The organism is Nocardia sp. NPDC057663 (genome assembly GCF_042799895.1).
Classification (GTDB): domain Bacteria; phylum Actinomycetota; class Actinomycetes; order Mycobacteriales; family Mycobacteriaceae; genus Nocardia.
Genome location: NZ_JBHVHX010000004.1, coordinates 346,185 through 403,500 on the forward strand (window position 1 = coordinate 346,185; position 57,316 = coordinate 403,500).

At 69.9% G+C, this 57,316-nt stretch carries 52 protein-coding genes and 2 pseudogenes (1 of these 54 running past the window's edge); 27 read left to right on the forward strand and 27 right to left on the reverse strand.

Annotation, left to right across the window (positions count from 1 at the left end):
- Positions 1–82 precede the first annotated feature (82 nt).
- From ACFVAV_RS12870 to ACFVAV_RS12880, 3 genes and pseudogenes are all read left to right on the forward strand, one after another.
- A pseudogene (locus ACFVAV_RS12870) lies at positions 83–1,387 on the forward strand (FadD3 family acyl-CoA ligase); the annotation flags it as partial.
- A gap of 155 nt (positions 1,388–1,542) precedes the next feature.
- Entirely contained in the window at positions 1,543–2,799 is a 1,257-nt protein-coding gene (locus ACFVAV_RS12875; protein WP_379034278.1) for an amidohydrolase family protein, read from the forward strand.
- Positions 2,800–2,807: 8 nt separating this feature from the next.
- The gene (locus tag ACFVAV_RS12880) at positions 2,808–3,110 is read left to right on the forward strand and encodes a hypothetical protein (protein ID WP_379034280.1); all 303 of its coding nucleotides are present in this window, start codon (positions 2,808–2,810) and stop codon (positions 3,108–3,110) included.
- A gap of 61 nt (positions 3,111–3,171) precedes the next feature.
- On the opposite strand, the gene ACFVAV_RS12885 is transcribed toward ACFVAV_RS12880, so the two are convergent.
- The 4 genes from ACFVAV_RS12885 to ACFVAV_RS12900 are packed head-to-tail and all read right to left on the reverse strand — an operon-like array spanning position 3,172 to position 8,192.
- On the reverse strand, positions 3,172–4,332 hold the full coding sequence (locus ACFVAV_RS12885; RefSeq protein ID WP_379034282.1) for a thiolase family protein: 1,161 nt from the start codon (positions 4,330–4,332) through the stop codon (positions 3,172–3,174).
- Positions 4,329–5,501, reverse strand: coding sequence for an OB-fold domain-containing protein (locus tag ACFVAV_RS12890; RefSeq protein WP_379034284.1), 1,173 nt, complete (start codon positions 5,499–5,501; stop codon positions 4,329–4,331). The genes ACFVAV_RS12885 and ACFVAV_RS12890 overlap by 4 nt, the downstream gene beginning before the upstream one ends.
- 19 nt (positions 5,502–5,520) lie before the next feature.
- Positions 5,521–6,729, reverse strand: coding sequence for a CaiB/BaiF CoA transferase family protein (locus tag ACFVAV_RS12895; protein ID WP_379034286.1), 1,209 nt, complete (start codon positions 6,727–6,729; stop codon positions 5,521–5,523).
- Positions 6,726–8,192, reverse strand: a complete 1,467-nt coding sequence (locus ACFVAV_RS12900; protein ID WP_379034288.1) for an aldehyde dehydrogenase family protein — start codon at positions 8,190–8,192, stop codon at positions 6,726–6,728. Before ACFVAV_RS12900 ends, ACFVAV_RS12895 begins: the two co-directional genes overlap by 4 nt.
- Before the next feature lie 255 nt (positions 8,193–8,447).
- Here ACFVAV_RS12900 and ACFVAV_RS12905 point away from each other — a divergent pair, with 255 nt between their 5' ends.
- From ACFVAV_RS12905 to ACFVAV_RS12945, 9 genes are all read left to right on the forward strand, one after another.
- Positions 8,448–9,155: an SDR family NAD(P)-dependent oxidoreductase gene (locus ACFVAV_RS12905; protein WP_379034290.1), complete on the forward strand. Its 708-nt coding sequence runs from the start codon at positions 8,448–8,450 to the stop codon at positions 9,153–9,155.
- A gap of 31 nt (positions 9,156–9,186) precedes the next feature.
- Positions 9,187–10,047: a mycofactocin-coupled SDR family oxidoreductase gene (locus tag ACFVAV_RS12910; RefSeq protein ID WP_379034292.1), complete on the forward strand. Its 861-nt coding sequence runs from the start codon at positions 9,187–9,189 to the stop codon at positions 10,045–10,047.
- Positions 10,048–10,061: 14 nt separating this feature from the next.
- Positions 10,062–10,259: a ferredoxin gene (locus ACFVAV_RS12915; RefSeq protein ID WP_379034294.1), complete on the forward strand. Its 198-nt coding sequence runs from the start codon at positions 10,062–10,064 to the stop codon at positions 10,257–10,259.
- On the forward strand, positions 10,256–10,405 hold the full coding sequence (locus tag ACFVAV_RS12920) for a hypothetical protein (RefSeq protein ID WP_379034296.1): 150 nt from the start codon (positions 10,256–10,258) through the stop codon (positions 10,403–10,405). Before ACFVAV_RS12915 ends, ACFVAV_RS12920 begins: the two co-directional genes overlap by 4 nt.
- A 14-nt stretch (positions 10,406–10,419) precedes the next feature.
- Complete coding sequence (locus ACFVAV_RS12925; protein ID WP_379034298.1) at positions 10,420–12,084, forward strand: OB-fold domain-containing protein; 1,665 nt, start codon at positions 10,420–10,422, stop codon at positions 12,082–12,084.
- A 21-nt stretch (positions 12,085–12,105) separates the two neighbouring features.
- Positions 12,106–13,062, forward strand: coding sequence for an alpha/beta hydrolase (locus tag ACFVAV_RS12930; RefSeq protein WP_379034300.1), 957 nt, complete (start codon positions 12,106–12,108; stop codon positions 13,060–13,062).
- A gap of 5 nt (positions 13,063–13,067) precedes the next feature.
- Positions 13,068–13,589 carry a DoxX family protein gene (locus tag ACFVAV_RS12935; RefSeq protein ID WP_379034302.1) on the forward strand — a complete coding sequence of 174 codons (522 nt, stop codon included), beginning with the start codon at positions 13,068–13,070 and terminating at the stop codon, positions 13,587–13,589.
- Positions 13,589–14,422: an NAD(P)-dependent oxidoreductase gene (locus ACFVAV_RS12940; protein WP_379034304.1), complete on the forward strand. Its 834-nt coding sequence runs from the start codon at positions 13,589–13,591 to the stop codon at positions 14,420–14,422. The genes ACFVAV_RS12935 and ACFVAV_RS12940 overlap by 1 nt, the downstream gene beginning before the upstream one ends.
- 97 nt (positions 14,423–14,519) lie before the next feature.
- Positions 14,520–15,341 (forward strand): NAD(P)-dependent oxidoreductase, encoded by an 822-nt coding sequence (locus tag ACFVAV_RS12945; RefSeq protein ID WP_379034306.1) that lies wholly within the window; start codon positions 14,520–14,522, stop codon positions 15,339–15,341.
- 94 nt (positions 15,342–15,435) lie between these two features.
- Here ACFVAV_RS12945 and ACFVAV_RS12950 read toward each other — a convergent pair whose 3' ends face one another.
- On the reverse strand, positions 15,436–15,624 hold the full coding sequence (locus ACFVAV_RS12950; RefSeq protein ID WP_379034308.1) for a ferredoxin: 189 nt from the start codon (positions 15,622–15,624) through the stop codon (positions 15,436–15,438).
- Positions 15,624–16,913, reverse strand: coding sequence for a cytochrome P450 (locus ACFVAV_RS12955; protein WP_379034310.1), 1,290 nt, complete (start codon positions 16,911–16,913; stop codon positions 15,624–15,626). Before ACFVAV_RS12955 ends, ACFVAV_RS12950 begins: the two co-directional genes overlap by 1 nt.
- A gap of 143 nt (positions 16,914–17,056) precedes the next feature.
- On the opposite strand from ACFVAV_RS12955, the gene ACFVAV_RS12960 reads away from it, so the two are divergent.
- Together ACFVAV_RS12960 and ACFVAV_RS12965 are read left to right on the forward strand one after the other, a co-directional pair.
- The gene (locus ACFVAV_RS12960) at positions 17,057–18,193 is read left to right on the forward strand and encodes an acyl-CoA dehydrogenase family protein (RefSeq protein ID WP_379034312.1); all 1,137 of its coding nucleotides are present in this window, start codon (positions 17,057–17,059) and stop codon (positions 18,191–18,193) included.
- Positions 18,194–18,224: 31 nt separating this feature from the next.
- Positions 18,225–19,454, forward strand: coding sequence for an acyl-CoA dehydrogenase family protein (locus ACFVAV_RS12965; protein WP_379034314.1), 1,230 nt, complete (start codon positions 18,225–18,227; stop codon positions 19,452–19,454).
- A gap of 60 nt (positions 19,455–19,514) precedes the next feature.
- Here ACFVAV_RS12965 and ACFVAV_RS12970 read toward each other — a convergent pair whose 3' ends face one another.
- Genes ACFVAV_RS12970 through ACFVAV_RS12980 form a run of 3 tightly spaced genes read right to left on the reverse strand, consistent with a single transcriptional unit; the run spans position 19,515 to position 22,713 of the window.
- Entirely contained in the window at positions 19,515–20,282 is a 768-nt protein-coding gene (locus tag ACFVAV_RS12970; protein WP_379034316.1) for an enoyl-CoA hydratase/isomerase family protein, read from the reverse strand.
- Positions 20,282–21,553, reverse strand: a complete 1,272-nt coding sequence (locus ACFVAV_RS12975; RefSeq protein WP_379034318.1) for an acetyl-CoA hydrolase/transferase family protein — start codon at positions 21,551–21,553, stop codon at positions 20,282–20,284. Before ACFVAV_RS12975 ends, ACFVAV_RS12970 begins: the two co-directional genes overlap by 1 nt.
- Entirely contained in the window at positions 21,550–22,713 is a 1,164-nt protein-coding gene (locus ACFVAV_RS12980; protein ID WP_379034320.1) for a CaiB/BaiF CoA transferase family protein, read from the reverse strand. The genes ACFVAV_RS12975 and ACFVAV_RS12980 overlap by 4 nt, the downstream gene beginning before the upstream one ends.
- 74 nt (positions 22,714–22,787) lie before the next feature.
- Here ACFVAV_RS12980 and ACFVAV_RS12985 point away from each other — a divergent pair, with 74 nt between their 5' ends.
- The 5 genes from ACFVAV_RS12985 (at position 22,788) to ACFVAV_RS13005 (ending at position 29,090) form a co-directional block, all read left to right on the forward strand.
- Positions 22,788–24,308, forward strand: coding sequence for a class I adenylate-forming enzyme family protein (locus ACFVAV_RS12985; RefSeq protein ID WP_379034322.1), 1,521 nt, complete (start codon positions 22,788–22,790; stop codon positions 24,306–24,308).
- Complete coding sequence (locus tag ACFVAV_RS12990) at positions 24,305–25,081, forward strand: SDR family NAD(P)-dependent oxidoreductase (protein WP_379034324.1); 777 nt, start codon at positions 24,305–24,307, stop codon at positions 25,079–25,081. Before ACFVAV_RS12985 ends, ACFVAV_RS12990 begins: the two co-directional genes overlap by 4 nt.
- 102 nt (positions 25,082–25,183) lie before the next feature.
- Positions 25,184–26,167 carry an MDR family oxidoreductase gene (locus ACFVAV_RS12995; protein WP_379034327.1) on the forward strand — a complete coding sequence of 328 codons (984 nt, stop codon included), beginning with the start codon at positions 25,184–25,186 and terminating at the stop codon, positions 26,165–26,167.
- A gap of 9 nt (positions 26,168–26,176) precedes the next feature.
- A complete protein-coding gene (locus ACFVAV_RS13000; RefSeq protein WP_379034329.1) occupies positions 26,177–27,370 on the forward strand; it encodes a MaoC family dehydratase N-terminal domain-containing protein in 1,194 nt (397 codons plus the stop codon).
- 28 nt (positions 27,371–27,398) lie between these two features.
- Positions 27,399–29,090, forward strand: a complete 1,692-nt coding sequence (locus ACFVAV_RS13005) for a class I adenylate-forming enzyme family protein (protein ID WP_379034331.1) — start codon at positions 27,399–27,401, stop codon at positions 29,088–29,090.
- Between the two features lie 69 nt (positions 29,091–29,159).
- Here ACFVAV_RS13005 and ACFVAV_RS13010 read toward each other — a convergent pair whose 3' ends face one another.
- The 6 genes and pseudogenes from ACFVAV_RS13010 to ACFVAV_RS13035 form a co-directional block, all read right to left on the reverse strand.
- Entirely contained in the window at positions 29,160–30,158 is a 999-nt protein-coding gene (locus tag ACFVAV_RS13010) for an NAD(P)H-dependent flavin oxidoreductase (protein WP_379034333.1), read from the reverse strand.
- A gap of 157 nt (positions 30,159–30,315) precedes the next feature.
- Positions 30,316–31,368, reverse strand: coding sequence for an acyl-CoA dehydrogenase family protein (locus tag ACFVAV_RS13015; RefSeq protein WP_379034335.1), 1,053 nt, complete (start codon positions 31,366–31,368; stop codon positions 30,316–30,318).
- Positions 31,365–32,597: an acyl-CoA dehydrogenase family protein gene (locus ACFVAV_RS13020; RefSeq protein ID WP_379034337.1), complete on the reverse strand. Its 1,233-nt coding sequence runs from the start codon at positions 32,595–32,597 to the stop codon at positions 31,365–31,367. The genes ACFVAV_RS13015 and ACFVAV_RS13020 overlap by 4 nt, the downstream gene beginning before the upstream one ends.
- A gap of 161 nt (positions 32,598–32,758) precedes the next feature.
- The gene (locus tag ACFVAV_RS13025; protein ID WP_379034339.1) at positions 32,759–33,532 is read right to left on the reverse strand and encodes an enoyl-CoA hydratase/isomerase family protein; all 774 of its coding nucleotides are present in this window, start codon (positions 33,530–33,532) and stop codon (positions 32,759–32,761) included.
- A 4-nt stretch (positions 33,533–33,536) separates the two neighbouring features.
- Positions 33,537–34,064 (reverse strand): annotated as a pseudogene (locus tag ACFVAV_RS13030) (acyl-CoA dehydrogenase family protein); the annotation flags it as partial.
- An 854-nt stretch (positions 34,065–34,918) separates the two neighbouring features.
- Positions 34,919–36,088 carry an acyl-CoA dehydrogenase family protein gene (locus ACFVAV_RS13035; RefSeq protein WP_379034341.1) on the reverse strand — a complete coding sequence of 390 codons (1,170 nt, stop codon included), beginning with the start codon at positions 36,086–36,088 and terminating at the stop codon, positions 34,919–34,921.
- 124 nt (positions 36,089–36,212) lie between these two features.
- Here ACFVAV_RS13035 and ACFVAV_RS13040 point away from each other — a divergent pair, with 124 nt between their 5' ends.
- From ACFVAV_RS13040 to ACFVAV_RS13075, 8 genes are all read left to right on the forward strand, one after another.
- Entirely contained in the window at positions 36,213–37,019 is an 807-nt protein-coding gene (locus tag ACFVAV_RS13040; RefSeq protein WP_379034343.1) for a FadR/GntR family transcriptional regulator, read from the forward strand.
- 311 nt (positions 37,020–37,330) lie between these two features.
- Positions 37,331–38,926, forward strand: a complete 1,596-nt coding sequence (locus tag ACFVAV_RS13045; RefSeq protein WP_379034345.1) for an SMP-30/gluconolactonase/LRE family protein — start codon at positions 37,331–37,333, stop codon at positions 38,924–38,926.
- Entirely contained in the window at positions 38,923–39,780 is an 858-nt protein-coding gene (locus ACFVAV_RS13050; protein WP_379034348.1) for an SDR family NAD(P)-dependent oxidoreductase, read from the forward strand. The genes ACFVAV_RS13045 and ACFVAV_RS13050 overlap by 4 nt, the downstream gene beginning before the upstream one ends.
- Before the next feature lie 29 nt (positions 39,781–39,809).
- Entirely contained in the window at positions 39,810–41,183 is a 1,374-nt protein-coding gene (locus tag ACFVAV_RS13055) for an SRPBCC family protein (protein ID WP_379034350.1), read from the forward strand.
- A gap of 25 nt (positions 41,184–41,208) precedes the next feature.
- Positions 41,209–43,032, forward strand: coding sequence for a flavin-containing monooxygenase (locus ACFVAV_RS13060; RefSeq protein ID WP_379034352.1), 1,824 nt, complete (start codon positions 41,209–41,211; stop codon positions 43,030–43,032).
- Entirely contained in the window at positions 43,029–43,961 is a 933-nt protein-coding gene (locus ACFVAV_RS13065) for an SDR family NAD(P)-dependent oxidoreductase (protein ID WP_379034354.1), read from the forward strand. Before ACFVAV_RS13060 ends, ACFVAV_RS13065 begins: the two co-directional genes overlap by 4 nt.
- The gene (locus tag ACFVAV_RS13070) at positions 43,942–45,648 is read left to right on the forward strand and encodes a thiamine pyrophosphate-binding protein (RefSeq protein WP_379034356.1); all 1,707 of its coding nucleotides are present in this window, start codon (positions 43,942–43,944) and stop codon (positions 45,646–45,648) included. Before ACFVAV_RS13065 ends, ACFVAV_RS13070 begins: the two co-directional genes overlap by 20 nt.
- Positions 45,649–45,650: 2 nt before the next feature.
- A complete protein-coding gene (locus ACFVAV_RS13075) occupies positions 45,651–47,078 on the forward strand; it encodes an aldehyde dehydrogenase family protein (protein WP_379034358.1) in 1,428 nt (475 codons plus the stop codon).
- A 100-nt stretch (positions 47,079–47,178) separates the two neighbouring features.
- Here ACFVAV_RS13075 and ACFVAV_RS13080 read toward each other — a convergent pair whose 3' ends face one another.
- The 12 genes from ACFVAV_RS13080 to ACFVAV_RS13135 form a co-directional block, all read right to left on the reverse strand.
- The gene (locus ACFVAV_RS13080) at positions 47,179–47,754 is read right to left on the reverse strand and encodes a hypothetical protein (protein WP_379034360.1); all 576 of its coding nucleotides are present in this window, start codon (positions 47,752–47,754) and stop codon (positions 47,179–47,181) included.
- A 67-nt stretch (positions 47,755–47,821) separates the two neighbouring features.
- Positions 47,822–47,935 (reverse strand): M91 family zinc metallopeptidase, encoded by a 114-nt coding sequence (locus ACFVAV_RS13085; RefSeq protein ID WP_379034362.1) that lies wholly within the window; start codon positions 47,933–47,935, stop codon positions 47,822–47,824.
- A 246-nt stretch (positions 47,936–48,181) separates the two neighbouring features.
- Complete coding sequence (locus ACFVAV_RS13090) at positions 48,182–49,333, reverse strand: acyl-CoA dehydrogenase family protein (RefSeq protein WP_379034364.1); 1,152 nt, start codon at positions 49,331–49,333, stop codon at positions 48,182–48,184.
- 14 nt (positions 49,334–49,347) lie between these two features.
- The gene (locus ACFVAV_RS13095) at positions 49,348–50,490 is read right to left on the reverse strand and encodes a thiolase family protein (RefSeq protein ID WP_379034366.1); all 1,143 of its coding nucleotides are present in this window, start codon (positions 50,488–50,490) and stop codon (positions 49,348–49,350) included.
- Positions 50,491–50,492: 2 nt separating this feature from the next.
- Complete coding sequence (locus ACFVAV_RS13100; RefSeq protein WP_379034368.1) at positions 50,493–51,329, reverse strand: enoyl-CoA hydratase/isomerase family protein; 837 nt, start codon at positions 51,327–51,329, stop codon at positions 50,493–50,495.
- A 115-nt stretch (positions 51,330–51,444) separates the two neighbouring features.
- The gene (locus tag ACFVAV_RS13105; RefSeq protein ID WP_379034370.1) at positions 51,445–52,689 is read right to left on the reverse strand and encodes a CaiB/BaiF CoA transferase family protein; all 1,245 of its coding nucleotides are present in this window, start codon (positions 52,687–52,689) and stop codon (positions 51,445–51,447) included.
- Positions 52,689–53,453, reverse strand: coding sequence for an SDR family NAD(P)-dependent oxidoreductase (locus ACFVAV_RS13110; RefSeq protein WP_379034372.1), 765 nt, complete (start codon positions 53,451–53,453; stop codon positions 52,689–52,691). Before ACFVAV_RS13110 ends, ACFVAV_RS13105 begins: the two co-directional genes overlap by 1 nt.
- A complete protein-coding gene (locus tag ACFVAV_RS13115) occupies positions 53,453–54,619 on the reverse strand; it encodes an acyl-CoA dehydrogenase family protein (protein ID WP_379034569.1) in 1,167 nt (388 codons plus the stop codon). Before ACFVAV_RS13115 ends, ACFVAV_RS13110 begins: the two co-directional genes overlap by 1 nt.
- Before the next feature lie 31 nt (positions 54,620–54,650).
- Positions 54,651–55,010, reverse strand: coding sequence for a hypothetical protein (locus ACFVAV_RS13120; protein WP_379034374.1), 360 nt, complete (start codon positions 55,008–55,010; stop codon positions 54,651–54,653).
- Positions 55,007–55,768, reverse strand: coding sequence for an ABC transporter ATP-binding protein (locus ACFVAV_RS13125; protein ID WP_379034376.1), 762 nt, complete (start codon positions 55,766–55,768; stop codon positions 55,007–55,009). The genes ACFVAV_RS13120 and ACFVAV_RS13125 overlap by 4 nt, the downstream gene beginning before the upstream one ends.
- Positions 55,765–56,478, reverse strand: a complete 714-nt coding sequence (locus tag ACFVAV_RS13130) for an ABC transporter ATP-binding protein (protein WP_379034378.1) — start codon at positions 56,476–56,478, stop codon at positions 55,765–55,767. The genes ACFVAV_RS13125 and ACFVAV_RS13130 overlap by 4 nt, the downstream gene beginning before the upstream one ends.
- Positions 56,456–57,316: the 3' end of an ABC transporter permease gene (locus tag ACFVAV_RS13135; RefSeq protein ID WP_379034380.1), read on the reverse strand. Its footprint extends 1,263 nt past the window's final position; the window shows 861 of its 2,124 coding nt (coding positions 1,264–2,124); its start codon lies off the right edge, out of view; the stop codon is at positions 56,456–56,458. Before ACFVAV_RS13135 ends, ACFVAV_RS13130 begins: the two co-directional genes overlap by 23 nt.

Sequence of the window (57,316 nt, forward strand, 5' to 3'; positions counted from 1 at the left end):
TGCGGTCTGGGGCCACTCGGACGGGGTGCCGGGGGGGGGGCGGCGGTGGGCTGTCTCCTAGCGGGCGGCGGGGTGCGGGGGGGCCGCGGGGGCGCTCGCCGCTGCGGGCATCGACAAGGGTGACCGGGTCGCCCTCTGGGCGCCGAACTCCGCGCAGTGGATGATCGCGGCGTTCGGCGTGCTCACCGCCGGCGCCGTGCTGGTGCCGGTGAACACCCGGTTCAAGGCGGGCGAGGCGGCCGATGTCATCCGGCGCAGCGGGGCGAAAGCGGTGCTGGTGGAACAGGGTTTCCTCGGCACCGACTACACCGGTGTCACCGAGGTGCCGGTGATCGACCTGAAATCCGGGTTCCTCGAGGCGGGTGAGCCGTTCGAACGCGCCGTCGCGGGAACCGATGTCGCCGATGTCATCTTCACCTCGGGAACCACCGGACGCCCCAAGGGCGTCACGATGAACCACCGGCAGACCCTGCGGCTCTACACGGAGTGGTGCGATCTGGCCGACCTGCGCGAGGGCGACCGGTATCTGATCGTCAACCCGTTCTTCCACACCTTCGGGTACAAGGCGGGGCTGGTGGCCTCGCTCATCCGGGGCGCGACCGTCCTGCCGGTGCCGGTCTTCGACGTCGACACGGTCCTGGACCTGGTGGAACGGGAACGGGTGACGATGCTGCCCGGGCCGCCCACCCTGTATCACTCACTGCTGGAAGCGAAAGGCACCCGTGACCTGTCCTCGCTGCGCGCGGCGGTGACCGGCGCCGCCGACATCCCGGTGGAGCTCATCCGCCGGATCGCCCAGGAGCTGCCGTTCCGGTCCATCATGACCGGCTACGGCCTCACCGAGGCTGGCACGGCCACCGCCTCCCGGCCCGGCGACACCTTCGAACAGATCGCGACCACGGTGGGCCGCCCCTGCGATGGTGTCGAGGTCCGGATCGCCGAGGACGGCGAGGTTCTCGTCCGCGGCTACTCGGTCATGCTGGGCTATCTCGGCGATCCCGACGCCACCGCCGCGGCCATCGATCCGGACGGGTGGCTGCACACCGGCGATCTGGGCGAGCTGGACATCGACGGCAGACTGCGCATCGTCGGCCGGAAGAAGGACATGTTCATCGTCGGCGGATTCAACGCCTATCCCGCGGAGATCGAGGGCTTTCTGCTCGAACATCCCGCGGTGACGCAGGCCGCGGTTGTCGGGGTACCCGACGAGCGGCTCGGCCAGGTGGGACGGGCGTATGTGGTGGTCAAGGCCGAGGTCACCGAGGACGAACTCATCACCTGGAGCCGGGACCGGATGGCGGGATACAAAGTGCCGCGCTCGGTGCGGTTCCTGGATGCGTTGCCGCTCAACGCGACCGGCAAGGTGATGAAGGACCAGCTGTCGTGACCGGTTCCCGCGTACCCGACCCGGCACAGCTTCGAGTCCGCCGGCCCACTCCGTGCGGTATGCTTTGCCAATTGCGAGAATTGCATTCTCGCCTGCCGGACAGCACATTCTGACGATGCGGTCCCGGCGTTGCACATCACAGAGCGAGGAGTCCCGTGAAGACCGACGACCTGATACTCGTGAGCATCGACGACCACGTGGTCGAGCCACTCGACATGTTCGACCACCATGTCCCCCGCAAATGGGCGGACTACGCGCCCCGGGTGGTCGCCGACGAGAAGGGCATCGACCACTGGATCTACCGGGATCGGCCGACCGGCGTGGCCGGACTCAATGCCGTGGTCACCTGGCCCGCCGAGGAGTGGGGCCGTGACCCGGCCGGCTACGCGGAGATGCGCCCTGCCGTCTACAACGTGCACGACCGCGTGCGCGACATGGACGCCAACGGGGTGCTCACCTCCATGTGCTTCCCCACCTTCACCGGATTCAGCGCGGGGCATCTGAGCCGCGGCGGCCAGGACGAGATCACCGTCGCGATGATCTCGGCGTACAACGACTGGCATCTCGAGGACTGGGCGGGCGCCTATCCGGGTCGCTTCATCCCGATCGGCATTCTGCCCATGTGGGATCCGCAGCTGGCGGTCGCCGAGATCGAACGCCTCGCCGCCCGCGGCTGTCACTCGGTGACCATGCCCGAACTGCCGCACATCGACGGCCTGCCCAGCTATCACGACATCGACTACTGGGCGCCGGTGTTCCAGGCACTGCAGGACAACGAGACCGTGATGAACCTGCACATCGGCCAGGGCTTCGGCGTGCTGCGGCTCGCCCCCGACGCACCGATCGACAACCTCATGGTGCTGGCGCCGAGTATTTCGCTGATCGCGGCCCAGGACCTGCTGTGGGGACCGGCTTTCCGGCGTTTCCCGAAGCTGAAGGTCGCGCTGTCCGAGGGGGGTGTCGGCTGGATTCCGTTCTTCCTGGACCGCTCGGACCGGCACTACACCAACCAGCGCTGGCTGCGCCGGGACTTCGGCGGCAAGCTGCCCAGCGAGGTCTTCCGCGAGCACGTGCTCGCCTGCTACGTCACCGACCGGACCGCGCTGAAGTTCCGCCATGACATCGGTATCGACAACATCGCGTGGGAATGCGACTACCCGCACTCGGATTCGATCTGGCCCAACGCCCCGGAATTCGTGCTCGAGGAACTCCTGGCGGCGGGCGCCGAGGACGCCGACATCCACCAGATCACGTGGGAGAACGCGTGCAGGCACTTCAACTGGAATCCGTTCGTGCACATCCCGCGGGAGCGGGCCACCGTGGGCGCGCTGCGTGCCACCGCCACCGATGTCGACGTCTCCACCCGCTCGCGGGCCGACTACGCGGCCGCCTACGCCAAGCAGAACGGCTGAGGACGACCATGACAGCTCGGCTGATGATCTTCGCCACCCCGCACGACGGGATGGACGACGAGTACAACCGCTGGTACACCGACGTGCACATCCCGGAGATGCTCACCATCCCCGGCGTGGTCTCGTGCGAACGGCACCGGCTGGCCAGGGGCGGACCGGACGAGGCACGCTATCTGTCGGTGTTCGTCCTGGACGGGGAGCCCTCGACCGTGCTCGCCGAACTCGGTGCCCGCGCCGCGGACGGGCGGATGACGGTATCGGCGGCGGCCGACTCCGCCCGGACGCGGATCACCGTCTGGCACGCGCTCTGACCCGATCGCGACGAAAGCCCGGTCCCTGTACGGGGACCGGGCTCTCGTATGCCGGGTGAACTCAGCGGGCAGGGCCTTCGAGAATCGTCACCGCGGCGACCGCGGTCGGCCCACCCAGGTTGTGCGCCAACCCGAAGCGCGCGCCCTCGACCTGGTTCACCGCGGTGCCGCGCAGTTGCTCGAACAACTCGACGCACTGGGCGATGCCGGTGGCGCCGGGCGGGTGCCCCTTAGTCTTGAGACCACCGCTGGGATTGACCGGCAGCGCACCGCCGACCGAGGTCGCCCCGGTCTCGACGAGCTTGTGCGCCTCGAATTTCTCGGCGAAGCCGAGATCCTCGTAGCTCATCAGCTCGATGCCGGTGAAGTAGTCGTGCACCTCGGCCACATCGATGTCGGCCGGGGCGAGACCGGCCATCGCGAAGGCGCGACGGGCCGCCCGCAAGGTGGCCGGGAAGGTAGTCAGATCCGGCTTGTGCTGCACCATGATCGAGTCCAGTCCCAGCCCCACCCCGCGCACCCACACCGGCGCGTCGGTGTAGCGGTCCACCACGTCCTCGGCGCAGAGCACCAGCGCCGCGGCGCCGTCGCTCTGCGGTGCGCAGTCGTACACCCCGAACGGGTCGGCCACGATCGGTGCCCCGAGCGCCTGCTCCAGGGTGATCTCGAAGGGCAAGCGCACCTTCGGATTCCGCGCACCGTGCCGGTGGTTCTTCACCGCCACCATAGCCAGGTGCTCGCGGGTGGCCGGGGACTCGTGCAGGTAGCGACTCACGTGCAGGGCGAAGCCCGCGGGCGCGAACAGGCCCAGCTCGTAGTCCCAGGCGCGGTGCCTGGTCATCGACTCCCATTCGCGGAGCATGTCCTTCTCCGCGGTCTCACGCAGCTTGTCCGCGCCGATCACCAGCGCGACGTCCACCGCGCCGGAGGCGATGGCGTACAAGGCATTACGCACCGCGTCGTTGCCGGTGGCGCACGAGTTCTCGATGTGGGTCACCGGCAGGTCGGGCAGGCCGAGCGCTTCGGCCAGGATCCCGGACGGGAACCCGTCGGTGGTCCGCAGCGCGCCGAACCACGCGGCCTCGATCTCGTCGATCCGCAGGCCCTTGTCGACGGAGGCCGCGCATTCGGCGAAGGCCATCGGCAGCAGGTCGCCGATTCCGAAGGCGAAATGTTCGGCGAACGGTGTCATTCCCGCGCCGACGACAGCGACTCTTCTCATGCCGATTCCCTTTCCGGCTCGAACGCGTACCCGTAGTCCGGGACGCCCGAACGTATTGCCACCCGGCGCAACACCATTCGGCCGCGCACCCCGATCTCCGCGGTGCCCGCGTCGGCACCGGTCACCTTCGCCAAGGCGCGCACGCCGATCTCGTCGAGCTCGACGACCACCAGCGTGTACGGGCTCTTCTGCCCGGGCACCGGCATGCGCACAGTGGTCGCGGCGTAGACGATTCCGGTGCGCGGCAGGGGCACCAGGGTGTAGGTGGTGGCGAGGGTGCCGTCCTCGCCCAGCCGGTATCGCGGGGGGAAATCCAGCTCGTCGGTGCCCTCGTGCCTGCCCGCCTCCCAGCGCACCTTGGCTTCGAAGGCACGCTCGTAGGCGGCCAGCGAGAGCGGCAGGTCCGTCCCGGGTTCGACGATGCCGTCGAGCGGTGGCCGGGCCGGCGGCTCGAGCCGCCGCAGCGACAGCGTTCCCGGCACCACCGTGACACCGGACAGGCTGGCCTGTTCCACCCCGACCAGCAGCCCGGCGGTGTCCCACTCCGCCATCGCCGCCAGGGCGAACAGCGCCGACGACGCCCCGTTGGTCGGCAGCCGGGGCGGTGTCCCACACAGCGCGGACGCCTGCTTGTGCTCCACGCCCGCCACCGCGACCGGGGTGTCGAGCCAGGCTGCCGACAGCGACGCCACCAGACCGCGCTCACGCAGCAGCCGCGGGTCGCCGTAGTCGTGGACGCCGTCGGCATGGCGGGTACGCACCGGCAGGCTGCGCGCGACCCGGGCCGTGGTGCGCACCTGCACCCCGCTGCGGTCGGAGATCCAGGCGGCCGCCGCGCCCGCGGGCTCGAGGTCGACGCCGATCACCAGGGTGCGCGGACGGGCGGAACTGAGCGCGTCCAGGGTCGCCGGGGCGCCACCGAGCCGCTCGGTCACCTCGAGCTCGGGATCGAGCCCGAGCCCGGCGAGCAGCACCGCGGTGTTGCTGCTCTCCACCAACGGCAGATCGCGGCTGACCAGGACCACCCGTTCCACCGGTTCGCCGCCGGCGAGCGCGGCCCGGCCCGCCTCCACCGCGAGGGTGACCGCGTCCTCGTCGTCTCCGGCGACACGATGATGCCGGTGCCCCCAGCAGGGTAGATACGTCCCCATCGACGCAACATGCGGCATGTCGGCTCCTTCCGGACGACTAGGTGACCGCGCCCGCGGTCTTGAGCGTGATGATGCGATCCCAGTCGAGTCCCAGTTCGAGCAGGATCTCCTCGGTCTGCGCCGCGAACTCCGGTCCCGGCCGCAGGCTGGGCGGCGCCACGTCGAATTGCACCGGGCTGGAGACCAGTTCGAGTTCACCGGCGGGGAGCAGATACTGGTTGGCCCGGATCTGGGCGTCGGCGAGCAGCTGCACCGAATCCTGGACCGGCGCCCAGGGACCCGCCAGCGTGGCGAACCGCTCGGTCCACTCGGCGAGGGTGCGCCCACCGATCACCTCGCGCAGGATCGCCACCGCCTCGGCGGTGTGCTCGGCGATCGACGCGGCATCGGCGAAACGCGGATCCTCGGCCAGGTCGGGCCGGTCGATGTGATGGCACACGTCGGCCCAGAACTTGGCGGGCTGCAACATGACGAACGACAGGTAGCGGTCGTCGGCGGTGGCGTAGAGACCCGAGAGCGGATTGGTCGGCGCGCCGTGCACACCGGGGCGCGGCGCGCGCATCGGCTGCTGCTGCGAGGCCGACAGCGCGACCGTGTGGCCGAGCGCCCACAGCCCGCTGCCCAGCAGCGAGACGTCGACGACCGAGGTCTCGCCGGTGCGTTCCCGTTTCAGCAGCGCGGCGGCGATGCCGCCGGCCAGGTTGGTGCCCGAGATGGTGTCACCGAAGGCCGGGCCGGGCGGCTGGATCAGCCCTTCGGTCCCCTCCGGGGTGATGGTCGCGGCGATCCCGCCGCGGCACCAGAAGGCGGTCATGTCGTACCCGCCCCGGATGGACTCGGTCCCCCGCGGCCCCAGTGCGCTGCCCCGGGCGTAGACGATGTCCGGATTCACCGCGCGGATGTCGTCGACGTCGATGCCGAACTTGGTCCGCGCGGAGGGCAGGAAGCTGGTGAGGAACACATCCGCGTTCTTCGCCAGCGCCCGGATCACCTCGCGGCCCTCCGGCACCGACATGTCGACGCCGATACTGCGCTTGCCCCGATTCGCGTGTTCCACATTGGGATTCGGATCGCCCTCGACGGTGAAGGCACCCACCCGGCGCAACCCGCGTTGCGGATCGCCCCCACTGGCATGCTCCACCTTCACCACGTCGGCGCCCCAGTCCGACAGCACCGCACCCGCCGACGGCACGAACCCGTACATGGCGACCTCGAGCACGGTGATGCCCGCCAGCGGCCCGCTCATCCGAGGACTTCCGCGAGGGTCTTGTGCTCGAGGAACTCCTCGAGCCCGGCCACGCCCATCTCCCGGCCGATGCCGGACTGCTTGTAGCCGCCGAACGGGGCGTCGGGGTGGAAGTAGTTGCCGCCGTTGATGCTGAAGGTGCCGGTGCGCACCCGCCGCGCCACCGCCTTGGCCCGGTCCGCGTCGGCGCTGAAGACCGCGCCCGACAGCCCGTAGATCGAGTTGTTGGCGATGCGGACCGCCTCGTCGTCGTCGGCGTACGGGATCAGCGCCAGCACCGGCCCGAACACCTCCTCCTGGGCGATCTCGCTGTCGGGGTCGACATTCGCCAGCAGCGTCGGGGCATAGAAGAAGCCGGGATCCAGTTTCTTCCCACCGGTCACCAGGGTGGCGCCTGCGGCGACCGCGCGCCGCACCATGGCGTGCACCTTGTCCCGCTGCTTGGCGCTGATCAGCGGTCCCATGTAGGTCTTGGGGTCGTTCGGATCACCGTGGCGCACATGGGCGAAGTTGGCCGCGACCAGCTCGGCGACCCGGTCGTGATCGGCGGCGGGCACCAGCAGCCGGGTGGTGAGCGCGCAGCCCTGCCCGGCATGGGTGACGACGCTGAACGCCGCGAACACGGCCGCCTGGGTGTAGTCCGCGTCGTCGAGCAGGATCATCGCCGACTTGCCGCCCAACTCCAGGAACACCTTCTTGAGCGTCGCGCTCGCGGCCGCCATGATCTGGCGCCCCACCGGGGTGGATCCGGTGAAGGTGACGACATCCACGTCCGGATGCGTCGTCATCCGCTTGCCCACCTCGATGTCGGAGGACGCGAGGACATTCACCACGCCCGAGGGGATCTCGGTGTGGCCGGCGATGATCTCCCCCAGCGCCAGCGTGGCCAGCGGCGTGTCCGGCGCGCCCTTGAGCACCACCGTGCAACCGGCCGCCAGCGCGGGTGCGAGCTTGGCCAGAGCCAGCTGATGGGGGTAGTTGTAGGCGGCGATCGCGGCGACCACGCCTGCCGCTTCCTTCTCGACCCAGCGGTGATGCTGCTGCCCGCGGATCTCGACATTGCCGAGGTCCTCGGTCCACGCGTAGTCGTCGAGCAGTTCGGCGTAGTAGCGCACGATCTCGAACGGGGTCTCCAGCTGATTGCCCGCGGTCAGCGCGCGCGTCGCACCGACCTCGGCGATCGTCAGCGCGCGCAGTTCCTCGACATTGTCACGCAGCGCGCGATAGAGCTGCCGCAGGCAGCGCGCGCGGAACCGCGGATTGGTCGCCCAGCTGGTCTCGTCGAACGCGCGGCGCGCGGCGGCGACGGCGTCGTCGACATCGCCGACCCCCGCCTCGGGCGCGTAGCCGTACACCTCGCCGGTCGCGGGATCGAGCGAAGCGAGCGTCTGCCCGGTTTCGCGCAGCTGCCCGTCGACGAGCAATCGACGTGTCACCGTCCCCGCCACTTCCTGCGTTGACATCCCGCCTCCTTGCTGGGACCGAGTCCCTATGGAAATAGCATTCTCTCAATCGAGAATGCTACATGCAACGAGCGGGACGGTAACAGGGATCGGCGACCGAATCGGAGCAATTCGCCCCCATCACCCCCGGATCCCCGAATTCCACCGTCGCCCTTGCTAACCAGAACTCGACGAGAGTACGGTTCTCGAATCTGGAAGGGAGATTCTTGTGTTTCACACACCAGCGGCCGTGAGGGCCGGAGCGGGGGATCACACGTGAAGACAGCCGTGGTCACCGGAGGCGCCTCCGGCATCGGGCTCGGGATCGCCGAACGGCTGCGCGGCGACGGATTCCACGTCGCCACCCTGGATCTGCACCCGCCGGCCGACGACGACGTCGCCTTCCGGGCCGACGTCACCGATCCGGCACAGGTCGCCGCGGCGCTCGACGCCGTCCGCGCGAAATTCGGCCCGATCGCGGTGCTGGTGAACTCGGCCGGGCTGGACGGATTCAAACGCTTCGGGAAGCTGTCGTTCGCGGAGTGGCAGCGGGTCATCGATGTGAACCTGCACGGCGTCTTCCACACCATCCAGGCCGTGCTGCCGGACATGATCGACGCGGGCTGGGGCCGCATCGTCAACATCTCCTCGTCGAGCACGCACTCAGGCCAGCCGTTCATGGCGCACTACGTCGCGGCCAAGTCGGCGGTCAACGGACTCACCAAAGCTCTTGCGCTGGAGCTGGGTCCGTCGGGCATCACCGTCAACGCGGTCCCGCCCGGCTTCATCGACACCCCGATGCTGCGCAAGAACGAACAGGCCCAGCGCCTCGGCGGCACGGTCGAGGACCACATCCAGCGCACGCCCGTCCGCCGCGTCGGCACGCCGGCCGACATCGCCGCGGCGTGTGCCTTCCTGATCTCCGAGGAAGCCTCCTACATCACCGGGCAGATCTTCGGGGTCAACGGCGGACGCAACACATGAGCATCGAACACCCCGAACGAGAGGAACTCCCATGGGACGCGTAGCAGGCAAAGTCGCCTTCGTCACCGGCGCGGCGCGCGGCCAGGGCCGCAGTCACGCGGTCCGGCTGGCCGAAGAGGGCGCCGACATCATCGCCGTCGACATCTGCCAGGACATCGACTCCATCGGCTACGCGCTGTCGCGCCCCGAGGATCTCGAGGAGACGGCGCGACTGGTGGAGAAGGCCGGGCGCCGGATCCTGACCAGGCAGGTCGACGTCCGCGACGCCGCCGCCCTCAAGACGGTCGTCGCCGACGGCGTCGCCGAATTCGGGCACCTCGACATCGTGATCGCCCAGGCCGGCATCGCGGGAATGAAGGGCACGCCGCAGTGGCAGGCCTGGTCCGATGTCATCGACACCAATCTGATCGGCGTCATCAACACCATCCAGGCCGCGCTGCCGCATCTGCGAGAAGGCGCGTCCATCATCGCGACCGGTTCGGTCGCGGCCCTGATGGATATCGCCAAGGTGGATCAGCCCGGCCGCGATCCGGGCGGCATCGCCTACGTCGTCGCCAAGCGGGGCCTGTCGGAGTACGTGCACCATCTGGCCCTGCACATCGCGGCACAACGTATCCGCGCCAACGTGATCCACCCGACCAACTGCGACACCCCGATGCTGCAGAGCGAGCCGATGTACCGCTCGTTCCGCCCCGATCTCGAGCACCCGACGCGCGCCGACGCCGAGCCGGCCTTCGGTGTCCAGCAGGCGATGCCGATCCCGTTCGTCGAGACCCGCGACATCAGCGACGCCGTGCTGTTCCTGGCGTCGGACGAGTCGCGGTTCATCACCGGAACGCAGCTGCGCGTCGACGGCGGCGGGTACCTGAAGTGGTACGAGTACCACATCTGAGAGGAAGTTTCATCGTGAAGGTCCAGGTCGATGCGCAGCGCTGCCAGGGGCACACGCTGTGCGCCATGATCGCGCCGCAGGCGTTCGAACTCAGTGACATCGACGGCCACTCCTCACCGGTCGACGAGCAGGTGCCCGCCGATCAGCAGGAGCAGGTGCGCGAGGCGGTGCACTCGTGCCCCGAGCGTGCCATCTCGCTGGCGGAACAGTGATCGCCGCCGCCGCCCGCGCACGGCCCCGGATCCACGTCGACTACGACACCATCGCGGAGATCCCGGGCAAGCGGCGGCATCCGCCCGCCACCCCGGGCGAGCTCACCGAGCCGGTCACCCACCAGCGCGCCGGCGCGCAGATCTGATCGAGGAGGAACCTGTGGCGGCGGACAGCACACCCGCGTCCGGGCGGCCGCTGCCGCAGCTCGGCCCGGACAACGAATTCTTCTGGACCGCGGGCGCCGACGGTGTCCTGCGGATCCAGGAGTGCCGCTCCTGCGCCGCCCTGCTGCATCCACCGCAGCCGGTGTGCCGCTACTGCCGCGGTCACGAGCTCGGTGTCCGTGAGCTCTCCGGCCGCGCGACGCTGATCGCGTTCACGGTGAACCACCGCTTCGCCTTGCCGGGGCTGGACCCGCCGTACGTCGTGGCCACCGTCGCGCCGGTCGAGGACACCCGGGTCCGGCTGACCACCAATATCGTGGCGGCCGAACCGGATTCGCTCGAACTCGGCATGCCGGTCGAGGTCACCTTCCAGCCGGACGGTGACGTGTGGCTGCCACTGTTCCGCCCGGTCGCCGGCGAACCGATCGCGCTGCCGGTGGACGAGATCGCCCCCGACGCCTACGCCGCGCGCATCCGGCCGATGGTGCGCAGCGACAAGTTCGAGGACCGGGTCGCGCTCACCGGCATCGGGATGTCGCGGATCGGCCGCAGGCTCATGGTGCCCGCGCTGTCGCTGACCGTGGCGGCCTGCGAGCGCGCGGTCGCCGACGCCGGCCTCACCTTCGACGACATCGACGGGCTGTCGTCCTATCCCGGCGGCGGCAATCTCGGTGGGTTCGGCGAAGGTGGGGTGACCGCGCTCGAGGCCGCGCTCGGCATCCGGCCGACCTGGCACAACGGCGGTATCGAAACCTTCGGCCCCGGTGGCTCGGTGATCGCCGCCATGACCGCGGTGGCCGCCGGGCTGGCCCGGCACGTGCTGTGCTTCCGCACCGTCTGGGAATCCACCTTCGCCGAGCAGATGAAGGCGGGCCGGATCACCCCGGGCGGTGGCCGCACCGCCAGCTGGCTGACTCCCTTCGGCGCCACCTCCGCCGCGCATACCCTGGCGCAGAAGGCGCAGCGGCACTTCCACGACTACGGCACCACCCGCGAGACCCTGGGCTGGATCGCGCTCAACCAGCGCGCCAACGCCGAACTCGATCCCACCGCGGTCTACCGCGACCCGATGACCATGGACGACTATCTCGCGGCCCGGCCCGTCACCAGCCCGTTCGGGCTCTACGACTGCGACGTCCCGTGCGACGGCGCGGTCGCGGTGATCGTCTCCGCGGTCGACACCGTCGCCGATCTGGCGAGCACCCCGGTGTTCGTGGAGGCGGTCGGCACCCAGATCGTCGAGCGCATCGAATGGGACCAGAGCACCCTCACCCACGAACCGCAGGTCCTCGGCCCGGCCGCGCACCTGTGGACGCGCACCGACCTGCGGCCCCGCGATGTCGACGTGGCCGAGCTCTACGACGGCTTCACCTTCAACTGCCTGTCCTGGATCGAGGCGCTCGGGTTCTGCGGAATCGGTGAGGCCGCGGACTTTCTCGACGGCGGCAAGAACATCGCCCGCGACGGGCTGATCCCGGTGAACACCCACGGCGGGCAGCTCTCCCACGGCCGCACCCACGGCATGGGTCTGCTCCACGAAGCCATCGCGCAGTTGCGCGGCGACGCCGGACCACGACAGGTGCCCGGCGCCCGAGTCGCGGTGGTGTCCAGCGGCGGGCTCACCCCCGGCGGTGTGATGCTGCTGCGCGCCGGGTCATGAGTGCCAGGAAAGCGAGATGACGTGACCCTCACCCATTCCGGACTCCGTGCGGTCGGTGACGACGCGCCCGCGACCGTAGTCGCCGAGGTCGACGGCATTCCGGTGTCCGCGCTGTTCGCCGAGGCACCGGCGCCGCGCGGGGTACTGCTCGCCCTGCACGGCGGGTCGACGACTTCGGCCTACTTCGATTGCCCCGGACATCCGGAGCTTTCGCTGATCCGGGCGGCGCACCGGCTGGGCTACACGGTCCTCGCGCCGGACCGCCCCGGTTACGGCAGTTCCGCGCCGTACGCCGAGCAGCTGATCCCGGCGGCGGTCCGCGTCGATCTGATGTTCGAAGCGCTCGAAGCCTTCCTGCGCGGCCGCCCGCGCGGTGCCGGAGTGTTCCTCGCCGCCCATTCGGCCGGCGCGGAACTGGCGATGCGGATGGCGGGCGATCCCCGGTTCACCGACCTGCTCGGTGTGGAGCTGGCGGGCACCGGCTACCGCTATCACCCCGACGGCGCGGGCATCCTGCGCACCGTCGGCCCCGATTCGCCCCGTCCGCCGGGAGTCGGTGACCTGATCTGGAATCCGCCGCGGCTCTATCCCGCCGACGCCCGCCGCGGCGCCGCGATCGCGGTGCCTGCCCCGCCGGCGGAGACCGAGGCCGTCGCCGACTGGGCCACACGGGTCTTCCCGGCGCTGGCCGCCGGAATCCGGGTGCCCGTGCGGTTCTCCGCGGGTGATCACGAGCGGGTCTGGTGCAACGACGTGGCCGCGCTGGCCGAAGTGGGTGCGCTGTTCATCGCCGCGCCGCGGGTCGTGCTCAACCGCCAGCCCAACACCGCGCACAACATCAGTGTGGGCAATACCGCCGCGGCCTATCACCTGGGTCTGCTCGCCTTCGCCGAGGAATGCCTGGTGACCGCCCAGCACGGCGAATTCTCCGGTCCCACCACACAATTGGACGGCGGCACGGTGCCGCCGGAGAGGTGAATGTGATGGACGCGACCGATACCGCCCTGCTCCTGCTGCGAGTCGTGGTGGGCGCCACCATGATCGCGCACGGGGTCAACCACTGGCTCGGCGGCGGTGGAATCGTCGGCACCGCGGGCTGGTTCACCGGCCTCGGCCTGCGCAACGGCGTGCTGCAGGCGTGGACGAGCGTGGTCACCGAGATCGGTGCCGGCGCGCTGCTCGTGCTCGGGCTCGGCACGCCGCTGGGCGCGGGCGCGGTGGTGGGCGTGATGCTCGTGGCCGGGCTGCTCGCCCACCGCACGAACGGATTCTTCGTGTTCAAGGAGGGCTACGAGTACGTCCTCGTGCTCGCCGTGGCGGCGGTCGCCCTGGGCGCGCTCGGCCCCGGCCGGGTCTCGCTGGATCACGCCCTCGACATCACCGTCACCGGCTGGGCGGGTGGACTTCTCGCGCTCGGACTCGGTGTCGCAGCGACCATCGGCCTGCTGGCGGCGTTCTATCGCCCGGCGCCGGCCCCCGTCGTTACCGGACAGGAGGCGCACTGATGCGCATCGGATTCATCGGACTGGGCAGCCAGGGCGGACCCATGGCGCGGCGCATCGTCGAGGCCGGCTACCCGACCACGCTGTGGGCGCGCCGGTCCGCGTCGCTCGAGCCCTACGCCGACACCGCGGCGAACACCGCCGGCTCCCCCGCTGCACTGGGCGCGGCCGCCGATCTGGTGTGCGTGTGCGTGGTCGGTGACGCCGACGTCCGCGAGGTCGTCACCGGGGAGCACGGCGTACTCGCAGGCATGGCACCCGGCTCGGTGCTCGCCGTGCACTCCACCGTGCACCCGGACACCTGCCGTGAACTCTCGGAAATTGCCGCCCGCCAGAGTGTTTCGGTGCTCGACGCACCCGTGAGCGGCGGTGGCCCCGCCGCCGCCGAGGGCCGATTGCTGGTGATGGTCGGCGGCCCCGCCGACCCGGTCGAGACCGCCCGGCCGGTGTTCGCGACCTACGCGGACCCGATCGTCCACCTCGGCGACGTCGGCGCGGGACAGTTCGCCAAGCTGCTCAACAACCTGCTGTTCACCGCCAATCTCGCGACCGCACAGGGAACTCTGCGCCTCGGCGCCGACCTCGGCCTCGACGCCGCGCGGCTCGGCGAGGTCATCACCCACGGCACCGCCGACAGCTTCGCGCTCGGCCGCGTCGTCGCCTCGGGCGGCACCCTCGACGGCCTCGCCGTCCGCGCGGGCGACCTGCTGCGCAAGGACGTCGGCCTGCTCGCCGACCTCGCCGCCGCGGCAGCTGCGGAGCCGGGTATCGAACTCGATGCCGCCGATGCCGCACTGGCAGTGATGAAGCGGGAGCGCACCGCGCTGCCGCACTGACGACGAACCTACGCGTTGTGGAGGTTGGGTACCGGCGGCGAACCCCCTGAGCTTCCTGGCGCCCGATCGACTGTCACCACCAGAGGAAGAGACCAGGATGCGTGTGGGATTCGTGGGCGCGGGCCGGATGGGCAAGCCGATGATCGCCCGTCTCGTCGATGCCGGGCACACCGTGCGGACCCTTGCCCGCAATGCCGATGCGCACGAGGTGGTGGCCGCTGTCGGCGCCACTCCCGTCGCGTCCGCTACCGAGGCGGCCCACGGCGCCGAGGTGCTGATCGTCTGCGTGTTCAGCGACGACCAGGTACGCGAGATCTGCCTGGAGGGAACACTTCTCACCGATCTGCCCGCCGGTGCGCTCGTCGTCCTGCACACCACCGGCAGCCCGGAGACCGCCGTCGCCGTCGCGACCGCCGCGGCCCACCGGGGTATCGGTGTGGTCGACGCCCCGGTCAGCGGTGGCCCGCACGATATCGCCGCGGGCACCCTCACCGTCTTCCTCGGCGGGTCCGACAGTGACTCCCGCCTCGCGACCGAAGTCCTTGGCGCCTATGGTGATCCGGTCCTGCACGTCGGCGGGCTCGGAGACGGTCAGCGCGTGAAGCTGGTCAACAACGTCCTGTTCGCGGCGCAGATCGGTCTCGTCGCCGAGGCGGTGCGGCTGGGCACCCTCCTCGGCCTGTCCGAACCGGCGCTGCTGGCCGCGCTCCCCCACGCCAGCAGCGGCGGCAACGCGGTCACCCGGATCGCGGGCCGGGGCTCGGTGGATCTGTTCCGCGCCACCGGCGGCGAATTCCTGCGCAAGGACATCGCGGTCGCCGGCGCGGTCGCCGACGCACTCGGCGCGGACCTCGGCCTGCTCGAAACCGCGATCCGCACCGGTCTGACGCCGTCGACTCCGGTCACCCCGTCCTCCTGAGCCCGTCGGTGCCGGCCGGATAGCCGATCAGGGCCCGGGGTCCCACCCGGACACAAGAATGGGTTCCGCTGCACCGCAACGGAACCTATTTCTCTCACTCCACGACGATGGCCTGCTCCGGGCAGGCCGACACCGCGTCCTCCACCGCGCCGACCAGATGGTCGGGCACCGCGCCCGCGATCGTCTCGGCGTAGCCGTCCACGTTCAGCGTGAAGACCTCCGGGCACAGCCCGAGACAGGCGCCGTGGCCACGGCAGCGGTCCGCGTCGACAGTTACCTTCATCAGGCCTCCTCGGTGTCGAATTCCAGGTGCAGCGAGGTGAGCCCACGCAGGATGAAGGTCGGCAGGTAGTGATACCGCCGTTCCTCCGCGGGCCCGTGCACCGCCTCGTCGATGCGCAGATCGGTGGTGCGATCGAGCAGTCGCTCGATGGCGATCCGGGCTTCGGCGCGCGCCAGGGGCGCGCCGGGGCAGGTGTGCGCACCGCGTCCGAAGGCGATGTGCTGGCGGGCATTCGAGCGCGCCGGATCGAACGTGGTCGGATCGTCGAAACGGCGCGGGTCACGATTGGCCGCACCGTTGACGACCATCAGCACGGTCCCCACCGGCACCTCGGCCCCGCCTACCGTCGAGGTCGTCTTCGCGAGCCGGAAGTCGCCCTTGACCGGGCTCTCCATCCGCAGCGATTCCTCGATGAAGTTCTGGATGCGGCTCTTGTCCGCGCGCAGGTACTCCTGGATGTCGGGGCGCTCGGCGATCAGTTTCAGCGCCGAACTCAGCAGCCGGACCGTGGTCTCCTGGCCGGCCGAGAAGACGTTGGCGGCCACCCGCACGACGTCGAGGACCTCCGGCTGCGACCCGTCCGGGAAGGTCGCGGTGGCCAGGCTGGTGAGCACGTCGCCGCGCGGGTTGCGGCGGCGGTCCTCGATGTAGGCCGAGAACTTGCTGTAGAGGAACTCGATCGGGTTGTGCGACATGCCCTCACCCTGCGTGGAGCCGACGCTGGCGCCCTCGCGGTGCGGGTCGCGCTGCAGGGTGTGCAGGAACTCGTCCTGGTCGTCCCTGGGCACACCGAGCAGGTCGGCGATCACGTAGAGCGTGAAGGGACCCGCGAACTCGCGCATGCAGTCGCCGCCGGTGACCAGATAGTGGTCGAGCATGCGGTCGGCGATCGACCACATCGCCTCCTCGTTCTCCTTCAACCGCTTCGGCGTGATCAGCCGCATGAGCAGCGCGCGATGGTCGGTGTGCGTCGGCGGATCCAGCGTCGGCAGCTGATCGCTCATCGGGAGGCTGTCGCGATGCTCGGCGATCACCGCGTCGACATCGCTGTTCTCGTCCAGCGGAACCGGGAATCCGGGGAACGGGCCGGTGACGGCGATACACGAGGAGAACCGCTCGACATCGTTGTAGACCTCGAGCGCCTCGTCGTAGCCGGTCACCATCATCACGTCGTGATGCCGCTCGCGGGTCACCGGGCATTGCTCGCGCAACGAGTCGAAATAGGGGTAGGGATCTGCCACCAGCTCCTGTCCGAGGAAGAAGTCCAGATCCTGGAAGTTGTTCACCACGCGACGGGTCCCTTCGAGATTCCGGTCGACGCCACCCAGCGGCTGTTGGTGCCAGTCGACTTCCGTGATTGAGAATAAGCCTCTCACATGTGAGTATGAGATTTCCACACTGCTCGCTGCGCGTCAACCGGAGGACCGATCCGATGCCCCACGACCCCACCGCGGACCAGCGGTTTTTCCAGACGACCACCCGTGAATTCCTCACCGGCACCGTCCCGATCGACACCGTGCGCGCGCTCGCCGACGCCGGGACCGGATTCGATCGGGACTGGTGGCGGCGCGGCGCCGAACTCGGCTGGACCGCGATGCTGGTGCCTGAAAGCCTCGGCGGCGGTTCGGTTTCCGGTCACCCGATGACCGAACTCGCCCTGGTCGCCGAGGAACTCGGCCGCGCCGCGGCGCCCGGCCCGTTCGTCACCACCACCGCGGCACTGGCGGGCCTGCGTGCCACCGCGGGCCACCTCGCCGACACGGTCGCCGCGATCGTGGCCGGGACGGTCGTCGTGACCTGGGCGGTGTATGAGCCCGGTGCGGGCTTCGGCGCGCTCACCGGCGAGGTCACCGGCACCCGGGCGGTGCGAGCAGGCACCGGATATCGGCTGACCGGCGTCAAGGACCGGGTGGAGGCAGCCGATCAGGCCGACCTGTTCCTGGTCACCGCGACCGGCCCCGACGGCCCGATCCAGCTGCTCGTGCCCGCCGATACGCCGGGTGTCTCGGTCAGCCCGACCTGGACCATCGACCTCACCCGGCGCACCGGCAAGGTCGTTTTCGACGAGGTCGTCGTCGGCGCCGACGCGGTGACCCACACCGGTGCCGAGGCCGCCGCCGCGGTGCGCGCACAGGCGAGCGCCGCCGCGCTCGTCACCGCCGCGGAGTCGGCAGGCGCCGCCGACCACGCCCTCACCCGCACGCTGACCTGGCTGTTCGAGCGCTACACCTTCGGACGGCCGCTGGCCTCGTACCAGTCGCTCAAGCACCGGATGGCCGACAACAAGACCTGGCTGGAAGCCTGCCACGCCACCGCCTTCGCCGCCGCGGCCGCGTGGGACGCCGAGGCGCCGGAGACCGGCGAGTACATCAGCATCGCGAAATCGTATGTGGGCGCGAAGGCTCCGGTGATCGCCCAGGACTGCGTGCAGCTGCACGGCGGAATCGGCGTCACCTGGGAGCACGATCTGCACCTGTTCCTGCGCCGGATCACCCTCGGTCGCGCGCTGTACGGCACACCCGAGGAACACCGGCGCCACATCACCGATCTGCTCGACTCCGCGGCATGACCGCACCGTCCATCCAGGAAGGCATCGTCGTATGACCACCGACATCGAGACCGTCGAGGAATTCCGCGTCCGGGCCCGGAACTGGCTGAAAGCCACCCTGCTCCCGGCGCCGCCCACGATCGCGCCCGCCGACACCGAGGAGGCGTGGCAGCACGCCCGCCGGTTGCAGCGCGTGCTCCACGACGGGGGTTTCGCCGGTATCTGCTTCCCCACCGAATACGGCGGCCTCGGCCTGACGACCGATCATCAGGCGGCCTTCACCGAGGAATCCCTGCCCTACGAGATGCCGCTGCTGCTGAACGTGCCGACGCTGGCCATCTGCGCGGCCAGCCTGCTCGATCTCGGGACCGAGGAACAGAAGCGGACCCATCTGCCCGCCGTGCTGCGCGGCGACGAGATCCTGGTGCAGTTCCTGTCCGAGCCGCGCGGTGGCTCGGATCTGGCGGGACTCACCTCCCGCGCCGATCGCGACGGCGACCGGTGGATCCTCAACGGCTCCAAGATCTGGAGTTCGGGCGCCTACGCCGCCGACTACGGCCTGTGCCTGGCCCGCACCGACTGGACCGTGCCCAAACATCAAGGCCTGACCCTGTTCCTGGTGCCGGTGCACGCGGAGGGCGTCACGGTGCAGCGGATCAAGCAGGTCACCGGCTCGACCGAGTTCTGCCAGGAGTTCTTCGACGATGTGGTGCTGCCCGCGGACGCGGTGGTCGGTGCGGTCGACGGCGGCTGGGCAGCGGCCTCGCGTCTGCTCTTCCACGAGCGGGCGGCCCTCGGCGGCACCTCGCCCTACACCAGCGGCGCCCGCCCGCACCTCGGTGGCGAAGCCGACCAGCTGCTGCGCCTGGCGAAAGCGACCGGCCAGGACGGCGATTCGCGGGTGCGCGAGGACATCGGCGAAGCACGGGCCATGAACATCGTGCGCGATCAGCTCATCGCCCACGTCACCCGGGCGATAGCCACCGGCACGCTGCCCCCTGCCGCCGGCGCCATCCCCCGGCTCTTCTCCGCCGAGAACGCCTGGCTGCAAACCGATACCGCGCTGCGGATCGCCGGACCCCACGGCGCGACGCACACACCGGGCGACGGTGCCGACACCGAAACCGTCGGCTTGGACTACCTGTTCCGCGCGGCCTGGAGCCTGGCGGGAGGCAGCACCGAGATGGCCCGCAACGTGATCAGTGAACGGGTGCTGGGGATGCCGAGGGAAGCCGCCGCCGACCGCGACGTGCCCTTCGACCAGGTGCCCCACGGACGATGAGGTACGGGTGAGCGGCTTCCCTCAGCGTGACCGAAGCCGCTCGCCCACCACCTCACTCAATCAGCGGCCGGTCCAGCGCGGAGTTCGCTTCTCCGCGAACGCGAGCGGACCCTCTTGCGCGTCGGCGCTCTGATAGCACTGCACCGAGGCGTGCCGGGCCGCCTGCAGGGCGGACCCGCGACCCATCTCGGTGGCGAGCATGACCGTGTCCCTGGCCGCGCGCACCGACAGCGGTGCCGCCTCGGCGATCTCGCGTGCCAGCTCGAGCGCGACGGACAGCAGGTCGGCCGGTTCGGCGAGGCGGTTCACCAGGCCGATCTCGTAGGCGCGTCGCGCATCGATCGGCTTGCCGGTGAGCAGGATCTCCATCATGATCCGCTGCGGGATCATGTGGATCAGCGGTGCCGCCCAGGGTGAACTGCGGCCCACCTTCACCTCGGTGACGGCGAAGCTGGCCGCGGTCGAGGCGACGCACAGGTCGCAGGCCTGGGCGATCATCCAGCCGCCTGCGAAGGCGGCGCCGTTGACCGCGGCGATCGTCGGTTTGCTCAACTCCACCGTGTCGTAGGGCACCGGGAACATGTCCCGGGGCGGCACCGTCATCCCGGTCGCCACCATCTCCTTGAGATCCCCACCGGCACAGAACGCCTGCCCCGCGCCCGTGAGCACCGCGACCCGCAGCGCCGGGTCCGCCTCGAAACGTTGCCACGCGGCGAACAACCCGGCCCGTACCTCGCGCGCCAGGCAGTTGCGGGTCTCGGGGCGGTTCAGGGTGATGACCGCGATCCCGTCCGGCCTGGCCTCGAACAGCACTGCGTCCTCGGACATCAGAATCCTCTCCGCTGGATCTCGTGCGCCGCACGGTCCAGGTCGTCGCGAAAGTCGGGGTGCGCGACCGTGATCAGCGCGCGGGCCCGCTCGCCCAGCGTCCGGCCGGCCAGTTCGGCGGCGCCGTATTCGGTGACGATCACGTCGACGTCGCTGCGCGCGGTGGTGACCGGCCCCGACAGCGCCGCGCAGATCCGGCTGACCGACCCGCGCCGGGCCGTCGATTGCAGCGCGATCACCGACCGCCCACCCGGCGACCGCAGACCCGCACGCACGAAGTCCACCTGCCCGCCGGTGCCGCCGAAATACGCTGCGCCGCTCTGCTCCGCATTGACCTGCCCGGTGAGATCGACCTCGACGGCCGAGTTCACCGTGACCAGGCGGCTGAGCCGCCCGAGCACCGCCGGGTCGTGGGTGTAGGCGGTGGTGCACATGCGGATCAGCGGATTGCGGTCGGCGAACCGGTAGAGCCGTTCGGTGCCGATCAGCGCGCCGGTCACCGAGACCCCGCGATCGATCTCCTTGCGCGCGTTGGTCACCACCCCGGCCTCCACCAGGTCGACCAGCGCGTCGCCGATCATGCCGGAGTGCACGCCGAGGTCGGTGCGGTCGCGCACCAGCCGCAGCACCGCGTCCGGCACCGCGCCGATCCCGACCTGGAGCACCGCACCGTCATCGATGAATTCGGCGACGTGCCGGGCGATCGCCTCGTCCACCGGCCCGATGGCGGCTGGGGTGACCCGCACCGGATCCCGGGAGACCCGGATCGCGTAATCGATGTCGGTGGCCTGGATCCGCTCACCCGCGGTGCGCGGCACCCGGTCGTTCACCTCGGCCACCACCACCCGCGCCGCCCGGATCGCGGACAGGATGTGGTCACTGATGAGGCCCAGACTGTGCGTGCCGTCCGTGTCGGCGGGCGCGACCTGCACGAACGCGATGTCGCAACGCAACTCGCCCGCCTCGAGCATCGGGCCGATCCGGCTGACATGACAGGGCACCACGCTCAGCAGGTGCTCCGCGGTGAGCCCACGCAACGCGCCGATGGCGCCCATGCTCACCGGCTCGAACACCGCCGCCACGGCCGGGGTGAGCAGGCCTGAGAAGCTGGTCGCAAGGAACAGCGACAGGTCCGCGATCTCGCCGCCCTGGGCGATGAGCGCCTCGATCAGGGTGGTCGGTTCGCCACAGGCCTGCCCGGCGACGATCCGGTCGCCGGGACGCAGGATCGTCCGCAGGTCGAGGTCGGCGGCCGACAGCACGGCGGTCATCCGGCCACCTGCCCCGGAACGGCCGAGCGGAGCTGTTCGAGCACCGCGCCGGTGTCGGCGCCGAGTCGCGGTGCTGGACCGGCGATCCGGCCCGGCGTGCGGGAGAAGCGGGCAGGCGGGCCGGGGAAGCGGACCGGGCCGTCGGGGGTGTCCACGGTCTGGAAGAAGCCGACCGCCGCGAGATGTTCGTTGTCGAACAGGTCGTCGAGTGAACGCACCGGTGCCGCCGGGATCTCCAGCTTCCGCAGGATCGTCAGCCACTCCTCGGTGGTGCGTTCGGCGAAGGTCTCGGCGAGCCGGGCGTAGACCACATCGATCCGGGCCGCGCGCTGGGCCAGCGTGGCGAATTCCGGGCCGGCCCACGGGGGTCGCACGACCTCCACGAACGCCGACCACTGCTTGTCGTTGTAGACCAGCGCCGCCAGGTATCCGTCGGCGGTCCGGTAGGGCCTGCGGTCCGGGGTCACCGCCCGCGGGTAGGCGGCGGAACCCAACGGCGGCGAGAACAGGGCGCCATTGGCGTGTTCGACCAGCATGAACGCCGCCATCGTCTCGAACATGGCGACCTCGACCTCCTGGCCCTCCCCGGTCCGCTGCCGATGGAACAGCGCCATCGTCGTGGCGTACACCGCGGTCAGGCCCGCGACCTTGTCGGCGATGATCGTGCCCACGTAACCCGGTGTGCCGGTGAGTATTTCCTGCACGGCGGGCAGACCGCACGCGGCCTGCACGGTGTCGTCGTAGGCGGGCAGGCCGGAGTCCGGCCCGCCGCGGCCGTAGCCGTAGCAGTTCGTGTAGACGATGGCCGGATTCAGCGCGGCCACCTCCCGGTACCCGAATCCGAGCCGCTCGATCGCCGCCGCGCGCATGGAGTGGACGAAAACGTCGGCCCCGGCGATCAGTTCGCGCAGGGCCGCCGCGTCGTCCTCGGTCCGCAGGTCGAGAACCACGCTGCGCTTACCCCGGTTGACATTGACGAAGACCCCGCTCATTCCAGGCTCCGGACCCACCGAGATGTAGCGGGTGTCGTCGCCACGCGGCGGCTCGATCTTGATCACCTCGGCGCCCATGTCGGCCATGATCTGCGTGCAGTACGGGCCCATCACCATCGCGGTCAGGTCGATGACCCGAATCCCTGCGAGCGGACCTGTGTGTTCCATCGCGTCCCCTTTCGCCCATCACCCGATCGGGCTATCTGGTGAATCTTTGCAAGGATAGTGCTATCAAGGAAGTCGTGGACAGCTTCAGCGGCAACATCCGTGCCCCGCGCCCCCTCGCGACCGTGCTCGACGATCCGCTGCGCGAGCGCCCCGGCGCGCCCGCGATCATCGCCGCCTCGGGGACGTGGACCTACGCCGACCTCGACGAACAGGCCGCTCGCGCGGCGGGTGCGCTGTGGTCGCTCGGCGTCCGGCCCGGCGACCGGGTCGCCGCCTGCCTGCCCAACGATCTCGGCATCGTCGCCGCGTTCCACGGTGTCCAGCGCATCGGGGCGATCTGGATCGGCATCGGAGAAGCGAATTCTCCTGCCGAGCAACAGTATCTGCACGACCTGTGCGATCCGGCCGTCGTGCTGGCCGGTCCCCGCTGGGCCGGGAGTGCGCCGCGCACGGTGCACCCGGACCACTGGGCGGACCTGACAGCGAGGGCCGACCCCGCACCCGCCCTCGCCCACGACATCGACGCGCCCGCGGGCATCGCCTTCACCAGCGGTACCTCCGGGCGCCCGAAGGCGGTGGTCCACAGTCAGCGCAACCTGCTGCTGCCGGGCGCGGTGGTGCGCGCCACCCGCGACTGGGGCCCCGACCTGCGCCGGGGCGACAGCTTCCCGCTCACCATCTTGAACATGATGGTGCTGTCCACCCTGACCACGGCCCAGGCCGGTGGGTGCGCGGTGATCATGGACCGCCGGGATGTCGACGGGGTCGCCGAGTGGATCGCCACCCACCGGGTGACCGTGTGGAACGGCGCCCCCGCCCAGCTCTACGACCTGGCCCGCAGGCCCGGCGCGAATCTCGGCTCGCTGCGGGAGGTCTGGAGCGGCGGCAGCGACACTCCCGATCCGGTGCGCACCGCCTTCGCGGCGGCCCACCACAGCCTCGTCCCGCGCACCACCTACGGTCTCACCGAGGCACCTACAGTGGTCGCCATCGATCCGCCGGGCGCCGACTGGACACCGGGCAGCAGCGGTCGCGTCCTCCCGCACCTCGATGTCGCCGCCTACGACGACGAGAACCGGCGACTGCCACCGGGTTCCCTCGGCGAGCTCCGCCTGGCCGCCGCCACCCACGGTCCCTGGGCCGAACTCTGGCGCCCCACCCTGGGCTACTGGTCCGACGGCGCCGTCCACCCACCGGAGCCGGGCCCGTTCGCCACCGGCGACATCGGCACCGTCGACGCCGAGGGCCGCCTGTCGGTGCTGGACCGCAAGAAGATGGTCATCATCCGCGGCGGCGCGAATGTCTACCCCCTCGAAGTGGAACGGGTACTCGCCACCCATCCCCGGGTGAGCAAGGTGGCGGTGTGCCCCGTACCGGACGAACGGCTCGGCCAGAAGGTCGCCGCCGTCGTCGAAAGCGACAGCAGCACCGTGGATTTCGCCGAACTCGCGAACCTGTGCCGACGCGAACTCGCCGGGTACAAGGTGCCGGAGATCTGGGCCAGGGTGGACGCTCTGCCGGTGAACGCCATGGGCAAGGTGGAACGCACCGGGCTCACCGCACTCGCCGTCACCGCCCAGCAGGAGAACCGATGAGCATCGAGCGCGCGGCAGCCCGTCGGCTGTTCGACCTGACCGGCCGGGTCGCCGTGGTCACCGGCGCGTCCTCGGGACTCGGCGCCGCTGTGGCCGAGGCGCTCGCCGGGCTGGGCGCCCGGGTCGCGGTGGTGGCCCGGCGCGCCGACCGGCTCACCGAGCTCGCCGACCGCGTGGACGGGCTCGCCGTCGTCTGCGATCTGGCCGACCCTGCGCAGGTCGGCACCGTGGCGCCACAGGTGGCCGATCAGCTCGGCGCACCGACGATCCTGGTGAACGCGGCGGGCAACCGGTTCACCACCGCACGCGCCGAAGACGAACCGCTCGACGCCGTACAGCGCACCCTCGGCCTCAACCTCGTGGCACCGTTCCTGTTGGCGCAGGCGCTGTTTCCGCACATGCGCGATGCTGGCGGCGGCTCGGTGGTCAATGTCTCCTCGATCAGCGGGCGAGTCGGCGTCCCCGGCATTCCGCAGGCCTCCTACGCGGCAAGCAAGGCCGGATTGTCCGGGCTCACCACCGAACTCGCGGTGCAGTGGGCCCGGCACTCGATCCGGGTGAACACTGTCGCGCCCGGCTTCTTCCGCAGCGAGATCACCGACAGCCTCTACGACAGCGACCGCGGCGCCGAGTACCTGCGCCGCAATACCCCACTCCCCCAGGAGGGCACCGCGCAGGACATGGTCGGCGCCATCACCTGGCTGGCCGGCGATGCCGCGCGCTACGTCACGGGGCAGACGATCGTGGTCGACGGCGGCTGGACCGCTCGCTGACGACCGCGCCCGTTCCGGGCGATTGACACCGAACACTCCCGATGAAAACATATCCATACCTACGCGAGAATCGAATTCTCGCAACAGAGAGGGGTAATCCCCATGTTCTCGGCCATCCTCATCGAGAAGAGCGGAACGCCACCCGAGGTCACCACGACCACCGTGTCCGACGACGCGCTGCCCGAGGGCGACGTCACCGTCGACATCGCGTATTCCACCCTCAATTACAAAGACGCCCTGGCTATCACCGGCACATCACCGGTGGTCCGCTCGTTCCCCATGGTGCCGGGTATCGACCTGGCCGGCGTGGTCACCGAGAGCAGTCACCCGGACTGGTCGGCCGGTGACAAGGTCGTGCTCAACGGCTGGGGTGTCGGGGAAACCCACTGGGGCGGCCTCGCTCAGCGCGCCCGCGTCCGCGGTGACTGGCTGATCGCCCAGCCGGACGCCTTCACCGCCCGCCAGGCGATGGCGATCGGCACCGCCGGCTACACCGCGAGCCTGTGTGTGGAGGCGCTGGCCGGTCACGGCCTGCGACCGGCGGACGGCGAAATCCTGGTGACCGGCGCGACCGGCGGCGTCGGCAGTGTGGCGATCGCCCTGCTCACCGCGGCCGGGTACACGGTGGCCGCGGCCACCGGAAAGCCCGCCGAGGCCGGGTATCTGAAGGATCTGGGTGCGAGCACCGTCGTCGACCGGGCCGAACTCGCCGAGCGCGGCAAGCCGCTGCAGAAGGAACGCTGGGCGGGCGTGGTCGACGCCGCGGGCAGCCACACGCTGGTCAACGCGAGCGCGCAGGTCCGCTACGGCGGCGCCGTCGCCGCCTGCGGTCTGGCCCAGGGCATGGATCTGCCGGGCACCGTCGCCCCGTTCATCCTGCGCGGGGTCACCCTGTACGGCATCGACAGCGTCATGGCGCCGGTGCCGCGCCGGATCCGGGTGTGGGAGCGGCTGGCCCGTGACCTCGATCCCGCCGCGCTGGACGCCATCGCCACCGAGATCCCGCTGAGCGAGGCGATCGCCGCCGCGAACCGGTTCATCGACGGCACCGTGCGTGGCCGTCTCGTCGTCGACGTCAATCGCTGAGGAGCATCCGTGGCCACGAACAAGCGCACCGCCGCCGTCGAACTCGACCTCAGCGATGTCGAGCACCGGGTCGGCACCCCGATCGGCGGCGGTCAGCTGTGGGATCCGTGCAGCTCCTCCGATATCCGCCGCTGGGTCATGGCGATGGACTACCCCAATCCGCTGCACTGGGATCAGGAATTCGCCAGGGAATCCCGGTACGGCGGGCTGATCGCACCCCAATCCATGGCGGTCGCACTCGATTACGGGCACGGCGCGGCTCCCGCGTGTGTCGGTCGCATCCCTGGTAGTCACCTGATCTTCGGCGGTGAGGAATGGTGGTTCTACGGCGCGCCGGTGCGTCCCGGCGACACCCTGTTCCAGCAGCGCCGTTTCCACGATTACAAGGTCGCGGAGACGAAATTCGCGGGGCCGACCATGTTCTCGCGCGGCGACACCACCCATCGCAATCAGCACGGTGTCCTCGTCGCCCGTGAGCGTTCGACCGCCATCCGCTACCTCGCCGAGGAGGCGACCAAGCGCGGCATGTACGACAACCAGGCCGGCGAGATCAAACGCTGGACCGCTGCCGAATTGTCCGAGGTCGACGCCGTGCGGACCGAATGGCTGCATTCCAATCGCCTCGGGGTCTCCCCGCGTTTCGACGAAGTGAAAGTCGGCGACAAACTGCCGCGCCGCGTGATCGGACCGCATTCCATCGCGAGTTTCACCACCGAATACCGCGCCTTCCTCTTCAATATCTGGGGCACGTTCGGCTGGGTCGCGCCCGAGGGGATCGCGGATCCGTGGGTGTATCAGGATCCCGGCTGGACCGAGGGTTTCGGATTCGACGAAGAGGGCGCCAAGATCGATCCGCGGCTGCGTGACGGTCTCTATGTCGGCCCCTCCCGCGGCCACATCGACGCCGATAAAGCAGGCGAGGTCGGCATGGCCCGCGCCTATGGGTACGGCGCGACGATGGGCGCCTGGTGCACCGATTATCTGGCGTACTGGGCGGGCAACGACGGCATGGTGCGCCACACCAAAGCCGATTTCCGGCTGCCCGCCTTCGAGGGTGACGTCACCTATTTCGATGCCGAGATCATCGGCAAGGAAGCCCACTCGACCTGGGGTGTCCCCCTGGTCCAGGTGGAACTGACGCTCACCGACCAGAACTCCGGCACGCTCGTGCAGTGCGTCGCCGAGGTCGAACTGCCGCTCTGAGCCGGCGCAGAGAACGGAAAGGTCGACGATGACCGAGAAAGTAGCGGGCCTGGCCGTCGCGTCCGGGCCACCGCTGGCCGAGGAACCAGGACTGGGCACGCTGACCCTCCCCGGATTCCTGCGCGAGGTGACCCAGCGGTACGGCGATCGGGAGGCGCTCGTCTTCCACGACGACACCGGTGTCACCCGCTGGACCTACGACGAGCTATGGGATCGGTCCGTCGCGGTGGCGCGCGCCCTGCGCGCCGCCGGGGTCGGCAAGGACACCAGGGTCGGTGTGCTGATGACCAATCGGCCGGAATGGCTGGCAGCCGTGTTCGGGACCTCCCTGGCCGGTGGCGTGGCGGTCGCGCTGAGTACCTTCTCCACGCCCACGGAGCTCGAGCACCTGCTGCGGCTGTCCGGTGTTTCCGTCCTGCTGTTCGAACGCGCCGTCGCCAGAACGGATTTCGCGACGGTACTCACCGATCTGGAGCCTGCGCTCGGCACGGCGGCGCCCGGTGGCGTGCGGTCGGCGGCCTATCCGTTCCTGCGCCACCTCGCCGTCGTCGGCGCGCCCGTGGACGGCGGCGCGATCGAGAGCTGGGACGCGTTCGTGGCCCGCGGCGAATCCGAGCCGGTTGCACTCGTCGAGGCCGCCGCCGCCACGGTGCAGCCGAGTGATACCGCGGTGCTGTTCTTCTCCTCCGGTACCACGAGCAAGCCCAAGGGAATTCGCAGCGCGCATCGCGGGGTCACCATCCAGATGTGGCGTTTCCGGCGGATGTTCGGATTCGGCCCGGACGACCATGTCCGCTGCTGGACCGCCAACGGCTTCTTCTGGTCCGGCAATTTCGGGCAGGCGCTGGGTTCCACCCTGGCCGCGGGCGGGTCGCTGATTCTCCAGTCGACCTTCGACAGCGGGGCAGCACTGGCATTGATGCAGTCCGAGCGGGTGAACTTCCCGGTCGCCTGGCCGCATCAGTGGGCCCAGCTCGAAGGCGCACCCAACTGGGCGACGGCGGATCTGAGCGCGCTGCGATTCGTCGACGTCGACTATCCCGCCGCCCGCCATCCCACGGTGACCACGACCTGGACCGAACCTGGGCACGCCTACGGCAATACCGAAACCTTCACCATCACCACCTGTTTCGCCGCCTGCACTCCCGAGGACACGATCGCGGGCAGCAGCGGTGAACCGCTGCCCGGCAATACGATCAAGATCGTCGACCCGCTCACCGGAACCGTCCTGACCCGTGGTGCGAGCGGCGAGATCTGCGTCAAGGGCCCCACCCTGATGCTCGGCTACGTCGGCATCCCCCTGGATGAAACCCTCGATGCCGACGGCTATTTCCACACCGGTGACGGCGGCTACCTCGACGACCTCGGCCGGCTGTATTGGGAAGGCCGGCTCACCGACATCATCAAGACCGGTGGCGCGAATGTCTCCCCGCTCGAGGTCGACGAGGAGCTCAACCGCTGTCCCGGCGTGAAAGTCGGCCGCACGGTGGGCATTCCGCACGACACTCTCGGCGAGGTCGTGGTGGCCTGCGTCGTCCCGCAGACGGATACCGCCCTCGACGGCGAGGCGATCCGCGCCTTTCTGCGCGAACGACTCGCCAGCTACAAGGTACCCCGGCACGTCCTGCTCTACAGCGAGGACGAATTCACGCTCACCGGCAGCGCCAAGATCAAGTCCGCCGAGCTGCGCCGACTGGCCGCGGCCCGGCTCGCGACCTAGCGCGAGACCACGCAGGTTCCGGCGGCCCGATACCGGCGCCGCCGGAACTTCGCGACGGTGGCGCGCCCGCTAACGCGCCGGTGCCACCGCACCGGCGAGGTGTCCGACCGTGGACGCGAGATCGCCGCAGGCCTGCTCGTACTGCCTGCGCAGAGTCGCCACGAGTTCGGCGGTGGTCCCGGCTTCGGTGACGGCGCCGATGCCCTGGCCCGCGCCCCACACATCCCGCCAGGCCTTGGCGTCGGTGCCGGAGGAACCGAAGTTCATCTGCGAGGGGTCCGACTTGGGCAGGTTGTCGGGGTCCAGGCCCGCGGCGACGATGCTGCCGCGCAGGTAGTTGCCGTGCACGCCGGTGAACAGATTGCTGTAGACGATGTCGGCCGCGGTGGAGTCGACGACCATCTGCCGGTAGCCGGGCACGACGTTGGCCTCGGCGGTGGACAGGAACGCCGAGCCGATGTAGGCCAGGTCGGCGCCGGCGGCCTGGGCCGCCAGGATCGACCGGCCGTGCGCGATGGAGCCCGACAGCAGCAGCGGACCGTCGAACCAGGTGCGGATCTCCTGGATCAGCGCGAACGGCGACTGGGTCCCGGCATGCCCGCCGGCGCCCGCGGCGACCGCGATGAGCCCGTCGGCGCCCTTCTCGATCGCCTTGCGCGCGTACTCGTTGTTGATCACGTCGTGGAGCACGAGCCCGCCGTAGGAGTGCACCGCGTCGTTGATCTCCGTCCGCGCGCCCAGCGAGCTGATCACGATCGGCACCTGGTGCTCGACGATGACCGCCATGTCCTGCTCGAGCCGATCGTTGGAGCGGTGCACGATCTGATTGACCGCGAACGGCGCCACCACGGCCTCCGGATTCGCCGCCGCGTACGCCGCGTTCTCCTCGACGATGCGATCGAGCCAGTCGCCGAGCAGCGACGCGGGCCGCGCGTTCAGCGCCGGAAACGATCCGACGATCCCGGCCTGACACTGGGCGATGACGAGCTCGGGACCCGACGCGATGAACATCGGCGACGCGACCACGGGCAGGGACAGGCGGCCGGAAAGCTGCAGGGGCAGTGCCATTGAATCCTCCGAAAGCAGGACGGACCGGCGGTCGAGCCGCCGGGCGTACGTCAGTTCCTGAACGATAAGGCGCACACCGATCCCTATGCAACCAGTTGCATAGGGATCGTGGCGTCGATCACCCTGCCGATCCGATGGTCCGGGTGATCCGCGGGAGCTACCGATATCGGGCGGCCAGCGTCCTTCGGTGCGCCGACGGTGCGCCGAAGAGCGCGCGGTTCAAGGTCGCCCGCTTGAGGTGGACGTGGATACCGCTGTCCCACGTGTAGCCGAATCCGCCGTGCAATTGCAGCGCGGCGCCCGCTACCCGCACCGCCGCCGTGCTCGTGTACGACTTCGCCGCCGCCGCCGCGATCATCGCGTCGGCTGTCCCCTCGGTGAGCGCCCGGACTGCCGCATCGACGAGGTGCCGGGCGACAGTGACCTGCACCAGCATGTCCGCGCAGGCGTGCTGCACCGCTTGGAACGAGCCGACCGGGCGACCGAATTGTTCGCGCACCCGCACATAGGCGACGGTCGCCGCCAGCATGGCTTCGGCCGAACCCAGCGAGTCGCAAGCCACCGCGACGGCGGCTCGCGCGCGCAGCACCTCCGGTGGGCTGTGATCCGGAAACGACCACACGGCGTGGACGAGCACCCGGTCGGCGGTCACCGCGGCGGCCGAGCGGGTGGCATCGACCAGTGGTCTCGGGGCGATCGCCAATCCGGTGGTGCCGGGCGCGACCGCGACGAGCAATCGGTCCCCCGCGCCGGCCCGCACCGGGACGAGCAGCAGATCGGCAGCCGGTGCGTCCAGCACGAAGGCCGCCGACCCGGTCAGCACGGGTCCGGCGGGGCCGGATTCCAGGGCGAAGGCCGGGTCGGTGTCGCCGCCTGCGTCGAGGACCAGTACGGGCACGGTGCGCCCCGCGACCGTGTCACGGAAGACGGTGTCGCGCGCGTCATCCGCGGCGACATCGGCAAGCGCCGGGACCGACAGTGCCAGCACCGTGGGCAGCGCCGTGACGGCAGCGGCCCGGCCCACCTCGCCGAGCAACACCGCTACCTCGGCGAAAGTGGCTCCCGCACCCTCGAACTCGACTGGTGCCGCCAACCCCGGCCAGCCGGCCTCGGTGACGGTGGCCCACGGCACCGGATCGCCGGCCGATTTCGCCAGCAGGTCCCGGGCGAGGGCGCGCAGGTCGTCGTGGAATTCGGCGAAGTCGGTCATCGCTTCTCCCCCGCCGGCTCCCGTGGCAGCCCGAGGCCACGCTCGGCGATGATGGTCCGCTGGATCTCGCTGGTGCCGCCGGGAATGGTCCATTCCCAGGAGCCGAGGAAATCCAGGACCCAGGCGCCGGACTCCCAGCCGCCGGACATCGGTTTGCGCAGCACCGTGTGGGCGTCGACGCCGCCCAGTTCGGCGCCGAAATCGGTCATCCGTTGCAGGAGCTCGCTGTAGTACAGCTTCACGATCGAGGCATCCGCCGGACCGACCGTGCCCGCCTCGTGTCGTTCGACCAGGTCGCGGCACAGCGCGCGCAGGCCGGTGAGTTCGATCTCCAGTTCGGCGAGGCGATCGGCCACCACCGGATCGTCCAGCGCCCGGCCGCCGGGACCGGGGCGGGCGGCATCGGCGAGCAGCATGCGGAATCCGGCATTGCCGAGCCGCTCGGCCAGTTCGAGCATGGTCAGTCCGCGTTCGGCGCCGAGTGTGCGCTGGGCGACCTGCCAGCCGGCGTTCTCCGCGCCGATCAGTCCACTCGCGGGCACTCGCACCTGATCGAGGAAGATCTCGCAGAAGTGCGATTCGCCGGTGGCCTGACGGATGGGGCGCACCTGGATGCCGGGGCTGCGCATGTCGAGCAGGAAGTACGAAATCCCCTGTCGCGCAGGCGCGGACGGGTCGGAGCGGGCCAGCAGCAGGCACCAGTCCGCGTACTGCGCGCCGCTGGCCCACACCTTCTGGCCGGTGATCACCCAGTCGTCGCCGTCACGGACGGCGGAGGTCCGCAACGCGGCCAGGTCCGAACCCGCGTCGGGTTCGGAGAATCCCTGCACCCAGATCTCCCCGTCGAGAATCGCGGGCAGATGCCGCGCGCGTTGTTCGGGGGTTCCCGCCGCGAGCAGGGTGGCGGCCGCGTGATGGATGGCGACGAAGGCGAGCACGAGCCGCGGCGCGTCGTGCGCGGCCAGCTCCTGGTACAGCACGATCTGATGCCCGACCGGCATCCCGCCCCCGTACTCCGCGGGCCAGTGCGGCACCGCGAACCCGGCGGCCCGCAGCCGCTGGAACCACTCCCGCTGGAACCGAACGAATTCCGCGTCGGACGCACCGAGCTGGGTCTGCCGCCAGTCCCCGGGGAGCTGGGTGCGGCACCAGCGCCGGACGTGCTCGCGAAATTCCGAGAGGTCAGCGGGCCACCGATCGCTCACTCCCGCCAGGTCGGTCGGTGCCATCGCGTGCGCATCTACCCCATCTGCCGGTGCCACCGGGCGCGCATCCACCGCATCCGCCGGTGCCACCGGGCGCGCATCCACCGCATCCGCCGGTGCCACCGGGCGCGCATCCACCGCATCCGCCGGTGCCACCGGGCACGCACCCGTTGCCTCCGCTGGCGTCATCGGGCCCGCTGACGCAGGGCGAGCAGGCGATCGCGGTGCTCGGTGGTCTGCATGGAGACGATCTCGGCGGCGAAGCCCGCCTGCATCGGGCCCGCCAGCGCCTGGCTGAGGTACATGTTCACGACGCGCTTGGTGCCGCGCACCGCTTCGGGTGGCTGGGCAGCGATGCGGTGTGCGAGGGCGAGCGCCTCGGGCAGGAGCGCGTCCGTGGCGACCACGCGGCTGGCCAGGCCTACGTCGACGGCGGTGGCGGCGTCGATCCGGTCACCGGTGTAGAGGTATTCGCGGGTGCGCAGAATCGGGGTGAGCAGCGGCCAGAAGGCGGCGCCACCGTCACCGGCGACCAACCCGACCGCGACGTGCGGATCGGCCAGATACGCCCGCTCCGACATCAGCACCACATCGCAGAGCACGGCGATGCTCGCGCCGAGGCCGACCGCGGCGCCGTTCACCGCGGCGATCACCGGCAGCGGGAAGCGCAGCATCTCCTCGATGATCTGCGCGCCTTCGCGGATGCTCTCGTCCCTGGCCACCGGGTCGTCGAGGAAGGAGGTGATCCAGTCAAGATCGCCACCGGCGCTGAAAGTTCTTCCGGCGCCGGTGAGTACGACCACCCTGGCCTCGGTGTCGGCGGCCAGGTGACGCCAGACCTCGGCCAGCGCACGGTGCAGGTCGGCGTTCACGGCATTGAGCGCGTCGGGCCGGTCGATCAACACGATGCGGACCGGGCCGTCGGCGGTCACGGTGAGTCCGGGTGGCAGCGGGTCCACGGCGTCACGCTCCTCGGGGATCGGAGAACGGACCGGCCAGCCCGCGGGCACCGATCCGACGGGTGAGCAGGTCCTCGGTGCCGGTGATCCCCAGCGGCAGCCGCCGCAGCGGCAGACTGTGCCGCGACAGCCACGACAGGGTCGTCTCGTCGCAGAATCCGACCGCACCGTGCACCTGATGCGCGACGCGAAAGACGATCTCGGCGGCCTCCAGGGCGGCCAGCCGCAGGGCGAGGGCATCGGCGACCGCGCCGGGCTGCCCGGTCTGGACACTCCACAGCGCGTATCTGGCCAGCATTTCGACGCCCTTGCGCTCCACTTCACCATCGGTCAGCTGGAACTGCACCGACTGGAAATCCGCCAGCCGCCGCCCGAACTGCTCGCGCACCAGCACGTGGTCGCCCGCCAGTTCCATGGCGCGGTCCAGCATCCCGAGCAGCGTCCAGCACGGCAGCACCAACGCCAGAGCCAGGTCGCCCTCACCGCGAGTGTCCAAGGGACGCAACGCAATCGGCGTCACAAATGCGGTCTCCCGCGGAGTCCGCCCGCCCGTCGCGGCAACGATCCCCGCCACCGTTCCCACGCCGGACCGTCCTACGGCCACCCCCTCGGATCCCCCACCGAGCCGCACAGCGAACTCGCCCCCGGACCCACCACCCAGCCGGACAGCGAACTCCCCACCCGTCCCGCCACCGGACCGTCCGGCCGCACCAGCCCGCACCGAGATTCCACCAGGACGTCCATCGCCGGCCTCCTCGATGGCTCCCGAGCCCACCCGCGCACCGGATTCCCCGTCGGCCCACGCGTCGTTCCCCGCCGAAGCCGCTCCGTCGACGCCCGGCCCGGTGAACCGCTCACCACCGGCGCCGTTTCCGGTCCACACAGCGGATTCCGCGCCGACCGACGAGTCGGCGACCTGCCCGTATGCACCCGCGCCGAACCCGGCGGGGGTTCCCTCGGGTCGAGCCGTCGCGGTCCACCGTCGGCCTGCCGGATCGACCGCGACGACGCGCAGGTCGAGGCCGTCGATCGCGGCGGCGGGCTCCGGACCGGCCACCACGACGAGGGCGTCGGCGTCGAGGTCGTCCGCGCGGGACAGGCGCTCCGCCACCGGATACGGGACGGCCCAGTAGCCCGCGCTGCGGCACAGGGCGGCGGCCGCTTCCAGTTCGATCGGGTCGCGCCGGGGACTCAGGTCCCATGCGCCCAGCCGCTCGAAAACGGGCGCGATCATCGTGTCCCGGATCGTCGGGTCGGCCTCCGCCAGCTGAACGAGGTCGTCACCGCCCGCCGCGCGCAGCGCGCGGAGTGCCTGAATGCCGAATTCGGCAGCCTCGCCGGACAATTCGAGCTGCATGTCGCCCCCTGGTGGTAGCGCGGCCGCACTCACGCGGCCGCCCCGGATCGTCGCGTTCCCGACAGCAACGCGCGGGCCAGCAGGATCTGCTGCATCTCGACACTGCCCGAGGCCACGGTCGCGGCGTTCGCGTAGCGCCAGTGGTCGTCGACGGCGCGGCGAAAGTTCCGGCGTGCGCCGTCTTCGTCGGGTACGTGGGCGGCCAGTTCGGTGAGCAGCGCGGCGCTCTCCTGGTCCAGCCGGGTGACCGCGATCCGGTAGGTGGCGGCGTCGCCGGGCGCCACGCGACCCGTGTTCTGCAGGGCGACAACCTGATACGCCAGCAGCCGGGCCCGCCGCGCACGCGTGAGCGCACGCGCCCACCGGCCGCGCAGGGCAGGTGACAGGGTGTCCCAGCGTTCACCGAGCGCGGTCGGCGCGAGGTGCAGCAGCCGTTCGCAGCGGGCGTAGCGGGCTATGCCGACCCGTTCGAAGGCCAGCACTTCCTGCACCACGGCCCAGCCCGCGTCCACGGAGCCGAGCACGTCGGCCGGGCCGACCGGCACGTCGTCGAAGAAGACCTCGTTGAGGTGATGCGGCCCGAGCATGGAGCGGATCGGGCGGACCTCGATACCGGGTGCCGTCATGGGCAGCAGAAACACCGTGAGTCCCTGCTGTTTACGGCCACCGGTCGAGGTGCGGGCGAGCAGGAAGCACCACTGCGCCATGGTGGCGTAGGAGGTCCAGATCTTCTGCCCGGTGATCCGCCAGCCGTCGCCGTCGGGGCGCGCGGTCGTGCGCAGCGAGGCCAGGTCCGACCCGGCGTCCGGCTCGGAGAAGCCCTGGCACCAGATCACCTCGCCCGCCGCGATGGGCGGCAGGTGCAGCCGCTGCTGCTCGGGGGTGCCGTGCCGCATCAGGGTGGGCCCGACCCAGTTGACGCCCATGTACTGCGCGCCACGCGGTTCGTGGTGTGCCCACATCTCCTCGCGCACCACTGTCTGCTCCCACATCGATGCGCCCTGCCCGCCGAAACGCTGTGGCCATGCCGCACAGAGCAATCCACGATCGGCGAGCACGCCACAGAATTTCTGCGCTGTCGCCAGGTCCGCGGGGTCGTCGGTGAACGCGCCGAGAAAATCGTCCGGAACCTCCGCGGCGATCAACTGCCGGAGCTCGCTGCGCAGACCCGCTGCGGCTTCGCCCATGGTGAAGTCCATACGACGCACGGTACTTCAATCCTCATAAGGATAGCAATATTTGTTGGGTCAACGACGCCCCGACTAGACTGCCGCCCATGGCGGAGACGACGACCCGGGCTGCAGTGCGCGACAGGCGAGCCGCATGACCGCCCCACGCCGGGGCCGGGTCCCGCAGCGCCGCATCGCCGAGACGGTCGCCGCCGAACTGCGCGCCCGCATTCTCACCGGCGACGCGGACTACCGGCTCCCCACCCAGGACCAGCTGGTCCACGACTTCGGCGTCAGCTACCCGTCGATCCGCGAGGCGCTGCGCATCCTGGAGACCGAGGGCCTGGTCACCGTTCGCCGCGGCAATGTCGGTGGCGCCGAGGTGCATCGGCCCGACGAGTCCTCGGCCGCCTATCACCTCGGCCTCGCCCTGCAGGGCGCCCGGGTGACGCTCGGAGATCTGGCCGCCGGCCTGCGCATGCTCGAACCCCTGTGCGCGGCCGCGTGCGCGGGCCGGGCCGACCGGGCGACGACCGTGGTGCCCGCCCTGCTCGAGAACGTCGAGAAGTCCGCCGAACTGCTCGACGACGGCGCCGAATTCACCCACACCGCCAGGGAATTCCACGATCTGATCGTGACCCACACGCCCAATCTCACCGTGCGCTACATGGTGAGTTCGCTGGTCACCCTGTGGTCGGCACAGGAGCAGGCCTGGGCGGTCGAGCTCACCAGGGAGGGCGAGTACCCCTCCCGCGAGCAGGCCGACGCGGCCGTGCGCACCCACCGCCGGATCGCGCGCGAGATCGAGGCCGGTCGCGCCGCCGAGGCCGAGCGGCTCTACCGCAGCCACCTCTCGGCCACCCAGAGCCTGGTGCTCGAACGGTACGACGCCGACATGATCAGCGCGTCGCCGCAGGGCGCCCGGCCGACGACGCGGATGCGGCCGAGCACCCGAATCTGAGCCGGGACATCCCCCGTACCAGTGGATTCACGAATACCGGCCCACCGGTACCCCATCTTGGATAATCTAATTCTCACGTTCTTGCATATCTAGTTCCCTTCCCTTCCGGCGAGCCCGCCCGATCTCGATCGCCGCCCTCGTGGCACCGCATCATCACTTCGGAGCGCCTCGTCATACAGCCGTGCCTGCATCCGCGAAGGGCACGCTGAACAGGGGTTTCACTGAGCAAATCCAGTATTGCAATCATTATGAGGATTGACGTACCGTGACCCGCAACACCCACTGATCCGACCGTAGGGGAGGGCCCCGCAGTGACCCGAGGGGCGCGCTACCGCAGCGAGACACCATTCACCGTCGCCGAGGGCTGGAGCCTGCGCCGACTCACGCCACCGAGCCGCCTCTTCGGCGCCAACGGCCTACGGACCGGCGCGGACAACCGCATCTACGTCGCGCAGGTGGCGGGCAGCCAGATCAGCGCGCTCGATGTCACCACCGGCGAGCTCGAGACTGTCAGCGCCAAGGGCGGCGACATCGTCGCCCCCGACGACCTCGCCTTCGACACCGAGGGCAATCTCATCGCCACCGAATACATGGACGCCCGTGTCAGCGTGCGCCACACCGACGGCACCTCGCGGGTACTGCGCGACGACCTGCCTGGCGCGAACGGCATCACCTTCCACCACGGCAGGCTGTTCGTCAACGAGTGCCGGGTCGGCGGGCGGCTGATGGAGCTGCCGCTCGACGGCAGCGCCCCGCGCGTGCTGCAGGACAACCTGCCGATGCCCAATGCCATGGAGTTCGGCCCCGACGGACTCCTCTACTACCCGGTCATGGGCACCAACGACATCTGGCGCATCGATCCCGACGGCGGCGAACCCGAACGTGTTATCGGCGATCTCGGCGTGCCCGACTCGGTCAAGTTCGATGCCGAGGGGTTCCTCGTCTCGACCCAGGTCGGCACCGGCGAGGTGCTGCGGATCGACTCGCGGACCGGCGAGCGGCAGGTACTGGCCGCGCTGGCGCCCGGCCTGGACAACTGCACCTTCGTCGGCAACCGGTTGTTCGTGTCGAGCTTCACCGGCGAGATCACCGAGATCCTCGCCGGCGGCGCGACCGAGTCGATCCTGGAAGGCGGCCTCATGTGGCCGCTGGATCTGACCGTGGCCCCCGACGGCACCCTCTATGTCGCCGACGGCACCTACCTCTACGCATTCGGTGACGCCGGGCTGACTCAGGTCGCCTCGCTGTTCAGCCTCAACACTCCCGGCTACGTGCGCGGCGTGACCGCCGTGGGCCCCGGCGAACTGCTGGTGGCCACCTCCTCGGGCGAGATCGCCTCCTACCGGCCGGGTCCCGAGCCGGTCACCGAGGTCCTGGCCGAGGGCTTCGACCAGCTCTACGGCATCGCCGCCACCGCCGACCGCACCGTCGTGGCCGCCGAATTCGGTGCGGGCCGTGTCCTTTCGCTGCGCGGCGGCACGGTCGAGGTGCTGGCGAGTGGCCTGGATCGCCCGCTCGGCGTGGCTCTCGGCCCCGACGACACCGTGCTGGTCTCCGAGTCCGGCAGTGGGCGGGTCGTCTCGATCGGCAGCGGCGGCGTGGACACCGTCGTCGACGGACTGGACACACCGCACGGAATCCTGGTGCGCGGCAACCGATTGCTCATCGTCGACGTCGGCCTCAAGGCACTGATCGAGTTCGACCTCGCGACCAAGGTTCGCAGCGTGCTCGCGGCGAACCTGCCGGTGGGCGTACCCGAAGGCGTGGTCGCCAAGCCGCTGCTCGGCACGCCACCGTTCTCCGGCCCGATGGGTCCGTTCGCGGGCATCACCGCCGGGCCCGACGGCACCGTCTACCTCTCCGCCGACGCCGAGGGCAGCGTGCTCGCGCTGCGGCCACCGGCATGAGCGCGGCGGCGGGCTTCGAGGGCCTGGGTCTGCGGGACAGGATCGTCATCGTCTCGGGTGCGGGCGGCGGTGGCATCGGCACGGCGGTCACCCGCCTGGTCGCTACCGCCGGGGCGACCGTGGTAGCGGTGAGCCGATCGAAGGACAACCTCGACACCCACATCAATCCCCTCGCGGCCGAAGGACTTTCGGTGATCCCGGTCGCCGCCGACGCCGGCACCGACGAGGGGATCACGAAGGTCCTGGAGCGAGTCGCCGACCTGCCCGGCAGTCTGCACGGGCTGGTGAACGTGGCAGGCGGCGCGGATCCCGCCACCTGGATGCCCGCCACCCGCGTCACCCGCGAGGACTGGCGCGCGCTGTTCGCCCAGAACCTGGAGACCATGTTCTTCATGAGCCAGGGGGTGGCCAGGGCGCTGCGGGAGCAGGGCAGCCCGGGGTCGATCGTCTCGGTCTCCTCGATCAGCGGGATGAACACCGCGCCCTTCCACATCGCCTACGGCACAGCCAAAGCCGCACTCGTGGCCGCCACCCGGACGCTGGCCGTGGAACTGGCCCAGGACGGTATCCGGGTCAACGCCGTCGCCCCCGGCGTCACCGAGACCCCGGCCTCACGGGCCTACGTCGGCACCGACCCCGACCGCGACAGGCGCGCCATCACCATGGGCAGGCGCGGTCAGCCGGAAGAACAGGCCGGCCCGATCCTGTTTTTGCTCTCGGACCTGTCGACCTATCTCACCGGCCAGACGCTGCTCGTGGACGGCGGCCTGAATCTGCGCTGGACCCATCTGGGCGGTGACCACACCTCGCTGTTCCTCGAGAACGAGGACTTCCGCGCCGCCATCACCCGCTGACGAACCACGGTGTGCATCAGGAGGATGTCATGACCGAAACCGCCGAGAACACCACCGATCCCACCGCCGACCCGCTGTCGACCCCGATGACGATCGGCGTCGAGGCCTACATCTCCCCGGAGTACGCCAGGGCCGAGGGTGACCGCCTGTGGGCCAAGGTGTGGCAGCAGGTCTGCCGGGTGGAGGAGATCCCCCGGGTCGGCGACTACCTGACCTACGAGATCGCCGCCGACTCCATCATCGTCGTCCGTACCACGCCCGAGACCCTGCGCGCCTACCACAATGTGTGCGCGCACCGAGGCCGCCGACTCGTCGACACTCCCCCGGGCGCGCACGACGGTCGCGGGCAGGCCCGCCAGTTCACCTGCAACTTCCACGGCTGGCGCTACGACCTCGAAGGTCGCAACACCTTCGTCGCCGAACGCGAGGACTGGCCGTGCGGTCTCACCGACCGCAACGATGGACTCCAGCAGGTGCGGGTCGACACCTGGGGCGGCTGGGTCTGGATCACCATGGACCCCGATTGCGAATCGCTGCGCGACTATCTCGAGCCCGCCGCGAGCCTGCTCGAGCACTTCGAGCTGGAGAAGATGCGCTACCGGTGGCGCAAATGGCTGACCTTCGACTGCAATTGGAAGGTCGCCTTCGAGGCGTTCATGGAGACCTACCACGTCCCTTACACCCACCCGGAGTTCTCGAACTTCGGTTCCTTCCTGGGCTGGGCCCGCGCGCAGGGCAAGCACAGCAATATCGGCTACGACGCGCCGAAGGGCATGGAGGAGAACCAGGCCAAGCTGCGCGTCGGTGGCGGCGCCGACGCCCGGGTCTCCACCGCTCAGCTGCAGAACTTCACCTGGGAGAACGCCAACACCAACACCACCCGCACCCTGGTGGACGTGGCCAACCGGCTGATCGACGAACTGCCCGAGGGCACCCCGTCGGACCAGGTGCTGCGCTACTGGCTCGAAACCGCCAGGGCCGAGGACCAGGCGCGCGGCGTCGACTGGCCCAAGGTCGAACCCGACATCGTCGCCCAGAGTGGCACCGCCTGGCAGATCTTCCCGAACTTCCAGATCGGGCACGCGGTCAACAACATGCTCTGCTACCGGTTCCGCCCCTACGGCACCGATCCGGACAAATGCATCTTCGAAGCCGCGGTCTTCGAGCTGTTCCCGGAAGGGGAAGAGCCGCAGACCGAATGGGAGTACACCCCGGTCGGCGACCCCGGCTGGCGCACCGTGCTGCCGCAGGACTTCGACAATATGGCCGCGGTCCAGCAGGGCATGAAATCGCGGGGCTTCTCCGGCCCCAAGCCCAATCCCTATCGCGAACGCAGTGTGGTCAACCTGCACCACAACCTCGCCCGGTACATGGACACCGGCGCTCCCCGTGATCTCGCGTGAATCACCCTCCAGCAAGGAAATCCGCATGAGCGACTGCGCACCCACGCAGACCCCCGACGTCGATGTCGAGGAACTCCGGGCCGTCTACCTCGCCGAACGCGACAAGCGCGTGCGCACCGAGGGCCAGGGTCAGTACCTGGTGACCGACGACGGCTTCACCGACTTCTACGAGGGCGACCCGTACACGAGAGTCGTTCCCCGGGAACCGATCACCGACGACATCGGCATCGCGATCCTCGGCGGTGGCTGGGCGGGTCTGCTCGCCGCCGCCCGGCTCGAGGAGGCCGGGGTCACCGACTTCCGGATCATCGAGCTGGCCGGCGATTTCGGTGGTGCCTGGTATTGGAACCGGTATCCCGGCATCCAGTGCGACACAGACAGCTACGCCTATCTGCCGCTGCTCGAGGAAACCGGCTACATGCCGACCGAGAAGTACGCGCGCGGCGACGAGTGTTTCGAGCACGCGCAGCGCATCGGCAAGCACTACAACCTCTACGGCCGCACGATCTTCAGCACGCTGGTGAAATCACTGAGCTGGGACGACGAGCTCGACCGCTGGCGCATCGGCACCAACCGCGGCGACGACCTGCGCGCCCGCTTCGTGATCATGGCGCAAGGCCCGTTCAACAAGCCCAAACTGCCTGGCATCCCCGGTATCTCAGAGTTCACCGGCCACACCTTCCACAGCGCGCGCTGGGACTACGAGTACACCGGCGGCAGTATGCGGGGCGGGCTGGACAAGCTCGCGGGCAAGAAGGTCGCGGTGATCGGCACCGGCGCCAGCGGCATCCAGATCGTGCCGCACCTGGCCGAGACCGCCGAGCACCTCTACGTCTTCCAGCGCACCCCCTCCTATGTCTACGAGCGCGGTGACGTGCCGACCGATCCGGAGTGGGCCGCCTCGGTGCAGCCGGGCTGGACCCGCGAGCGCAAGCGCAACTTCCACACCGCCGCGTTCGAGGCGTTCACCCCGGGCCAGGCCGACCTGATCTGCGACGGCTGGACCGAGGTCAGCCGCAACCTGGAGGCGCATCTCAGCGCCACCGGCGGGTGGGCGACGCTGACGCCGGAGAAGTTCCTGGAGCTGCGCGAGATCGAGGACTACAAGGCGATGGAGCGCGTGCGCAGGCGCGTCGACGAGATCGTCACCGATCCGGCCACGGCGGCCGCGCTCAAGCCGTACTACCGGTTCCTGTGCAAGCGGCCGTGTTTCAACGACCAGTACCTGCCCACCTTCAACCGCGACAACGTGACCCTGGTCGATGTCGCGAAAACCAAAGGCGTGGAGCGCATCACGGCCCGGGGCATCGTCGCCGACGGCGTCGAGCACGCGGTGGACTGCATCATCTTCGCCAGCGGCTTCGAGATCACCACCGATCTGGACCGCCGCTTCGGCATCGCGCCGTTCGCCGGCCGCGACGGGCTGTCCCTCTACGAGCACTGGGGCGCGGGCTATCAGACCTTGCACGGCCTCACCACCCGCGGCTTCCCGAACCTTTTCTTCACCGGGTTCCTCCAGGGCGGAGTCACCGCGAGCACCACCGACATGTTCGACCAGCAGGCCGAGCACATCGCCTACATCCTGAAGCGGGCCGTCGACACCGGGGCCACCACGGTCGAGCCCACCGCCGAAGCGGTGCGGGAGTGGGTGACCACGGTGCGCGAAACCGCGGTCGACAACAGCACTTTCCAGCGGGAGTGCACGCCCGGCTACTACAACAACGAGGGCGAGCAGACCATCCGCTCGCACCTCGGCGAACCGTACTGGCCCGGCTTCTACGCCTTCGGTGACCTCCTGCGGGCGTGGCGCGACAGCGGGGACCTGCCCGGTCTGGAGCTGAGCAGATGACGTTGCGATTCGACGATCGTGTCGCCGTGATCACCGGCGCGGGGCGCGGTCTGGGCCGGGCCTACGCGCTGCTGCTGGCCGCGCGGGGAGCCAAGGTCGTGGTCAACGATCTGGGCAGCAGTGTCCGCGGCGACACCGTCGAGGGCGATCCCGCCGCCGAGGTGGTGGCCGAGATCCGCGCGGCGGGTGGCGAAGCCGTCGCATGCGGCGAGTCCGTCGCCACGCCCGAGGGCGGGCGCGCGATCGTCGACGCCGCGCTGACGCACTTCGGGCGGCTCGACATCCTGGTGCACAACGCGGGCAATGTCCGCTACGGCACCCTGCGCGAGCTGAGCTACGCGGACTTCGAGTCGGTGCTCGATGTGCACCTGCGCGGAGCGTTCCATGTGGTGCGCCCGGCCTTTCCGGTCATGGCCGAGGCCGGGTACGGCCGCGTCGTGCTCACCTCCTCGATCGGCGGGCTCTACGGCAACAAGGGCGTCGCCAACTACGCGGTGGCCAAGGCGGGCATGATCGGGCTGTCCAATGTCGTCGCGCTCGAGGGCGCGGACTCGGGCATCACCAGCAATGTCATCGTGCCCGCCGCGGTGACCCGGCTGGCGGACGGACTCGACACCGCCGCCTATCCGCCGATGGGACCCGAACTCACCGCCCCGGCGGTCGGGTGGCTCGCCCACGAATCCTGCTCGATCACCGGCGAGATGCTGGTGGCCGTCGCCGGACGGGTGGGCCGGGCCTATATCGCCGAAACCCCGGGGGTCCATCGGCCCTCGTGGACGATCGAGCAGGTCGGCGAGCAGATCGACGCGATCCGTGACACCACGGACTCGTGGATCCTGCCGCCGGTTCCGGCCGGTCACACAGATCACCTCAGGAAGAGTTTCGCGCTAGTGACGGAGGCACACCGGCATGTCGGTCAAGGTCTATGAACGGATCCTTCAGCTGTTCGAAGCCGAAGGCATCACCACGATTTTCGGTATCCCGGATCCGAACTTCGTGCACATGTTCCATCTCGCGGAGGAACGCGGCTGGAACGTCATCGCACCGCATCACGAGGAATCGGCCGGTTTCATGGCCGAGGCGGTCTCCCGGATGACCGGCACGGCGGCGGTGTGCATCGGCACCCTCGGGCCCGGCGTCGCCAATCTCGCCGGCGCGATGATGTGCGCGAAGGTGGAGAACTCGCCGGTGATCTTCCTGGGTGGTCAGCGCGCCCGGATCACCGAGCAGCGGGTGCGTCGCGGCCGCATCCAGTTCGTCAAACAGGCTGCGCTGTTCGAGAACTCGGTGAAGTACAGCGCCAGCATCGAATACGCCGACCAGACCGACGAGATCATCCGCGAGGGCCTGCGCAAGGCACTCACCGGAACGCCAGGCCCGGTCTATATCGAATACCCCTCGCACGTCATCCTCGAAGAACTGGATGTGCCCGCTCCCCTGCCACCGTCCGGGTATCGCCTGGTCGGCCAGACGGCGGGCGCGGACAAGATCGCCGAGGCGGTCGACCTGCTGCGGGCGGCGAAGCAGCCGATCCTGCTGGTCGGTCACGGTGCGCACACCGCCCGCGCCGGGGCGTCGGTGCGGGAACTGGCCGAGCTGCTGGCGGTTCCGGTGATCCAGACCTCCGGCGGCACCTCCTACATCGAGGGTCTCGAGGATCGCACCTTCCCGTACGGTTTCTCCCCGTCGGCGGTCGAGGCCGTGGTGCAGTCGGATCTGTGCCTGGCGATCGGCACGGAGCTCGGTGAGCCGGTGCACTACGGGCGTGGCAGGCACTGGGTGGCGAACGAGGCGAACCGGAAATGGATTCTGATCGAACAGGATCCGACCGCGATCGGGGTCAACCGGTCCATCGATGTGCCGCTGGTCGGCGATCTGCGCGCGGTCGTGCCCCAGCTGGTCGAGGCATTGCGTGACACCCCGCGCACGGCCACCCCGGAGCTGGCCGGCTGGATCGAGCAGGACGCCGCGCGGCTGGCCGAACTCGCCGAGACCGCGCCGTCCGGGCGCACCCCGGTGCATCCGGCGCGGCTGATCGTGGAGGCCACCAAGGCTTTTCCCGCCGACGGCATCATGGTCCGCGACGGCGGCGCCACCACGATCTTCGGCTGGACCTACTCCCAGGCCAAGCCGCACGACGTGATCTGGAACCAGAACTTCGGCCACCTCGGCACCGGCCTGCCCTACGCGGTCGGCGCCTCGGTCGCCGAGGGCCGCAAACGCCCGGTGATGCTGATCTCCGGCGACTCCTCGTTCCAGTTCCAGATCGCTGAACTGGAAACCGCGGTACGCCTGAACCTTCCGCTGGTCTCGGTGGTCGCGGTGGACTACGCATGGGGCCTCGAGGTCGGCGTGTACAAACGCACCTTCGGGCAGGGCTCGCTGGAGACCGGCGTGCACTGGGGCACCGGAACCCGGTTGGACAAGGTCGCCGAGGGCTTCGGCTGCTACGGCGAGTACGTCGAGCGCGAGGAGGACATCGCGCCGGCGATCAAACGGGCCTACGCCAGTGGCAGACCAGGCGTGATCCACGTGGCCGTCGACCCGAAGGCGAACTCCGAGGAGATGCCCTCCTACGACGAGTTCCGCACCTGGTACGCGGAAGGAACCCAGTAGTCATGCCGGATATCTCCACGTTCTATGTCGGCGGCAAGTGGATCGAGCCCGTCGGCACCGCGACCTTCGAGGTCGTCGACCCGGCCACCGAAAAGGTCTACGGCACCGTCGCCGCGGGCACCGCGGCCGATATCGACCGGGCGGTGGCCGCCGCGCGCGGCGCGTTCCCGAACTGGTCGGCGAGTTCGGTCGACGACCGCCTCGCCGTGCTGACCGAGATCGGGGCCGAGTTCGAACGCCGCCGCGGCGACATCGCGGCCGCGCTGACCGCCGAGATGGGCGCCCCGGCGGCGCTGGCCAACGGGTTCCAGCTGAATCTGGTTGCCGGACATCTCGATACCGCGATCGAGGTGCTGCGCGACTACCCGTTCGCCGAGCAGCGCGGGGCCACCCTGATCGCCCGCGAGCCGATCGGCGTCGCGGGGCTGATCACGCCGTGGAACTGGCCGCTGAGCCTGATCGCGGTGAAGGTGTTCCCCGCGTTGGCCGCCGGCTGCACGGTCGTGCTCAAGCCCTCAGAGCAGTCGCCGTTCAGCGCGCAGATCTTCGCCGAGGTGCTCGACGCCGCCGGGGTGCCCGCGGGCGTGTTCAACCTGGTCCACGGTGACGGGCCCGGGGTGGGCGCGCCGCTGGCCGCGCACCCGGAGGTCGATGTCATCTCCTTCACCGGTTCCACCCGGGCCGGGATCGAGGTGGCCCGCGCCGCCGCGCCCAGCGTCAAGCGGGTCACCCAGGAACTCGGCGGCAAGAGCCCCAATATCGTGCTCGACGACGAGCAGTTCGCGGCGAATGTCGCGGCGGGCATCGGTCCGCTGATGATGAACTCCGGTCAGACCTGTAGCGCGCTGACCCGGATGCTCGTGCCGCGCGCCCGCATGGACGAGGCGATCGCGGCGGCGAAGTCAGCCGCCGAGCAGCTGACCGTCGGCGATCCGACCACCGAGGTCGCCCTCGGCCCGGTGGTGTCGAAGGCGCAGTTCGACAAGGTCCAGGGGCTCATCCAGCGCGGTATCGACGAGGGCGCGACCCTGGTCGTCGGCGGCACCGGCCGCCCGGACGGGCTGACGAAGGGCTACTACGTCAAGCCGACGGTATTCGCGAACGTCACCAACGACATGACGATCGCGCGCGAGGAGATCTTCGGTCCGGTGCTGACGATCCTGGCCTACGACAGCATCGACCACGCGGTGGAGATCGCCAACGACACCGAGTACGGGCTGGCGGGCAATGTCGCCGGCGCCGACCTCGAGCAGGCGCGCGCGGTGGCGCACCGCATCCGGGCCGGGTATGTCTCGATCAACGACGGGTTCGATTTCCACTGCCCGTTCGGTGGTTTCCGCAAGAGCGGCAACGGCCGCGAATGGGGTGCCTTCGGTTTCGACGACTACGTCGAGATCAAGGGCATCCTCGGGTACGCCCCAACCGCCTGAGGTAACTCGAAAGCGCCGGATGGTTCGCAAACAGTGAGCCCTTTCCTCAAGCGCTACATCCGGTCGGCTCCGGGTGGGACCGAAGATCACATCGCGGTGATCACCCGAGAGCCGCCGGGTCCGTGCAGAAGCGGTGCTGCTGTGCGTCCCACCCATGGGCCACAAACTCGACGCCCTTCGCCGTGTCGAGTTTCAGGGGAGGCGGGTATGGCTCTGGCACGACGCCGAGACAGAAGACGACGCCCGCCGGGCGGGACGGCAATGTGGGTGGACCGTCGTCGAAGCCGCCCCCGAAAGGGTGGTAGGGCTTGAACGGACGAGGCACCCGGATGGTTCGCGATTCTGTGGTGCCGGGGCGGACGCGCAGTACACCCACGGACGGCGCAACTGCCATTTCCTCGACTTCGTCAGGCCAGCCGAAGAGCCGCTCTGCGATTTCGATGAAGTCGCCTGCCGGGACAACATAGGCGTTCCCCTCAGGCGCCATGCCCTTATGCGAGACCAGTATTGGGACTATCAATTCCTTGGTACTTTGATTGTCCACACGCCAGCTAACCGTGACGTCCGCGCGCGCGATCGTCACATCGGCGTCGAACATCACCCCGACTGGAATCGTGGCCCCACCAGCTAGCTGGTCGACGGTATTCACCGTGGCGCCACAAGCGACGAGCAGCATTGCGCAGAGGGCAATCACCGACCAGGCCCGCCCGCTGGAACCGAACCTTCTTCCCACCGGTCGCGTATCAGTAATGTTCACGATGTGGCGCACCCATCTCCGCGCGCAACCCGTTCTCGGTCAGCTCGATTCGATGGTCGGGGTCGATTTGTTCCGGGGTGGCCGGATTGTGATCCCACAAACCCCCCTGCTCACCCTCGTTCTAGACGGTACCGGAAGATCCGCGTGCCTCACAGCTGATGCCGCAACGGCAGGACGCGGTCGCGCTCTACTGCGACACCCCCGGCGCGACGGGTCGCCGGGATTGCCGCCGCCACGATCTATGGCACCGGCACGGGGAAATACGCTGCGCTACAACGGGACTCGTCGGTACCCGACAGAACCTGTCAGGAGCTCCGAACAGCGATTCCGGCGCTTTCGTGTGCAGTCAGGACAGGCCGAGGTCCCTGGCGACGATCATCTTCATCACCTCGCTGGTCCCGGCGTAGATGCGGGCCACGCGTGCATCGGCGTAGAGGCGGGCGATCGGGTATTCCATCATGTAGCCGTAGCCGCCGAACAGTTGCAGGCAGCGGTCGACGGTGCGGGCCTGTACCTCGGTGCAGAACAGTTTCACCCGGGCGGCGTCGGCGCCGGAGAGCACGCCGTCGACCAGGTCCGCCACGGCCCGGTCGATCATGGTCTGCGCGGCCTCGACTTCGGTGGACAGCGCCGCCAGCTCGAACTTGGTGTTCTGGAACGAGGCGACCGGCGTACCGAAAGCCTTACGCTCCCTGGTGTATTCGACGGTCGCGCCGATCGCCGCACGGGCATGCGCGACCGAGCCGACGGCGACGGTGAGCCGTTCCTGGGGCAGGTTGTGGCCCAGATAGCCGAAGGCCGCGCCCTCCTTGCCCAGCCGGTTGGCCACCGACACCCGCACATCGGTGAACGACAGCTCCATGGTGTCCTGCACCTTGCAGCCCATCTTCTCCAGTTCCCGGCCGCGCTCGAAGCCGGGCATCCCGTCCTCGACGACCAGCAGCGTGAGTCCGGCCCTGCGGTTTTCGGGGTCGGTGGCGGTGCGCGCGACGACGATCACCAGATCGGCGAGCAATCCACCGGTGATGAAGGTCTTGGCTCCGTTGAGGATGTAGTGGTCGCCGTCGCGGACCGCGCTGGTGCGCATCCCGGCCAGGTCGGAGCCGGTACCGGGCTCGGTCATGGCGATGGCGGTGAGCAGTGATCCGTCGGCCAGGCCGGGGAACCAGCGCTCGCGTTGCGCCGCATTCGCATACTCGAGGAAGTAGGGCAGGATGACGTCGAGCTGGGTGCGGACGGTCCCGAGCGTCACCAGGGCGCGGGCCGCCTCCTCCTGCAGGACCACGTTGTAGCGGTAGTCGCGCAGACCCGCACCGCCGTACTCCTCGGGCAGCGCGATGCCGAGCAGGCCGAGTTCGCCCATCTCGGTGAAGATCTCGCGCGGCATCCGCCCGGCGCGTTCCCAATCCGCGTAGTTCGGCACAATGCGTTTCTCGACGAAACCTCGCACCAGTTCCCGAAACGCCTCGTGATCGGGCGTGAACATTTCGCGACGCACGTGATCTCCCGGTCTCAGACGAGCTCGACGACGGTGGCGTTGGCGGTGCCGCCGCCTTCGCACATGGTTTGCAGGCCGTAGCGAATCCCGTTGTCGCGCATGTGATGCAGCATGCGGGTCAGCAGGACCACGCCCGATCCGCCGAGCGGGTGTCCGAGCGCGATCGCCCCGCCCAGCGGGTTGAGCCGGGCAGGGTCGGCGCCGGTCTCGGCCAGCCAGGCCAGCGGCACCGGCGCGAAGGCCTCGTTCACCTCGTACACCCCGATCTCGGACAGCGCGAGCCCGGCGCGGCGCAGTACCTTCTCGGTGGCCGGGATCGGGCCGGTCAGCATGAGGACCGGGTCCGAACCGGCCACCGCGCCCGCCAGATAGCGGGCCAGTGGGGTGAGTCCCAGTTCGCGCGCCTTCGCCGGGGTGGTGAGCACCAGCGCGGCGGCGCCGTCGGAGATCTGGGAAGAGTTGCCCGCGTGGATGACTCCGTCGTCACGGAAGGCCGGCTTCAGCTTCGCCAGCTTCGCCACGCTGCTCCCCCGCCGGATGCCCTCGTCGACCTCGATCACACCGTCGTCGGTGGCCACGGGCACGATCTGCTCGGTGAAAGCGCCCGTATCCTGGGCGGCGGCAGCGCGTTCGTGGGAAAGCACCGAGAACTCGTCAAGGCGGGTACGGTCCAGGCCCCACTTCTCGGCGATGAGTTCGGCCGAGACGCCCTGGTTGAAGGAGAAGCCGTCGTAGCGGGCCAGCGCCTGCGGACCGTACGGCGCGCCACCGGCTTTGGCGGCACCCAGCGGCACCCGACTCATCACCTCGACCCCGCCTGCCACCACGACCTCGGCCATCCCCGACATGACCGCCTGGGCTGCGAAGTCGACGGCCTGCTGACTGGAACCGCAGGCGCGGTTCACCGTCGTGCCGGGCACGCTCTCCGGCCAGCCCGCGGCCAGGACCGCGTACCGGCCGATATTGCTCGACTGGTCGCCCACCTGGGAGACACAGCCCCACACCACGTCGTCGACGACAACCGGATCGAGGCCGGTGCGTTCGGCCAGAGCGGTGAGCACGCGGGCGGACAGGTCCGCCGGGTGCACCCCGGCCAGACCGCCGTTGCGTTTGCCGACCGCGGTGCGGACCGCGCCGGCGATGACTACCTCGGGCATGCCTATCTCCCGTTCTCGGAGCTCGTGGGACGGATCGGTGGACGTTGCACCGTCCACCGCCCGGTGAAGCGTGGCTCGCGCCGTGCGGCGAACGCGGAGAAGGCTTCCGGCGCGTCGGCGGTGGCGAAGTTCAGCCCCTGCGCACGGGACTCGGCGGCGAGCGCTTGGCGCAGGGTGATGTCGGCGCCTTCGTGCAGCAGCGCTTTGGTCTGGGCCAGCGCGACCGGCGGGCCCGCGGCCAGCCGGTCGGCGAGATCGTCGGTGAACGCGTCGATCTCGTCCGCGAGGCGTACCCAGGTGACCAACCCCAGTTCGTGTGCTTCACCCGCAGAGATGGTGTCGGCCAGTAGCGTCAGCCGCTTGGCCTGCTGCATCCCCACCAGCCGGGGCAGCAGCCACGAACCGCCCAGGTCGAGAGTGAGCCCACGGGCCGTGAACACCTGCGCGAAGGTCGATTCCGGGGTCGCGACCACCAGATCGCAGCCGAGCGCCAGATTCCACCCGGCACCGATCGCGGGCCCGGTGACCTTGGCGACCGTCGGCAGCGGCAGTTCGTGCAGCAACGTCGCCACCTCGGCGAGCGGACGCATGCGATAGATCGGATGCGCATTGTCGGGCACCGAGATATCGGCGCCGGAACAGAACGCGCTGCCCGCCCCGGTGAGGACCAGAGCCCGCACACCGCGATCGGTCGCGACCGCACGCAACGCCTCGGCCAGTGCACCGAAGAGTTCGGCGTCGATGGCATTGCGCCGATGCGGACGGTTCAGGGTCAGCGTGCGTACGCCGTCGCGGTCGGCGACCAGGAGAACGGGGGCGGCGGAGTTGGCATCGGTCATGATGCCCCCGTGCCACGCTGCGACCCGACCAGCGCACAGGCACCAGCACCTCGCCCGATCGGGGCGACACTCCCAGAGCTGCGGTGTCGGCGCCGCCCCGGGATTGCTTCGGCGGTCATGTCACGGCCTCGGTGGGGACCGGGCCGCCGATCACAGCTGTGCTGCGCCACAGTTCGATTTCCCCTGCGGTGCAGCCTATTTCGCTGAGCAGGCGGTCGGTATCGGCGCCGAGGGCGGGCACCGGGCCCATCGGTGGCTCGTAGTCGGCGATCACCGCGGGTGGCAGCAGCGACGGGATGGGGCCTGCGGGGGTGTCGATGTCGCGCCAGCGGTCGCGCTGTGACAGTTGCGGGTGGGCGACGACTTCGCTGGGGCGGTTGTAGCGGGCGTTGCCGATGCCCGCCTCGTCGGCGATGCGCTGGATGTCGGCCAGGTCGTGGCGGGTGCACCAGGCGGTGATGGCGGCGTCGAGTTCGGCGCGGTGGCGGGTGCGGCCGGTGTTGGTGCGAAATCGGTTGTCGGCGGCCAGGTCGGGGCGTTGCAGGATGGTCGTCGCCAGGCGCTGCCATTCGCGGTCGTTGGTGGTGCCGAGGACGACGGTGTGGCCGTCGGCGGTCGGGTAGGCGCCGTACGGGGCGACCGCGGGTGAGCTCATGCCGAGCGGTTCCTGATCCACCCCGGCGTGCCGGGCGTAGGTGAGGTGGTAGCCCATCAGCTCAGCCATCGTGTCGAACAGGCTGAGACCGATACTCGCGCCGGCCTTCTCGACGCCGCGCGTGACGTCGCGGCGGTACAGGGCGGTGACGATCGAGAGTGCGGCGTAGAGCCCGGTGGTCGCATCCGCCACCGGCGGACCGGGTTTGGCGGGCGACCCGGCGGTCCCGGTGACCGCGCAGACCCCAGCCTCGGCCTGCGCCAGCAGGTCGTAGGCGCGTTTGTGTGACAACGGCCCGTCCCGGCCGAACCCGTCGATCTCGACGGCCACGAGCGAGGGATACCGTGCGGCGAGCTCCTCGGGTGACAGACCGAGCCGGGCGGTGGCGCCCGGCGCCAGATTGGACACCAGCACATCGGCGCTGCTCAGCAACCGATGCAGAATATCCAGCCCCCCAACCGTTTTCAGATCAATGGCGACCGATTCCTTGCCCCGGTTCACCCAGACGAAATGCGCGGCCTGTCCGAGCACGACATCGTCGTAATGCCGGGCGAAATCACCGCCCACCGGGTTCTCGACTTTGATCACCCGCGCACCGAAATCAGCTAGCACCCTCGTACACATGGGCGCCGAGACGGCCTGTTCCAGCGCGATCACGGTGATCCCGGCCAGCGGCGCGGCCGCGGGTGGGTCGACCGGTGTCATCAGATCACCGTGCCGCCGTCCACCGGCAGCACCTGCCCGGTGACGAAGGAGGCGGCATCGGAGGCCAGGAAGACGAACGCGCCCGCCACCTCGTCCGGTTCGGCCCAGCGGCGCAACAGGATCCGGTCCAGCATCTGTGGCGCGAACCGGTCGTCGGTGCGGATGGCGTGCGTCATCGTGGTCGCGGCCAGCGGGGCCACCGCGTTGACCAGGATCTGCTTGCGCGCCAGCTCTTTCGCCATCGACTTGGTGATGCCGACGACCGCGGCTTTGGCCGCGGAGTAGTTCACCTGGCCGAGCGTGCCGACAATCCCGGCCGCGGAGGTGACATTGATGATCCGCCCGGTGCCGTCGGTGGGCAGGTACTCCAGTGCCGCCTGGACACACTGGATCGCCCCGAGGGCGTGGATGTCGAACAGGCGCCGCACCGACTCCCCGGTGGTCTTGTTCAGCATCGCCGGTGCGGTCACCCCGGCATTGTTGACCAGGATGTGCAGCGCGCCGCCGGCCAGGGCGGCCGCCCGCTCGGCGGCTTCGGCCGCCGCGTCGGCGTCGGTGACATCGAAGGCGAAACTCGCGGCGGTGCCGCCATTTCCGGTGATCTTCTCCGCGACGGCGGCCGCGGCCGCACCGTCCAGATCGGTCACCAGCACTGCGGCGCCCGCCGTGGCGAGGGCATGGGCGACTGCGGCACCGATGCCACCCGCCGCCCCGGTCACCAGCGCGGAACGCCCGGTAAGGTCGAACAGTGTCTGCGGTGCCATCAGTAACTCCTCGGCAGTCCCAGGGCGTGTGTGCCCAGAAAGTTCAAGATCATTTCCTGGCTGACCGGCGCGATCCGCATCACCCGTGACTCCCGGAAGTAGCGCGAGACGTGGTACTCCTCCGCGTATCCCATCCCGCCGTGGGTCTGCAGGGCGCGATCGGCCGCGGTGAAGCCGGCGTCGGCGCACAGGTACTTGGCCGTGTTCGCCTCGCGCCCACAGGATTTCCCGTTGTCGTAGCGCCAGGTCGCCTTGCGCAGGACCAGCTCGGCCGCGTCGAGACGAGCCAGCGAGTCGGCCAGGGGGAACTGGATGCCCTGATTGCTGCCGATCGGGCGGTCGAAGACGACGCGTTCCTTGGCGTAGCGCACTGCCCGGTCCAGGGCCACCCGGCCCAGGCCCAGCGCCTCGGCCGCGATCAGCATGCGTTCGGGGTTGAGTCCGTCCAGCAGGTAGCGGAAGCCCTGTCCTTCCTCGCCGACCCGGTCCTCGACCGGCACCCGCAGATCGTCGATGAACAGCTCGTTCGAGCTCACCGCGTTGCGGCCCATCTTGGCGATCGGGCGGATGTCGACGTGGGCGCGGTCCAGGTCCGTCAGGAACAGGGTCATGCCGTCGGTCTTCTTCTCGACCTCGTCGTAGGGCGTGGTCCGGGTCAGCAGCAGGATCTTCTCCGACTCGAGCGCCTTGGAGATCCACACCTTGCGGCCGTTCACCACGTAGTGGTCGCCGTCGCGGCGGGCCGAGGTGGTGATGCGCGGAGTGTCCAGTCCCGCACCGGGTTCGGTGACGCCGAAGCACACGTGCAGGTCACCGGCGGCGATGCGCGGCAGGGTGCGCTGCTTGAGTTCCTCGGAGCCGTGCACCACCACCGGCTGCATCCCGAAGATGGACATGTGGATCGAGCTCGCGGCGTTCATCCCGCCGCCGGAGCGCGACACCTCCTCGGCCAGCAGGGTGGCCTCGGTGATGCCGAGGCCGTGCCCGCCGTATTCCTCGGGGATGGTGATGCCGAGCCAGCCGCCGCTCGCGATCGCCCGGTAGAACTCGGTGGGGAATTCGTGGTCCCGGTCGTGTTCGAGCCAGTACTGGTCGTCGAATTTGCGGCACAGCTGGGCGACCGAGGAGCGGATCAGCTCCTGGTCCTCGGACAGGTCGAAATGCATGCCTTCGGGCATTGTTCGGTCTCCGCTCTCCTCAGTCGGACGATCCGGACGGGACCGGCTCCCGGATCGCCCGGTCGGCGAGCCCGTCCAGCTCGTAGGCCTGCCGGGCCAGCCAGAACCGCAGGAAGTTGGTCAGCGAATAGCGCAGGAACACCGCGGCACCGGTGACGGCGGCGGCCACCCCGCCCAGTGCCAGCACGATGGCGTCGCGCTGGGCCAGCGGATCGGTGGTGCCGTGGGAGATCAGGTAGGCCAGCGCGGCGAGCACCGGCCCGGCCACCATGAGCACCACGCCGGTGCGCAGCCACAGTCCGGAACGGCCGGCCGACGGGTCGGGAATCTTGAGTTCTCGCAGGTCTCGGGCGAAACGGTCCGCACGGGATTCGGTCATGATGGGTCACTTCCTAGATAGAGGGCGGCCAATTCGTTGCGGAGTCCGCTGTCCGGATGTCCTTGGCGCACGATGCGTCCGCGCACCAGGACGGCCGCGTGATCGGCGATGTCGAGGACGGCGGCGGCGAATTGCTCGACCACGAGCACCGCCACGCCCTGGCGGGCGATCTCGGCGACCTGCTCGTAGAGCCGCTCGACCACCAGCGGCGCCAGGCCCATGGACAATTCGTCGAGCAGCAGCACCGCCGGGTCGGTGGCCAGTCCCCTGGCCAGCGCCAGCATCTGCTGTTCGCCGCCGGACATGGTGCCTGCCACCTGGCCGGCGCGGGTGCGCAGGATCGGGAACCGGTCGAAGGCGATCTCCTCGATCTGTGCGCGGGTGCGGCCGGTGCAGGTCATCATCCACAGGTTCTCGCGCACAGTGAGATTGGGGAACACGCCGCGGCCTTCCGGGATCAGGCAGACCCCGGCGCCCGCCAGATCGCGGGCCATCGCGCCGGTGACGTCGCGTCCGCCCAGCTCCAGGCTGCCCGCCGTCACCGGATGGGTGCCCGCCACCACGTTCAGTGCCGTCGTCTTGCCCGCGCCGTTGGGCCCGAGCAGCGCGACGACCCGGCCGGCCGCGACCTCGAGATCCACGCCGTGCAACACGGTGATGGCGCCGTAGGCGGCGCGGACGCCCCGCAGCGCCAGCAGGGGCGCCGGGCCGGTGGTCTCGGCCGGGACCACCGCGGTGGCCGGATGCACGGTGGTCACAGGTCCCCCAGGTAGGCAGCCAGGACGGCCTCGTCCGAGCGGATCGTCGCGGGCGGACCGGAGGCGATCACCCGGCCGAGGTCGAGGACGTACACCGCGTCGCACACGTTCATCACCAGGCCCATGTCGTGTTCCACCAGCAGCACCGCGGTGCCCTGCTCGGCGAGCGAGCGCAGCAGTTCTCCGAAGCGCTCGGTTTCGGTGTGGTCCTGGCCGGCGGCGGGTTCGTCGAGCAGGATCACGCTCGGCCGGGCGGCGACCGCCCGGCCCACTTCGACCAGTCGTCCGGTGCCGGTGGGCAATTCGTCGGCGCAGGCATCCGCGACCGTGGACAGGCCGAACCGGTCGATGATGTCGTCGACGACCTGTCCGGCCCGGCGCCGGTCCGGCCCGAGTTCGGCGGCTACCAGGAGGTTGTCGCGCACGCTGAGCCGGCCGAACAGTTCGAGCCGCTGGAAGGTGCGTGCCATGCCGTGCCTGGCCCGGCGGGCGGGTCCGGCACGGGTGATGTCGCGACCGCCGAGGCGCACCCGTCCGCGCACCGGAGTGCGCAGCCCGCAGATCACGTCGAACAGCGTGCTCTTGCCCGCGCCGTTGGGGCCGATCAAGCCGGTGATCGCGCCGGCTTCGGCGCGCAGCGTGGCGGCGTCCAGTGCCCGGTTTCCGCCGAACACGACGGTGACATCGTCAACTTCCAGTAGTGACGGCACGGTCGAGCACCTCCTCGTCCTCGGGTGTCCAGGGCCGCCGGATGCCCCACCATTCGACCGGCACCACCGACGGATCGGCCGCGGGCCGGTTCCGCACCGAGCTCCAGATCCGGGCTGCCACGATCGCGACGACGACACCGCCGGTGAAGGCCCAGCCGTCGATCGCCGCGAGCAGCCGCAGGCCCCACAGCGCGAGCACGACGCCCACCAGCAGTGGCGCCACCACCCGGTCGCGCAGCATCGGGAACCACTCGCGGCGCAACGGTGTGATCGCGCCGTCCTTCAGCACGCCCCCGCCGAAGAGGATGCCGCCCAGCGAGGGCAGCACCTGCGAGAGATTCAGCAGGCCGGGCCACAGCACCGGAATCACGTTCAGCGGACCCGCGAACACCAAGCCGGTGAACATGCCGGCCCCGACCGCGCCGAGCCCGGCGATGGTGACGATCAGGAAGATCGGCAGCCCGGCCACCAGGTTGAACTGGTCCGGCGCCACGGCCTGCACCTGCATCCCGTACAGCGCGCCGCCCAGCCCGGCGATGGCCGCCGAGAGCGCGAACACCGCCACCCGCGCCAGCAGCAGGCTGCCGCCGAGGGTCGCGTAGGCGGCCTCGCTGTCGCGCAGGGCGATCAGCCGCCTGCCGAACCTGCTGCGCCGCAACAGCGCGACGCCGAGACCGGCCAGTGCGAGGCAGACCGCGGCGAACACGGTGATCCCGGCGGTGGTCTCCACCTTCAGCCCGAACAGGTCCGGTCCGGCGATCGACACCGAGCCCTGATCGAACAGCGCGATCCGCACGCCGAACACCTCGAAGGCGGGCAGTGTGAAGATCCAGCGGTC

Bases quoted from the DNA above. Each gene is read 5' to 3' on its own strand.
- ACFVAV_RS12880 (WP_379034280.1), top strand. From the start codon at position 2,808: ATGACAGCTCGGCTGATGATCTTCGCCACCCCGCACGACGGGATGGAC.
- ACFVAV_RS12885 (WP_379034282.1), bottom strand. From the start codon at position 4,332: ATGAGAAGAGTCGCTGTCGTCGGCGCGGGAATGACACCGTTCGCCGAA.
- ACFVAV_RS12890 (WP_379034284.1), bottom strand. From the start codon at position 5,501: ATGCCGCATGTTGCGTCGATGGGGACGTATCTACCCTGCTGGGGGCAC.
- ACFVAV_RS12895 (WP_379034286.1), bottom strand. From the start codon at position 6,729: ATGAGCGGGCCGCTGGCGGGCATCACCGTGCTCGAGGTCGCCATGTAC.
- ACFVAV_RS12900 (WP_379034288.1), bottom strand. From the start codon at position 8,192: ATGTCAACGCAGGAAGTGGCGGGGACGGTGACACGTCGATTGCTCGTC.
- ACFVAV_RS12910 (WP_379034292.1), top strand. From the start codon at position 9,187: ATGGGACGCGTAGCAGGCAAAGTCGCCTTCGTCACCGGCGCGGCGCGC.
- ACFVAV_RS12935 (WP_379034302.1), top strand. From the start codon at position 13,068: ATGGACGCGACCGATACCGCCCTGCTCCTGCTGCGAGTCGTGGTGGGC.
- ACFVAV_RS12940 (WP_379034304.1), top strand. From the start codon at position 13,589: ATGCGCATCGGATTCATCGGACTGGGCAGCCAGGGCGGACCCATGGCG.
- ACFVAV_RS12945 (WP_379034306.1), top strand. From the start codon at position 14,520: ATGCGTGTGGGATTCGTGGGCGCGGGCCGGATGGGCAAGCCGATGATC.
- ACFVAV_RS12950 (WP_379034308.1), bottom strand. From the start codon at position 15,624: ATGAAGGTAACTGTCGACGCGGACCGCTGCCGTGGCCACGGCGCCTGT.
- ACFVAV_RS12960 (WP_379034312.1), top strand. From the start codon at position 17,057: ATGCCCCACGACCCCACCGCGGACCAGCGGTTTTTCCAGACGACCACC.
- ACFVAV_RS12965 (WP_379034314.1), top strand. From the start codon at position 18,225: ATGACCACCGACATCGAGACCGTCGAGGAATTCCGCGTCCGGGCCCGG.
- ACFVAV_RS12970 (WP_379034316.1), bottom strand. From the start codon at position 20,282: ATGTCCGAGGACGCAGTGCTGTTCGAGGCCAGGCCGGACGGGATCGCG.
- ACFVAV_RS12975 (WP_379034318.1), bottom strand. From the start codon at position 21,553: ATGACCGCCGTGCTGTCGGCCGCCGACCTCGACCTGCGGACGATCCTG.
- ACFVAV_RS12980 (WP_379034320.1), bottom strand. From the start codon at position 22,713: ATGGAACACACAGGTCCGCTCGCAGGGATTCGGGTCATCGACCTGACC.
- ACFVAV_RS12990 (WP_379034324.1), top strand. From the start codon at position 24,305: ATGAGCATCGAGCGCGCGGCAGCCCGTCGGCTGTTCGACCTGACCGGC.
- ACFVAV_RS12995 (WP_379034327.1), top strand. From the start codon at position 25,184: ATGTTCTCGGCCATCCTCATCGAGAAGAGCGGAACGCCACCCGAGGTC.
- ACFVAV_RS13005 (WP_379034331.1), top strand. From the start codon at position 27,399: ATGACCGAGAAAGTAGCGGGCCTGGCCGTCGCGTCCGGGCCACCGCTG.
- ACFVAV_RS13010 (WP_379034333.1), bottom strand. From the start codon at position 30,158: ATGGCACTGCCCCTGCAGCTTTCCGGCCGCCTGTCCCTGCCCGTGGTC.
- ACFVAV_RS13015 (WP_379034335.1), bottom strand. From the start codon at position 31,368: ATGACCGACTTCGCCGAATTCCACGACGACCTGCGCGCCCTCGCCCGG.
- ACFVAV_RS13020 (WP_379034337.1), bottom strand. From the start codon at position 32,597: ATGGCACCGACCGACCTGGCGGGAGTGAGCGATCGGTGGCCCGCTGAC.
- ACFVAV_RS13035 (WP_379034341.1), bottom strand. From the start codon at position 36,088: ATGGACTTCACCATGGGCGAAGCCGCAGCGGGTCTGCGCAGCGAGCTC.
- ACFVAV_RS13040 (WP_379034343.1), top strand. From the start codon at position 36,213: ATGACCGCCCCACGCCGGGGCCGGGTCCCGCAGCGCCGCATCGCCGAG.
- ACFVAV_RS13050 (WP_379034348.1), top strand. From the start codon at position 38,923: ATGAGCGCGGCGGCGGGCTTCGAGGGCCTGGGTCTGCGGGACAGGATC.
- ACFVAV_RS13055 (WP_379034350.1), top strand. From the start codon at position 39,810: ATGACCGAAACCGCCGAGAACACCACCGATCCCACCGCCGACCCGCTG.
- ACFVAV_RS13060 (WP_379034352.1), top strand. From the start codon at position 41,209: ATGAGCGACTGCGCACCCACGCAGACCCCCGACGTCGATGTCGAGGAA.
- ACFVAV_RS13065 (WP_379034354.1), top strand. From the start codon at position 43,029: ATGACGTTGCGATTCGACGATCGTGTCGCCGTGATCACCGGCGCGGGG.
- ACFVAV_RS13070 (WP_379034356.1), top strand. From the start codon at position 43,942: ATGTCGGTCAAGGTCTATGAACGGATCCTTCAGCTGTTCGAAGCCGAA.
- ACFVAV_RS13075 (WP_379034358.1), top strand. From the start codon at position 45,651: ATGCCGGATATCTCCACGTTCTATGTCGGCGGCAAGTGGATCGAGCCC.
- ACFVAV_RS13080 (WP_379034360.1), bottom strand. From the start codon at position 47,754: ATGCTGCTCGTCGCTTGTGGCGCCACGGTGAATACCGTCGACCAGCTA.
- ACFVAV_RS13095 (WP_379034366.1), bottom strand. From the start codon at position 50,490: ATGCCCGAGGTAGTCATCGCCGGCGCGGTCCGCACCGCGGTCGGCAAA.
- ACFVAV_RS13100 (WP_379034368.1), bottom strand. From the start codon at position 51,329: ATGACCGATGCCAACTCCGCCGCCCCCGTTCTCCTGGTCGCCGACCGC.
- ACFVAV_RS13105 (WP_379034370.1), bottom strand. From the start codon at position 52,689: ATGACACCGGTCGACCCACCCGCGGCCGCGCCGCTGGCCGGGATCACC.
- ACFVAV_RS13110 (WP_379034372.1), bottom strand. From the start codon at position 53,453: ATGGCACCGCAGACACTGTTCGACCTTACCGGGCGTTCCGCGCTGGTG.
- ACFVAV_RS13115 (WP_379034569.1), bottom strand. From the start codon at position 54,619: ATGCATTTCGACCTGTCCGAGGACCAGGAGCTGATCCGCTCCTCGGTC.
- ACFVAV_RS13120 (WP_379034374.1), bottom strand. From the start codon at position 55,010: ATGACCGAATCCCGTGCGGACCGTTTCGCCCGAGACCTGCGAGAACTC.